We start from the raw sequence: 43,107 nt of genomic DNA, 5'->3' as shown, positions 1-43,107 counted from the left end.
GTCATGAGAAAGCCCATATAAATGGGTAGAGTACAAGTTGCTGTAGAAGCATTTTTAATTCGTCTGATCACAGATACTTTATAAAGTATTTTAATACTTTTTTGAATCCGTCAATGCGTAAGTCCTAACTTTGATTTAAGTTGTTCAAAAGGCGATGTTTTACATCGCCTTTTTTGATTTTTCTTGCTTGGTTTTGATCAGTTTTAAGTGATTTTTAAGTTTGAATTTTTAGATTAGGGCATCAAAGATCAATAATTGATGCCAATATGCTTCAGGTCATAGCTAAAATACAGCAAAAAATTCCAAGACTTAGTTTAAGTCAATTTAACCTCGTGCTTGCCTTATGGCTTGGGGTGGTTTTGAACCTCGCGTTTTATCAGCAAATCCAGCAGCTCACACCTTATACGGGGCTGAAGGCCGGACTATTTTTAGCGGCAACCGTACTGGTGGTAGTGGCACTTTATAATGTGCTGATGCAACTCCTGCAATGGCGATGGAATTCAAAACTTTTGGCGAGTGTTTTGCTGATCATTGGTGGCTTGAGTGCCTATTTCGTCAATAGTTTAGGCGTGACCATTACATCTGACCAAGTGCAGAACATGATGCAAACAGATGTAAAGGAAGTGCAGGATTTAATCTCGCCACAATTTTTTATCTGGGTCTTTGGACTGGTTATTTTGCCAGTGCTATTGATCTGGCTTTTGCCACTGCATAAAGAAGCCCTAAGCACGGTCGTAGCCAAAAAGGGTCTACATATAGTGCTATCGCTCATCCTTTTGGGTGCTTTGCTGTTTGTTTATTTTGTCGATTATGCTGCGATCTTTCGTGAGCATCGTGACTTAAAAGGCATGCTCTCACCACAAAACAGTATCGCTTCGACATTTTCCTATTATCACAAAAAAGCACCGAAACAGAATTTGCCATTGCTGAACTATGGTGAAGATGCACATATGGTTGAAAACGTAAGCGCCAAAAGCTTACCAAAATTGATGGTCTTAGTGGTTGGTGAAACTGCGCGCGCGGAAAGTTTTTCACTCAATGGCTATGCTAAAAATACCAATCCTGAACTCAGTCAGCAAAATATTATCAATTTTAGCCAAGTCAGCTCATGTGGCACCGCAACCGCTGTGTCTGTTCCTTGTATGTTCTCAGGTATGCCGAGAACCGAATATGATGAACAGCTTGCAAGTCATCGCGAAGGTTTACTCGATATTGCACAGCGTGCAGGCTATAAGGTGACGTGGCTAGATAATAATTCAGGCTGTAAGGGCACATGCACACGTGTTGAAAAATATGAATTTCCTGAAGCGCTGAAGAAAAAGTGGTGTGATGCCGATGGCGAATGTCATGATGAAATCTTAGTGGATGGTTTGAAGGCATATTTGGCTTCGATCCCCAAAGCAGATCCAACTCCCCGTTTGATTGTATTACACCAAATGGGCAGTCATGGCCCTGCTTATTTCAAACGAAGTACCGCAGCGTTTCAAAAATTTAAGCCAACCTGTAATAGCAATGCCATACAGGGATGTAGCTCTATAGAATTAATAAATAGTTATGACAACAGTATTATCTATACCGACCATGTGCTGAGTGAATTGATTAACACCTTAAAAGTGACTGACAATTATCAAACAGGACTGTGGTATTTGTCTGATCATGGTGAGTCGACCGGTGAGCATGGCTTATATTTACATGGTTCTCCATACGCAATTGCACCGTCACAGCAAACCCATGTACCGATGTTGATGTGGTTTTCACCGGCGTGGCAAAAAAATAATTCAGCGCAATATACTTGTTTAATGGCACAAAAAAGCCAAAAATTAAGTCAGGATAATCTATTTCCATCGCTATTGAGTTTGCTCGATGTGCAGACTCAGGTGATTGATGAAAAAAACAATATGTTGCAACAATGTACTTCAGTACAGCGCAGGACTTAAGCCATGCACAAAATACTTATTATTGAAGATGATTTCATGATTGCCGAATCGACTAAAACTTTGTTGAACTATCAACAGTTTGAAGTCGAGTGGGTGAATAATGGTATCGATGGCTTAAAGCTCATAATGCAAGGGGGAATTGATATCGTCTTGCTAGATCTGGGTTTGCCGATGATGGATGGTATGCAAGTCCTGAAACAAATTCGTCAAATGCAGCCCAAATTGCCGGTATTAATCATCTCGGCACGTGATCAATTACAAAATCGTGTAGATGGTTTAAACCATGGGGCAGATGACTATCTTATTAAGCCTTATGAGTTTGATGAATTACTTGCACGGATTCATGCGCTTCTTCGACGCACAGGGCTGAGTTCAGTCGAAGCACCACAGAAAATTTTAAAACATGGTGAATTGATTTTAGATATTGAGCAGCATCTTGCACGCTATAAGGGGCAATATGTCGATTTATCTAACCGTGAATGGGCCATATTGATTCCATTAGTGACGCATCCGAATAAGATTTTTTCAAAAGCCAATTTAGAAGATAAGCTTTATGATTTTGATAGTGATATCAGCAGTAATACCATTGAAGTGTATGTGCATCATCTCAGAACAAAATTAGACAAAGATTTTATTCGCACCATTCGTGGTTTAGGTTATCGACTCGGTTAAGGCAAAGGAATTATCGACCATGCAGCAGCCTTATTCTCTGAAAAAGAGACTAATTATTTATGTGTCTGTTTTCAGTATGCTTTTGGGCTGTCTTTTGGTGTTTTCAGCTTATCGAATTGCACTTGAAGAAATTAATGAAATTTTAGATGCGCAAATGCAAAATTTGGCGGAACGTGTTGCAGAGCATGATCCGCAGCCTATTCGCAGCGAATTTGATCAACATAAGCATTATCATGAAGAAGATTTATTTGTTGATGTGTGGACCTATCAGTCCAATGCACATCAAACTCATCAATTAAAATTATTGGTCGCGCCTCAGCCCAAAGCCGGTTTTTATACCCACAGTACCCAACAGGATGAGTGGCATACCTATATTTTGCCACTCGCAGATCGGCAAATTCAGGTCAGTCAGCAAGAGTCGGTTCGGCAGCATCTTGCAGCAGAATTGGCCAGCAGCATGTTTATTCCCTATTTGGTTTTTATACCTTTTGCATTATTCGCTTTGGGATGGTTGATTCAACGCAGTTTAAACCCACTGGAAAAATTTAAAAAAGAACTGGCAAAACGGGATGCCTTTGAACTTTCTCCAATCTCTCAAATGCCGTATCCAGAGGAAATTGCACCGACTATCATTGAAATGAACCAGTTGTTTGAACGAATTTCGTTGTCGCAGCAGGAACAACGCCAGTTTATTGCCGACGCAGCGCATGAGTTACGGACCCCAATTACCGCACTGAATTTGCAAATGCAGATTTTGCTACAAAAATTTCCACAAGATGACGCTCTACAAAATTTGAGTAAAGGTTTAATTCGTATTCAGCATTTGGTCAGTCAATTGTTGAGTTTGGCAAAACAAGACGCCTCGGTCTTTGAACTTGAGCGCAAACAACATTTTGATCTGAAGCAAGTCGCAACCAATTGCGTGGAGCAACTGGTGCATTTGGCGATGCAAAAAGATATTGACCTTGGCATGGAGCGACAACAGCGCATTGCCTTATATAGTCTTGAGCCAACCGTACATTCAATCATTTTTAATTTGATTGATAACGCCATCAAATATACCCCTGCACAGGGCATGATTAATGTCTCCGTCTTTGAACATGCGGGGCAGGCGGTTGTACAGGTTGAAGATAGCGGGCCTGGTATCGACCCTGCTTTATATGAGCAAATTCGTAAACGCTTTTATCGAATTTATAATCATGAAGAAACTGGAAGTGGTTTAGGGCTAGCGATCGTGGATAAAGCCGCAAAACATATCGGTGCGGAATTGGAGTTTTCTCAAAGTGAAACACTAGGTGGTCTGAAAGTGAGTTTACAGATCCCATTCAGTGAATCATGAGTGACTCAATCATTTTCGGATCAAGCTCAATTTAGATACTTAAAGATTAGATCCATGTAAATGCTTTGCTGTTTTGCTGCGTAGTTGATGTAGTGAGATGGCGAGAAAACAACACATACATGACACAATTAAATGCCCAAATGATCCATGCGGTCCAAAGGTTATGACTCAGAAAATGCGCACCCCGCATCATTTGCGCCCAGCCAAAAGCAAAGCCTAAAATCAGCCCTGCAGATAAAAAGAAGTACGCACGGGCAGGTCGATGTATTCGATAAACAAAATATCCTGTAATTAAGGCAAAACCAGTTGCAGCATGGCCACCGGGAAAACAGTGTCCTTGGCGTGCTGAAAAATCCCAAGAAAAGCCATGGGCTGTAGCGACGGTCATATTCCAAGGGCAGGCATGCGCAGATTGTGATTTGAGCAACCCAATGATTGCCGTGCTGAGTAGAGCCACTACGATAAAATAACCGAATTCAAACTTACGTGCTTTCAGATGCGGATATTTAAAACTGCATATCCATGCTGTGATATAGAGAACATACACGCCTATGACGATATTCTTGATATAGCGATGGTTCAGCACCGCAAGTGCCCAATCATTACGATGAGGAAAACCACCATGTAGGTCGACCGAAGGCTGAATAAAAGTTTGGTCGAGCGAACCACCAACGGGGAAAAAATAAAGTAGGCCAATCATACTGAGCGTGAGCAACAGGGCTTGTCGTAATAAAAAGGAACGGTTCGAGAGCATAAGTCGTGTGATGTGCTGAAATTATTTTGTTTGAATGCAGCTATTTGAAACCACGAAACTTAAATCAGACTTAACTGGGTATTTGAACTGTATCGATATCGATAGTGAAGAAGGTGCATAAAGCAGAACAGGCTTTGTGTTAAAGTTTTTGAAAACTCAGTAATAAAGATTTATGAGCATACGTGCAGTCCTTTTTGATTTAGATAATACTTTGACTCACCGAGATCACAGCGTTCAGGCGTATACGCAGTACTTAGCCGAGTCTTATCAGTCGACGCTGGCGGAGGTAGACCTTGTACAGATTAAACGTATTATTAACCGTATAGATAATGGGGGATATCCGAAAAAAGAACTCCTTACTCATCCCAGTATTGGGGCATCTGTCGCTTATGCTCTACAAACGGAGCTGGATTGGATACATCAACCCGATTTTGATGAGCTCACAAAATTTTGGTTTCAGTACTTCGGTCAGTTTGCCGTGGCGATGCCAGGAGCATTGAGCTTGCTGCAGCAACTAAAACAACAGCAGTATAAATTGGCGGTGGTGTCGAATGGTGGACATGCCACACGCCTGAACATTTTAAATGGACTGGGTTTTGCATCGTATTTTGATCAGATCATCAGTTCGGAAAGTGCCGGGATCAGTAAGCCCAAAGTTGAAATATTTCAGCATAGTTGTCGTGAGTTGGGCGTGACGGAAACCGAGTGTTTATTTATTGGTGATCATCCTGTCAATGATATTTATGGTGCGAGCCAAGCAGGGATGTCTGCCGTTTTGCTTGAAGGCTTTCATGCTTTAAGTGCAGAACAACAGCACAGCATTCCCAATAAAATTCAGCATTTGGATCAGGTCTTAGATTTTCTAAAATAAGGTGATTTAAACTCAAGCTTTAAGCGAAGTTCAGGGTAAAAAAAGCGGCATAAATGCCGCTTTAGATTGTGCTGTTTAGAACATGTTTTCTTCAGAGTTTGCCGAAATACGGTGAATACTTAAGTCTGCTCCACGGAATTCTTCTTCTTGATCTAAGCGAATGCCCATTGTGACTTTGAGTAGACCATAAACGATGAAACCACCTGCCAATGCAATCACGATCGCCAGCAGCGTACCGATACATTGGGAGATCATTGAAATATCGCCTAAACCGCCCAACCATTTTTGTCCAAATACACCCACTGCAATACCACCGAAAGCACCACAGACACCATGTAGTGGCCAAACGCCGAGTACATCATCAACTTTGAGTTTGTTCTGCGTGTAAGTGAATAATTTTACAAAAATAACTCCAGCAATTGCTCCAATGATTAATGCGCCTACAGGGTGAACCACGTCAGAACCTGCACAAATAGCGACTAAACCTGCTAATGGGCCGTTGTGAAGGAAGCCCGGGTCATTTTTACCCATGAAGTTTGCCGCCAATGTGCCACCGACCATCGCCATGAGAGAGTTAATCGCGACTAATCCTGAAATCGCATCAAGGCGTTGAGCACTCATTACGTTGAAGCCAAACCAACCGACAATGAGAATCCAAGAACCGAGTGCCAAAAAAGGAATACTTGAAGGTGGATGCGCACTGATACGGCCATCTTTTTTGTAACGACCATGACGCGCACCGAGTAAAAGTACTGCAGCTAAAGCGATCCAACCGCCCATGGCATGTACCACGACCGAACCTGCAAAGTCATGAAAGGCTGCGCCAAATGTGCGTTCTAACCATGCTTGTAGCCCAAAATTACCATTCCATGCCATGCCTTCAAAGAATGGATAGACCAAAGCGACCAATAATAATGTGGCAATCGCTTGAGTCCGCATTTTTGCACGTTCAGCAATACCACCTGAAATAATCGCTGGAATGGCTGCGGCAAAAGTCAGCAGGAAGAAACAACGCATTAAGTTGTAGCCATGATCGGCTGCTAAAGTGTCCCCAATATGGAAAAAGTGCTGACCATAAGAGATGTAATAACCCACAAAAAAGTATGCAATTGCGGAAATAGAAAAGTCAGTCAAAATTTTACTCAGCGCATTGACCTGATTTTTATGTCGTACTGTACCTAATTCTAAAAATGCAAAGCCAGCATGCATGGCAAGAACCAAGACTGCACCAAGAAGGAGAAAGAGGAGATCTATATTTTGCATAAGGTGTTCCAGTTTAGTGCGCTAGTTCACGAAAAGAAGTTCAGTATATCGAGCGGAATAATTTCGAAAAGAGGAGTGAGAGAGGGAAATTTTGATTAAAAAAACTAAAAAATGTAGAAGACTCGATATAAAGCAAAGACTTGCATGAGTGTAATAATAATGCACCAAAGTGGTGCAATTGTGTTTTGCAATGAGAAAATTAAATGAATGATTATTAAGTGAAAAACTATGTTTTTTGAATCTGTTTAAAAAATGAAAAACAAATAGCGCCATTTCTGAGTTAATTCAGGGCAGCCCATTATTTTGTATTTTTATCTGAATGATAGATGTTAGTGCGAGAATGAAACTGAAAATTGACGAATGATACATTTTTGGTAGTCTGTCTGAGCATCTTGGGGTCATTAAAACTTGAAATCTGTATGTCTTGCCTGAACTGAATTAATGCACAGATATTAACCAATGAAATCTCTGCTGCTGCACTTTTAGATGGCGAAAAACATTCAAGGGGTGAATCTGTGGTGATGGTCGTTGGATCTAACTGTATTTGATGACGTGTTTAATTGAAGCGGCACAGGAGTTTTAAGTTTAAGCGTTGAATGCTTAAGCTAAACGCTGTGTATTAATCGCTTCAGCCCAGTCACAACATCCGCAGCGCGGGCAGGTATCCTGAGCACCGTGAATGTACATGGTTTTGCCACAGTGCGTACAGGCATACAGCTGATGCATTTTGATATCTCGAACCGCTTTGTAGGGTTTCGGAAATAGTGGCAGTCCATAACGTACCTGCTCAGGTGGATAAAACAAAATACTAAATTTGCCATCACTTTCTAATAGACCGACGCGGACTTGCCCTAAATGTTCAACATTTTGCTGGCGCATTTCAGATAAAAATTCATCATGCGACATTTTTCCTTGTTTGATTTTCTCTAAGACCAATTCACCATCTTCAACAATGTATAAGGCCTTACCCTCAATTAAATCTTCAAAGGGTTGGTATTTCATCATTAGCCAAGTGATTACTCGGTATAAACCAATCACCACCGTCATCACAATGAGCGCTTGTAAGAGGGGGAGTTCCTCATCAAACATCGGATCGCCAGCAATTGAGCCTAAAGCGAGTAAGATCGCGACCTCAAAAATAGACAACTGACGAACGCCACGTTTCCCTGTAAGGCGTAAGAATACGATGATTAAAACGAACATAGTGACGCTACGCAAAATCACTTCGGCAGCAAAAGTCCATCTAGTGTCATGGATGAATATTTGATTTAAATCCATGTCTCATCCTTTTTAATCGTTATGTGTTTTAACTTAGCAAAGCGCTGGGCGGTAAAGCAGCTCAATTGTGTTAATTTTTAAGTATTATTTGAAAATGGATTTCATGCTAACGGTATTGTATGCATGAGATATTTGATGAAAAAAGTGCTTTAAAATAGTCATAAAAAAGCACCGACGAATCGATGCTTTTGATGTGGGTTGGCAATTTTTTAAAACGTTCAGTTATTTAATATGTTCAGCAATATCCGTAAAGATCACGCCTAAACCATGTGCGCCTGCATCTGGATAGCCAAGACTACGGTCGCCTACAGTTCCCGCACGTCCCATACGCGCCACGATCTCTTTGGTATTTTCAGCGCCTTGAACTGCCGCTTTTGCACCTAATGTAAAATTTTCTTTAAATGATTTATCGGTATGGGCAGACCATGAATCTGCACATGGTACTAAAGCATCAATCAGGGTTTTATCGCCCACCACTGCGCCACGTCCAAATGAACGTTCACCTGTAGTTTGAATGCCTTTGACTGCTGCTTGCAGCATCTCTGCGAAATCAGCGACAGTTAAAACTGATTTGCCTTGAATTGATTTCGCTGCCGCACGGAATGCTGAACCCCAGATTGGGCCAGACGCACCGCCACAGTGTTCCATAATGATCATTGAGCAGTTCAGCATGAATTCATCCATCTGCTGCGCTTGAATTAGACTTTGCCATTCACGTTTTAATTGCTTGAAGCCTTTCGCCACGCTCATACCGAAGTCGCCGTCACCTGCATGCGCGTCTAGTTCACAGAATGGCACTTCATTTCTAATGATGCAGGCAGACATCACATCCACTATATAGCGCATGTTTTCGATGGTGAATTGTTCATTGCTAATCACCGCATGTTCAGGCTGTGTTTCAACTTGGGTGTTCACCACAGCTTCGGTAGCAGCATTTTTAGTTGCAAAAGTTAAAGGCTGTGCTGCTGAACCATCCATTTTAAATGCAGGGGTGTTGGCTGCTGCATCGAGGTAAGTTTTCAATTCATCATCGACAGCAAGCAAGGACACAGATGCACCATTCATGTCGATACTGGTCATATAGTTGCCGACAAATGTGCGGTAAATTTTGATACCTTTACGTGCAAGGTGTTCGCATACATCATGGTTAAAGACATACAACTCTTGCAGCGGTGTGCTACCAAAGCCATTGACCAAGACTGCAACTTCTTTCATGTCTGGGCGGTCAAGGAACAGGTCATCCACGATGCGCTGTGCCATTTTTTTGGATGGCAAGATTTTTTCACGACGGATGCCGGGTTCACCGTGAATGCCGACGCCATATTCCATTTCGTCATCAGCCAAAGTAAACGTTGGCGTGCCTTTGGCTGGAACAGTACATGAGCTATAAGCAAAACCAAGGCTAATGACGTTGTCCGCAGCTTTTTGAGCAATCGCTTTTACGTCTGCAAGTTCTAAGCCTTTTGATGCTGCTGCGCCTGCAATCTTATGTACAAATACTGTGCCTGCAACACCACGACGACCGACTGTATATAGGCTGTCTTTAACCGCAATGTCATCTGCCACTTTTACATAGTCAACTTTAATGCCGTCTTCAGTTGCAAGGGCTGCGCCATTCTGGAAATTCATCATATCGCCAGAATAGTTTTTGATGATCATCAACACGCCTTTGTCGGTTGCGACGTGTTGTAAGGCTTTATAGACCTGAATTTGCGATGGAGATGCAAACACGTCCCCACATACGGCAGCGTCTAACATGCCTGTACCGACAAAACCTGCATGGGCAGGTTCGTGACCGCTACCACCACCACTGATAAGTGCCACGTTATTGTGTTTTTCTTTACGTGAAATGATTTTGTGTGACTCGTTAAATGCGAGTTCTGGGTGGGCAAGAACAAAGCCTTTGCACATTTCAATTACGATGTTTTCTGCACCGTTCATGAGTTTTTTCATGGATGTACCAATCTGTATTTATAGGGGAGAGTTCTAAGTTTTAATTATTCAGGAATTTGAAGTTTTTTGCTGATTAAATAATGTAAAAACGGATGGTTTGGAAAGTATAGATTGAGCTTTTGAAACTTTACCTCTCCCTAACCCTTACTTTCATTTTGTTTTAAATCAATGCTTAAAGGTTATTATAGGGGTAATATCCATTAATAAATTCATAAAGTTTTTAATTCACAATGAAAGCTCCCTCTCACTCTGGGATGAGACGCATTGCTTAGCAAGGGGGAGGAGGAATGGGTAGGTGCTAGGACGGATTGATGAGTGGTCTTTTAGCGTTTTTTGAAATTTCCTATAAAGGAATCCCAATACATCTGATTTAGTGAGATTCTCATTTTTTAAGACATGTCTATTGTTTTACTAGGATAGATTATTTTTTAATTAAGTTTTTGTTGAAATGGATATCAGTCAAAAAATAATAACCAAATCTATCTGAATAATTTTCTGCATAGGTTAAACAAACTGATTGTGGTGGATTTTCCAAATATTCAAAATGGCTTCCAGTCATAGAAATTTGATCTGATTCAGGGAAACTAAGATTTTTACCATCTAACATTGTGAAATGGAAAATAATTTGTTGCCATGAGTTGCGATGACTTCCTCGCAGAATTGTTGAATGACCTGTATATGTGCCGCATTTTTTGACTTTATGTTTTGATTGCATGGCATCATTAATTTTTTGCGTACGAAAATGATCAATAATAAGTGATCCCATGTGTGCAAAGCATGACATAAAAATGATAATCCAAATTAGTGAATGTGTGTATTTCCATACAAAAACGGATCCTATTAAACACACAATACCAAAGCTTATTTCCATAATCATTTCGAGCCACCAACTATTCACAAAATTAAAAAAAGTTCATTTTATTTTTAAAGGCTAAAGGTAGGGGGGCTATTATTCTAACTGATTTAATTGCTTGATTCTCTGGTCAATAAGATCGGCATTGCATGATAGATTGATTAACTTAGATCCTGCACCTTGTACACTGCTAGATAGATAAGATACGAGTTCATCACAATGACTATTTTTATATAACAACCAATTCTTTTGAGAGGTTTCTAAAATTTTCTGACCTTCCTCATCCATAGTGTTATAAAGCTTTTGATAAGTTTGGTTGAGCTTGGTTTTATTAGATTTTAATTCTTTTTCATAACAGGCAATTTCATCATAAACATTACTTGTCTTACATTCTGCAAAAGCAAAAGATGAAATAAAAGGTAAAACTAAAAGTAAGAATATTTTTTCATTTTATAAAATTCGTTTATGTGTTTTTAAGATTTTTGATTATAAATAAAAAACCCCCTCACACGAGGGGATTTTTTCAAACTAATTATTGAACTGAATCATCCAAATTCGGCGCTAACCAACGCTTCGCTTCATCCAAAGTCCAGCCTTTACGCTTTGCATAATCCTCAAGCTGATCGCCTGCGATTTTACCCACGTTAAAGTATTGGCTTTCAGGGTTTGCATAGTAGAAACCGCTGACAGATGAAGGCGGCCACATTGCAAAGCTAGAAGTCAATTGCGTACCAATTTTATCGGTAGAACCTAACCAATCAAACAATGGCGCTTTTTCAGAATGCTCAGGACAAGCAGGGTAGCCCGGTGCAGGACGGATGCCCACATACTTCTCTTTAATCAATTCTTCATTGCTTAAGGTTTCAGACGCTTGGTTGCCCCAGAACTCTTTACGAATGCGCTCATGCAAATGTTCCGCAAACGCTTCCGCAAAACGGTCACCTAAAGATTGTGCAAGAATTGCAGAGTAGTCATCGCCTTTAGCTTTGTACTCATTGGCCATTTCTTCTGCACCAAAGATCGATACAGTGAAACCGCCCAAGTAGTCTTCTGCGACACCTTTAGGCGCAATAAAGTCCGCCAATGACAAGTTTGGTTTACCTGTCACTTTGTCAGACTGCTGACGAATATGCTCAAAAGTATGCGTCACTGTTTTCGCAGTTTCATCAAACACTTGAACCGTGTCCGCACCTGAACGGGCAGCAGGGTAAATACCAAACACAGCTCGTGCATCAAAACGTTTGTTGTCAATAATATCTTTCAGCATGGTCTGCGCTTGTTCATACAAGTCAGTTGCTGCTTCACCCACCACTTCATCAGTCAGAATCGCAGGGAATTTACCCGCCAAGCTCCAAGAAATAAAGAACGGTGTCCAGTCAAAGTACTCAACTAATGTTTCCAATGGATAATTGGTCAACGTTTGCGTACCAATAAAGTTCGGCTTCACAGGCGCATTGGCAGCGAAATCGATTTTCAAACCATTTTCAACCGATTCAGCATAAGTCAGCTTAGCTGCTTTTGGCTGTTTGTTGGCAATACGCTCACGCACTTTTTCATATTCAGCACGGGTTTCCTCAACAAACTTCGGTTTCATTTCTTTAGAAAGAAGGGTAGTCGCTACACCTACCGCGCGCGATGCATCGGCAACATAAATCACAGCATCATTTGAATATTGCGGGTCAATTTTTACTGCAGTGTGCGCTTTAGAAGTCGTTGCACCGCCAATCATTAGCGGAACATTAAAGCCTTTACGTTGCATTTCTTTAGCAACAAAAACCATTTCGTCCAATGACGGAGTGATTAGGCCAGACAAGCCGATGATGTCAACTTTCTCATCAATGGCGGTTTGCAGAATCTTCTCGCAAGGCACCATCACGCCAAGGTCGATGATGTCATAACCATTACAGCCAAGTACCACGCCTACGATGTTTTTACCGATGTCATGTACGTCGCCTTTCACAGTCGCCATCAGGACTTTACCCTTAGACTGACCGCCAGATTTTTCAGCCTCAATGAACGGGTTCAGCCAAGCCACAGCTTGCTTCATCACACGTGCAGATTTTACCACTTGCGGCAGGAACATTTTGCCCGAACCGAACAAGTCACCAACCACGTTCATGCCGTCCATCAGCGGGCCTTCAATCACGTCTAGCGGACGAGCTGATTTTAGACGCGCTTCTTCCGTATCTTCATCAATGAAGGTTGTGATGCCTTTCACCAAAGCATGTTCAAGACGTTTTTCAACTGGAAGTTCGCGCCATTCCAAGTTTTCAACTTGTTTTTGCGCAGCGCCTTGACCGCGGTATTTCTCAGCTACTTCAAGCAGCTTTTCAGTTGCATCGTGCTGACTTTCACCTTGGTTTTGGTTCAAAATCACATCTTCAACGGCAGCTTTTAGTTCAGCGTCAATATCATCATAAATCGCCATTTGACCTGCGTTGACGATACCCATGGTCATGCCTTGCTGAATAGCATGGTATAAGAACACGGAGTGAATCGCTTCACGAACGGGTTCGTTACCGCGGAATGAGAACGATACGTTAGACACACCGCCTGAAATCATCGCGTGTGGCAAGTTTTGCTTAATCCAGCCAGTCGCTTCAATGAAGTCCACAGCATAGTTGTTGTGTTCTTCGATACCTGTAGCGACTGCAAACACGTTCGGGTCAAAAATGATGTCTTCAGCAGGGAAGCCCACTTCATTTACCAGTACATCGTATGAGCGTTTACAGATTTCTTTTTTACGTGCAGCAGTATCTGCCTGACCTTGTTCATCAAAGGCCATCACAATCACGGCAGCGCCATACTGACGGCACAAACGTGCTTTGTGTACAAACTCGTCATAACCTTCTTTCAAAGAAATCGAGTTAACAACCGCTTTACCTTGTACACATTTTAAGCCTGCCTCAATGATTTCCCATTTTGATGAGTCAATCATGATAGGCACACGTGAAATTTCAGGCTCAGAGGCTACAAGATTCAGGAAATGCACCATTGCGCCTTCTGAATCCAGCATGCCTTCATCCATGTTGATATCGATAATCTGAGCACCGGCTTCAACTTGCTGCTGTGCAACTTCTAAAGCTTCGGCAAAGTTTTCTTCACGGATTAAACGTAGGAATTTTTTAGAACCTGTCACGTTGGTACGTTCACCGACGTTTACAAACAGCGAATCTTTTGTAATGTTGAACGGCTCTAAACCGCTGAGACGGCAAGCGGGTTTGGTTTCTGGCACTTGGCGTGGCGCAATGTCTTTTACGGCATTGGCAATAGCACGGATATGATCTGGCGTAGTACCGCAGCAGCCGCCAGTGATGTTAATCAAGCCACTTTCTGCAAATTCTTTAATAAAGGCAGCTGTTTCTTCAGGGGTTTCATCATAACCGCCGAAGGCATTTGGTAAGCCAGCGTTCGGATGCGCCGAAACAAAAGTATCAGCAACGTCAGCAATGGTTTTGACGTGCGGACGCATGGCATCTGCACCTAGGGCACAGTTAAAGCCAATCGACAATAAATCACCATGACGCACAGAGTTCCAGAACGCCTCTGCGGTTTGGCCTGTTAATGTACGACCTGAGGCATCGGTAATGGTGCCTGAAATCATCAATGGCAATTCGTAGCCAATTTGGTTGAAGACTTCTTTCACTGCAAAAATGGCAGCTTTACAGTTTAAAGTATCGAATACGGTTTCGATGAGCAGAATGTCGGCACCGCCTTCAATCAGAGCATGCGCAGCTTGAATATAGTTTTCTTTAAGCTCATCAAAAGTAATATTACGAAATGCTGGGTCATTTACATTTGGCGAGATTGAGCAAGTACGTGAAGTTGGCCCAAGCACACCTGCTACAAAACGCGGTTTTTCAGGCGTTGAGTATTTTTCACAAGCGGCTTTGGCAATACGCGCTGCTTCACGGTTGATCTCTGATACCAAATCTTCCATGTGGTAGTCAGACATTGAAACTTTTGTGCCGTTAAAGCTGTTGGTTTCAATGATGTCTGCACCAGCATCGAGGTAGGCTTCATGAATGCCTTGAATGATTTGCGGCTGCGTCAACACCAATAGGTCATTATTGCCTTTGAGGTCAGATGCCCAATCTGCAAAACGCTCACCACGGTAGTCAGCTTCTTCGAGTTTATGACGCTGAATCATGGTGCCCATTGCACCGTCGATAATCAGAATCCGTTGAGCGAGCAGCTCTTTTAGGGTGGCAAGCGTGGACATAAATAACCCCAATCCGATGGAATATAAAATCGGCAAATATATTAACAGAATTCATTGCAGTTTTATTGATATTCAACCATCTTCACAGCGCGCAATTATTAGCTTGTTGAATTAATGATCAATATTGCAACTTGATAATTTCATATTCCAATTTCATATAAATGTATGGAAAGCTTCATGAATTTGTCATATTGCTCAGGCAAGATTAAAAAACATCCAGCAGGGCTATGCAATATGACAAAAAAACATGACAGATGAAATAAAAGCTGAAACATTGGGTTTCAAAGAAAATAAAGTTTAAATACGTAGATTAAATAACTGATTTACTTTATGAAAGTAGAGTGTAGGAGTCGGTTTTAAACACCTAAAAAAAACAAATAAAGCATGAAAAATTGCTTTATATGACACCGCTTTGTCATATAATTGTCATAATTAAATTGAACAATATGGGGATTTTAAAATCCTCTATTCCTGCCTGCATGAATTCTAAACAAACTCCCGTAGATTCAGCGCACACGTCGACTCCTCAAAAGTCCACGAATGTTCATGTGCCTACACCGAAATTCTTTATGCCGGTATTTTTAACGCTGATTATTTCAACGTTGATTTATATTGGTTTTCAGGTGACTGCCGATTTAGCGCATGTTCCGCCTTTAAGTCTTTATTCAATGATTTTATTGGGCACAGCCTTATTCATCGCACTTGGCTTTGAATTTGTAAATGGCTTCCATGACACTGCAAATGCAGTAGCAACAGTGATTTATACCAACGCCTTGTCAGCACCGGTTGCGGTAATGTGGGCGGGTTTCTGTAACTTCCTAGGCGTAATGGTTGCCAGTGGTGCAGTCGCTTACGGCATTATTGCCTTATTACCTGTTGAATTGATTATGAATGTCGGTTCAGGTGCAGGTTTTGCCATGGTTTTCGCTATGTTGATCGCAGCGATTTTGTGGAATTTAGGAACTTGGTTCTTAGGCATCCCTGCGTCTAGTTCGCATACTTTGATTGGTTCTATTCTTGGCGTTGGCATCATGAACTACCTGTTAAATGCAGGCGGTGGTGCGAGCGGTGTAGATATGGAGCAGGTGCTTAAAGTCGGTAAGGCGTTATTGTTCTCGCCACTGATTGGTTTTGCATTTGCGGCTCTCGTTTTCTTATTGGTCAAGCGTATTTTCCGCAAACAGCTTGAACTGTTTCAACCACCAGAAGGCAATAAGCCGCCACCACCACTGATTCGTGCAATTTTGATCTTTACCTGTACAGGTGTAAGTTTTGCGCACGGTTCAAACGATGGTCAAAAAGGTATGGGTCTGATCATGCTGATTTTGATCGGATGTGTGCCATTGGCTTATTCATTGAATAAGAACTTAGATAATCAACATATTCAATCTTTCCATCAGTTATCTGCTCAAACTGCGACTGCGATCTACGCAGAGCATAATGACATTCCTGATGCACAAGCACGTGATGTACTCACCAAATACATTCAAACCAAAGAAGTCAGCCCAGAAGTTGTGCCAGCTTTGGCAAGTTTGACCGATCATTTAGGTGAGCGTGTTGCACAGTATGGCGACTTAAAAGATATTCCTGAACAAGAAGTATCTTCGATTCGTAATGACATGTACTTAAGTACTACTGCTTTTAAACGTCTAGATAAAGCTGACCAACTACCAGCAATGGCAGAAGCTGAACAAAAGACTGTGAAAGAATATCGTAGTCACCTAGACTCGTTCTTACAGTACATTCCAACATGGGTGAAAGTCGCTGTTGCATTGGCACTGGGTCTTGGAACCATGGTGGGTTGGAAACGTATTGTCGTGACTGTAGGTGAGCGTATTGGTAAAAACCACATGACCTATGGTCAGGGTATGTCTGCCGAGCTTGTTGCTATGTCAACGATTGCTGCTGCGGATGGTTTTGGTATGCCAGTATCGACTACACACGTACTTAACTCTGCGGTTGCAGGTACCATGGTCGCGAATAAATCGGGTCTGAACTTTGCAACAGTGAAAACCATTCTATCGGCTTGGGTCTTTACTTTACCTGCAACGATCTGTCTATCAGGCTGCTTGTACTGGTTATTCTTGAAAGTGTTCTAAGCAACTCAAATTTTAGGTATAAAAAAAACGCTGCTTCGGCAGCGTTTTTTTATGGCTTTATCTCAGTCATCACCGATTTGAATGGGGTGACTGAGCTGAATTAGAACAATCAAACTAGCGAGTTGAAACTTTGCAAAGTTCAACACTTATTTGAACCAATGCCGTTACGCTTTTTTAAACAGCCCCAATACTTTTTTCACGGGCAGTTTTTCTTCAGCGAAACCATACAGCGCTGCAAAAGGTAAGGCGGTACGCGCCAAATAAGCCACACGCCATAAGCCACCATGGTTGGCACCATGCATCAAGAGTTCTAATGGATGGTCTAGCGCTGTTTCAGGGTTAGCAACCGATTGAGGGTTTCTCAAGTCGTGAATCCATAAAGCTGCCATGAGTGCATTGGTGGTTTCAGGTTGGAAGGATTCCACATCAAATAAACTCGCACCATTAAATGCTGCCTTTAATAATGGATTCTTCGTTACTGAGCGGGTCGTGGTGGATGGCGCAATATTGATACTAACCCGCTGACCATTTTGACGTGCGACAGTTGCGCGCCATTGTTGAATACGTTTTGCAAGTGCGTAGTTAGGACCTTGTTCCACCACCAAACAGTCAGCGATACCATAGGATTTTCCATTGTCTGCTGTGGTGGTTTGCTCATTATTTTGCTTAAAGAAATGCTGACCTGTGACTTTGGCAATGCTTTGCGTCAAAAGCTTTTGTGCAGAAGCACGGTTTTGGAATTTGGCTTGCGCTGCCGTAACAATCTCTTCTGGCACCGCATAGACATCGGTCGGAGTACACATAAACATCAAGCTGGTGTCGGCTTTTTGCTGGCTGACATAGGCCATGATGCTGTCCATGGCCATTGCAACACGAACATGCTTTTCACCATCTAAATAGGCAATTGCAGCCAGATCTAGTTGATGTTCACTTTGTGCAAGCCATTGTGCAATTTCAGGAATGTGTGTCAGTAAATTGGCGCCCAATTTGTGTTTTAGTTCTCGAATGGGTGTGTCTTCATGCACAGCGTCGAGACTTGGTGCATATAAAGTGGCATTACCGGCCTGAACCGTGCTTAAGATTCGATCCCAAACACGTTCATTATTCAGGTCAATTGCCACAATATTGGCTTTCCATTTTGCTAACCACGTCAGAGGGCCAGCTTCGGAGGCAGCACCAAAAAGCACCATTGTCCGATCTGACAAATCGAACCATTCTGGGTGTGCAATGGCTTCACGTAATGCGTCGGCATGACTTGCTTCAATAATGCCAGCATCTTGCCATTTTTGAATCTGAGCCAGTAAAGCCTCACCTTGAAGTTTTTGACCATGATAGGGCACATACCACTCAGGTGCAGCGTTACTTTCACCTTTTAATTTCACGGTATGCAGCGGATGTGCAGTCAAAGCTACTGCATCTTTGAGCGTATGCTTTCCTTGATCACGATAAAACTCAAAGACGTGATGCGCTTTATTTAAACCTTGCTCAGCAATGTTGATCGCGGCTTCAGATGATTGAATCCCATGTTCAACCAAGGCTTTAAAATATTCAGGATATTTTTTACGCCAGTTTTTTTCTTGTTTTGCACGTACAGAAGAGTGATGGTCAACTGCAGCTAAGGCTTCAGCGATAATTTCACGACCAGTTTTAGATGTACTCGGCTTTTGGTTTGAAGCCGAAATGGGAAATTGAAGACCTTCAGTTGAATTCGACATGCAAAATATCTCAGCTAATTTTGTCATTAATATACAGATGTATACATTATCTATGCCAAATTAAAAAATAGGGTGGCATAAAGTGCCAGATTTATATGATTTGTCATGTGCTTTTGTGAACTTTCGTAGAATATACAGCGTCAATTTTTATTGTCGGAATTGGAAAAACCTTCGGTTTGAAGGCTTAAAAGAAGAGGCTATTAAATCAGTAACGGCAAATCAACAACGGCCTTTTTTAGCCTGTCCGGGCGGGCAAAAGCCGCCATGGCGATTTGGATAATTATAAGGATAGTGTTTACGATCTGGGTCGACCACGATACTGCCTTCACGGGTGTGAACGGCACAAGCACTCAACACGCAGGTCAACAGCAAACTTGAGAACATCAGGACTATTTTCATTGGAATTTTCCTTTTTTTATTCTGTGTCATTTCAGTTTAAATCAGGGCAAGGATAGATAGCGTTTCAATCTGCTGTGAAATTGTATAGTTCGATATTTAAAGTGCGGTGTTGTAGATGTGGGAAATTGGCTAAAGAAAAAAATTAAAGGACATTTCGGTTTAACGAAGCACAATAAAAAAAGCCTAAACTGAAACGGTTTAGGCTGTCATTTTCAGGTTAAATCCAGCTGATTTTTTAGACTTAACGTTTAGAAAGGAACGTTTAATAACTGACTTAAGAAATGTGGAATGAGCTTCGGTTCAAGAATAATCGTCATGATTACACCATACGCTGCGCCCCAAAGGTGTGCGCTGTGGTTAATGTTGCTGTTGCCACGTTTACCTGACCAAATACTATAAGCCACATAAAGCACGGCAAAAATAATCGCAGGAACAGGAATAAAGAATACAAAAATCAGTTTCCACGGTTCAAACAAAATATACGCAAAAAGTACCGCAGATACCGCCCCAGAAGCCCCTAAACTTGCCCAATGGGTATCATGCTTATGTTTTAAATAACTCGGAATAATCGCAGCGATCAAACCGCCCAAGTAAAACAGCACAAAGCCCATGTCGAAAAAATATTGGCGATAAAAACTTTCAATCACGCTACCAAAGAAAAATAAGGTAATCATGTTGAATAATAGGTGCGCACCATCTGCATGAATAAAGCCATTGCTAATAAATCGGTCATACTCGCCACGACTGAGGGCTGGCGGCCAAAATAACAAACGATTCATCACTTTCTGATTTGAAAATGCAATCAGTGAAATCACCACCGTAATCAGGATAATGGTCACGGTGTGGTTAAAGGGTAGACCCAACATATATGACTATTCTACTTGTTAAAATTTATGCTCAATAATGCCATTAAAACGGCTTAAAGCGTGAACTTTCAGAATAATTCCGACAATTTTAGTTGATTTTTTTCTAATGCCCCGCATCTTAAGTTAAAATAGCGACTTCAGCTTGAGGAAATATTGTAATGTCGACTGAGAACAACAGCACAGCAGTTGCTGAAGAAATTCCAAACCTATTGATCACTCCAAATGCCCAAGAGTATTTGAAAGATCTTTTGGATAAACAAAATACACCGGGCATTGGTGTACGTGTTTTTGTGGAAAATCCGGGTACGCCACGTGCTGAATGTTGTATGGCTTACAGTGCACCAGAAGAAGTTGTGCCTACAGACTATAAACAAGACTATCCAGATTTCCCTGCATTTATTGACACACCGTCTATTCCATATCTTTTGGATGCGGTAATTGACTATAACAAAGACCGTTTTGGTGGTCAGTTAACTTTCCGTGCACCAAACTCAAAAGTGCCACGTGTGGGTCCAGATGCCTCTGTAGAAGAGCAAATCACTTATGTTCTACAGTCAGAAATTAATCCTGGCCTTGCCGGTCATGGTGGTAACTGTGCATTGGTAGAAGTGGTTGAAGATGCAGAGCATGGTTTAACTGCAGTGCTTAAATTCGGTGGTGGTTGCCAAGGTTGTTCTTCAATCGATTTAACCTTGAAACAAGGTGTTGAAACAACATTGAAGCAGCATGTACCTGAATTAATGCGCGTTGTTGACCAAACGGATCACAGTAATACTGAAGGTGCTTATTTCAAATAAGTTCAGTATTGTTATAAAAAAGCCGCAATGATGCGGCTTTTTTATTGTCTAAATCAAATAAAACGAAGATTTTTAAATGGTTTCTGAGGTTTTTACAGTGAGATGATAAGCGATATCACAAATATAAATGAGAATGATTATTAAAATTAGTTGCAATATTGTTCGTGTTAGTTACAATGTGCAACACAATATTCAAGATTTCTCCATAAATACGTTCATTTGGAAGCACTCAATGACCAAACAACTATTAAAATCAACGCTTACACTTTCAATACTCTGTGCATTGGTAAGTTTGACGCATGCAAAAGATGTGCACACTGAAGCATCAGATGAATCCGTAACGAAGATGGAAACCATTGTTGTTACTGCAGCAGAACAAGTTAAACAATCATTAGGTGCTTCAAAAATTACGGCAGAAGATTTAGAAAAAATACCGGTTGTTAATGATATTTCAGAATATGTGCGCCGTATGCCGGGTGTAAATTTGACTGGTAACAGTGCCACCGGGCAACGTGGTAATAACCGTCAGATTGATATCCGTGGAATGGGGCCTGAAAACACGTTGATCTTAATTGATGGTAAGCCTGTAAATTCGAGAAACTCAGTACGTTATGGCTGGCGCGGTGAGCGTGATACACGTGGCGATTCGAACTGGGTACCTGCAGATGCTATTGAATCGATTGAAGTGCTGCGTGGTCCAGCAGCAGCGCGTTATGGTTCAGGTGCGATGGGTGGTGTGGTCAATATTAAAACCAAGAAAGTGACCAACGACGTGCATGGCTCTGTGGAAGTTTTTACCAATCAACCTGAAGACGCTAAAGAGGGCGCAAGTCACCGTGAAAGCTTTAACTTAAGCGGGCCAATTCTCAAAGATGTCCTTTCATATCGGTTATACGGTAGTTATAACAAAACCGATTCAGATGCTGCGGATATTAATGCCTTAATGGACAATGGCGCGCGTATGGCGGGTCGAGAAGGCGTTGAAAATAAAGATATTGCAGGGCGTTTGGCTTGGCAGTTGAACGATCAACAAGTCTTGATGTTTGACGCAAGTGTTGGCCGCCAAGGCAACCGTTTTGCAGGTGACAGTCAAAACAGTGTATTTGATCCAGCCGATCCAAACAAAGCGCCTATTCTATCGGCTTTAATTGGTGAAGAAACCAATACCATTTATCGTGATAGTTTTGCATTAACCCATGAAGGTACGTGGGGTTGGGGCGATAGTAAACTCATTGCGCAATATGACAAAACCAAAAATAAACGCCTACCTGAAGGAACAGGCGGTAGTACTGAGGGACAGATTAATAATCTTGAAAATAAACAAACGTCATATCTAGAAACCATTCGCTTTAATGCAGAAGCCAATCTGCCGTTCCAATGGTATGTCCCACAAGTATTAACTTTAGGCGCTGAATGGGTTGAAGATGACTTTACCGATACGGTTAATACACAAGCTGGCACAGGCGGTTTTGGTGATGTGTTGACCTCTGGTGACCGTTCACAAATGGATTCACGGATTGCGTCGGCCTATATTGAAAACAATATGAACTTGGGCGAAAGCACCGATGTCGTTTTGGCACTACGCTATGATAATCATAGCAAATCAGGCGATAGCTGGAGTCCAAGTCTCAATATTACGCAAAAGCTTGGTGACTATTGGACACTAAAAGGTGGTGTAGCTAAGGCGTATAAAGCACCCAATATGTACCAAAATGCGGAAGGTTATCTGTTAAGCACTCGCGGTAATGGCTGTCCAATTGGGCTGAGCCAATGTTTATTACAAGGTAATGGTGATCTCAAACCTGAAACTTCAGTGAATAAAGAATTAGGTGTACAGTTTGAAAAAGACATCGTAAATGCAAGCTTTGCATGGTTCCGTAATGATTATAAAAATAAGATCGTTGCAGGGGATACACGTCTAGAAGAACTAGAAGTAAATGGAACAACATATAATGTACTGCGTTGGATGAATACGCCAGAAGCCTTGGTGGAAGGTGTTGAAGGAAGTATTTCTTTGGACTGGGGTGATATCACGTGGACCAATAACGTCACCTATATGATCAACTCTGAAGATAAACGTACTGGCAATCCACTTTCAGTGATTCCAAATTACACCATAAACTCTATTTTGAACTACAACATCACGGATCGATTAGACAGTAACTTTGTCTATACCCAATATGGTCGTCAAAAACCACGTCAATATGCAGAAACTAGTCTTGAAAGCAAAAATGGCTTGGCGATGGATAGCGTGAAAAGTTATGGCATTGCAGGCATTAACTTTGGTTATAAATTTAATGCGGACTTGAGTGCTCGTATCGGTGTGAATAACCTATTTGATGAGCAAAAACTGCGTGATAAAACGGTCAACCAAACATATAACGAGCCGGGTCGAGCTTACTATGCAAGTTTGAAATACCAATTCTAAGTATTTCCAAAAGAAAAGCCGCTTCACGCGGCTTTTTTTATGCTTGGATATTTAAAATTTTCAGTGCTTCACTTGAGTAGTAGAATTGTTCTAAATAGAGACGTGAACGCTCACGCAAATAACCCGACTCAATCATTTGTTGAACGATAGGATTGAGTAAGTTTTGAAGTTCATGCTGAATCAGTGCTTCATCAATATTTAAATCACGTAGCAATAAATCAAAAGGGCGTTCTGCATTGCGCACGTACCAAGCGTATACGCCATCATGCACTTGCTGTTTCATATACTCAGACTGTCGCATAAAGTCCCAAATTTCATGACCCATGGCAACTGTTTGCGGCAAGTCCTGAACTTCAACATAGTTCTTTAATACTGAAACTGGCAGCGCTTTAATTTTATGCCACAAATTGGCTTGAAAATGGTACAGCTTATGATCATCAAAGTGCTGATTTAACACGGTTTCACTCATTTGACTGAGCTTTAAAATATTCTTTTGTAAGTATTTGCTGACTGCATTATCTAAATTGGTATCAGTGACATTTTCCAGTACCGATTTCCCCATTTTCATAAATCGTGAAACACCGGGGACAGATTTCGCAATAACTGAGTTGTCTAAATAATCTTGTATCGCATGTTGAATCAACTGACTGATCATGGCTGAAAATGCAGGATTGTTGACCATGGTATGAATTAAACGTTGACGATGTCCCTGTTTACTCGCCACATACTGTGCAATTTTATCAATGGTCAACACAGGAATGATTTCGGCAATCGTGGTGCTGTCATTTGCAGGATGAATCAGTGCAAATTTGATATGTTCAGCAATTTGCTCAATCAGAAATTGACTTGCAGGGGTATTTAAAATTTGTTTCTGCAACAAGGCATTGATTTGATCAAAACTCCAAATCTGCTGCAAAGATTGTTTACGAAACCATTGATAAAAATGGGTGAATTCAGTGGCTACGGTATCATTGTGTGAAAAGCTCTGATCTAAAAAGTTCAGTTGAGCGTCAATCAACTGCTCAATCATCGGGTTTTTCTGCATACTTTCCCTGAAGTCCCAGTGATGGGGATCTAAAAATGGCGAATGCTCAGTTTAACTGAATCAGTTTATCTACCAAAGGGTTTTTAAACTTTTGACTTTTCGCAAGGAAAGGCAAGTAATGGTCTGCAACTTGTTGTTCGGCTTCTAAGATTGGCATATGACCGACGTTATTTAATATCACTGGGGTTTCCGCACGTTTCAGTAAAGACTTGAGTTCGCTAGCCACTTCAACATTAAAGATTTTATCTTGTTTGCCCCAAAGGATCAGGGTTGGGGCTTCCACCGTTCGGGTTAAACGAGCAAAAGTTTCAGGGGTGTAGATTCGATTGAGCGTGACGACTTGATCGATCATTTTACTGGTGAAGGGCGCACGCGCAATTAAGATATTTTCCTGCGCTTCTTTAAGCTGTGTTGGAACATTGGGCGGATTTTGCATGAGTTTATGCATAACATCATCTAAATCACCCGGTTTTGAAACGATTAAATTTTTAAGTTTATACGGGTCGCGGGTATAACTGGTATTGGCTTGTTTATAAATGCCCGCGCTGTTGAGTAAAAATAAACTTTGGGTATCAAAAGGATATTGAGAGGCATATACCGTGGCAATGGAACCACCCAATGAGTGACCTGCAACATTCAGTTTATCTTCAATATCTATTTTAAGGACAAACTGGCGTAGTTGTTCCGTGACATTCGGGACAGAGACATCAAAATCGACAGGGACATGGGTATCGCCATTGGCCGGAAGGTCGGGGATGATCACGTGATAGTTCGGTGTTAAATAATGCGCAACACGGTTCCAATTATCACGTGAGCCGCCTAAACCATGAATCAGCAAGATGGTGGGTTTAGAGCGTTGACCACCTTCGCTATAACTCCAATTCACATTGCCGACTTGAACACTGTGTGTGACTAAACCTGCCGCTTTACGCTCTTGGCTCAAATAGTTTTGCACGATAGAGGGTACGGCCAAGTTTTTGCTGATGGGAGATGGATTTGTAGCCAAAGCATGGTTGGCAGTAAACGTCATACAGCAAATTGTTGCTAGCTTAAAAAAGCCAAAAACGCGTGAATGATTTCCTTTCATTGACGTTTACCCCAGTTAAATCGAATCGATATATTTTTTAGATCATTTATATGACTATTATCAGAATGGGCTGAAATAGTAAAAGCGTATATTTATGAAATATATTGTAAATTAAAAATGACCTTTGTCATCCATTGCTTTTTTGACGTGGTTAAACTTGCGTTTTAATAATGTGAACCATTACAGAAAAAATAATTTTTTTTGATGAATGTGGAGTAGCATTTTCTATCAAGATGCATCGTCGTAGAAAAAATTCACAGCAATTGTTTTTGCAAGTGACAATCGATTCGACTGGGATTAAAATATTGCAACTTCGGATAAGGGTAATTAGAACATGCTAGCAGCAGCAGAAGCTTTAGATCGTTTAAAGAAAGGGAATCAACGTTTTGTAAACGGTGAAACGAATCACCCGAAGCTTTTGACGCATCAACAACGTGCTGAAATGGCCGAAAGCCAAGAACCTTTTGCGATTATTTTAGGGTGTTCAGACTCACGTGTTCCTGCTGAAATGGTCTTTGACCAAGGCTTAGGCGATTTATTCGTGATTCGTGTTGCAGGTAATATTGTGGCACCGTCTCAAGTCGGTAGCGTGGAATTTGCAGCAGAAAGCTTTGGATGTCCTGTGGTCATTGTATTGGGTCATACACACTGTGGCGCGATTCATTCTACGATTGAAGCTTTAACTAATCCTGCGACACCACCATCAGCAAACTTGATGTCGATTGTGAACCGCGTTCGTCCATCTGTAGAAATACTCATGCAAACTGAATTGAAAGATGACCTTGAAAAACTTTCAATGCATGCAGTACGTTCAAACGTTTTTGCATCAGTGAATCAACTTCGTCATGGTTCAGCAGTCCTCGAAAACTTAATTGCGCAAGGCAAATTAAAAGTGGTAGGCGCTGAGTATTCACTCGAAACAGGTGAAGTAAGCTTCTACGATTTCTAAGCAAATTACAGTAAAGACAAGATATTAAAAAAGGCGCTCAAATGAAGCGCCTTTTTTATGAACCGATTTTCACCAACTAAATTTATAAACTTGCTTTGATCAATGGATAAGCATTGTTCAGCAAAATTGTTTGCGCTTTGGCATTCGGGTGGATCTGATCTTGTTGCATTAAGTTTTTATGTCCCGCAACCCCTTGCATAAAGAAAGGCAATAATTTGACTTTGTACTGTTGGCTCAACACTTGATAGTTATTTTCAAAAGCTTGGCTATATGCCTTGCCATAATTCGGTGGAATTTTCATTCCAAATAAAATGACTTTCGATTTGGCCTGTTGGCTTTTTTGAATCAGCTGCGCTAAATTTTTTTGAATTTGTGCAGGGGGCTGTCCGCGTAAACCATCATTACCACCTAACTCAATCACCACAAGGTCTGGACGATGAGTTTGCAACAGTTTAGGCAGTCGTGCCAAAGCACCACTGGTGGTTTCACCGCTGACACTTGCATTGACCACTTTATGTTGTTTCGGATACTGTTGGTCTAGACGTTTTTGTAATAAGTGGACCCAACCTTGCTGCACTGAAACACCATAACCTGCACTTAAGCTATCGCCCAAAATCATGATGGTTTTGGCAGAGAGCAGCATCGGGCAGAACATCAGTGCAATAGCCAGCAAGTAACTCAATAGACGATTATTTTGAATGCGATTTTGCATATAGGGAAGATATGACCCAACTCACGACAGATGTTGACATCATGCCACAGGCGATTATTTCTGCACAGCAATTGACACAAAAGATACAACTTCCACAAAAACAGTTATCGATCTTCGAACAACTCGATCTTGAAATCTTTGCAGGGGAACAAGTTGCGATTACTGGTCGTTCTGGTTCAGGTAAATCCACCTTGTTGGGTATTTTGGCGACCTTAGATCAGGCCAGTTCGGGACAATTACGGGTCTGTGGTCAAGACATTCATCTATTAAATGAAGAACAGCGTGCTCAAGTCCGTTTGGCTCATATTGGATTTGTCTTTCAGTCTTTCCAGTTGTTGCCACATTTAACGGCACTGGAAAATGTCATGCTGCCGCTACGGCTAAAAGCAAATTTTCAGGTCAAAGCCGCCGAAGAAAAAGCATTAAAACTGTTAGCAAAGGTCGGACTAGAACGCCAAGCGCATCAAGCTCCCAAAGTTTTATCCGGTGGTGAGCAGCAACGGGTTGCGATTGCCCGTGCTTTGGTGAGTGAACCCGATCTGATCTTTGCAGATGAACCGACAGGCAATTTAGACAGTGCAACGGCACAGGAAATTGAACAATTGTTATTTCAGTTAAATCGTGAAATGGGAACCACATTGGTATTGGTGACACATGATGCCGATTTGGCCCGTCAATGTCAGCGCCATTTTGAATTGGTCAATGGTCAATTGATTGAGCATCGAACAGGAGATGCTGCATGAATCTTTTGGCACTGTTTCGACCACTCTTACAGCTGAGTTTTAAAACCACGGGTGTGTATTTATTATTGATCGCACTAACCTTGGCGATCAGTGCCACCACGGCTTTAAAGTTTAGTAATGTACAAATTCAAAATGCTGTAGCGCTACAAGCTGCTGAAATGTTGGCAGCAGATTTGGTGCTGACAGGCAATGAACCAATTCCACAAGAGTGGCGACAACAAGCCAAAGCACAGCAATTAAAACAATCGAATGTCACGCTATTTAGCAGCATGGCGCACACTGATCAGCAATTTGTCATGGTCAATGTCAAAGCCGTTGATGCTGCATTTCCATTAAGAGGTGAACTCGAAACAGAACCGAAACTAAACCGTTCCATACAAGCAGGTGAGGTCTGGTTAAGTCCTCGTGCCATGGATTTATTGGGTGTAAAGGTTGGAGATCAGATTAATATTGCCGATGCTGCTTTTCAAGTCAGTGCCAAAATCATTCATGATACCAATCAAGAGCTTGGCTTCAGTGGTTTTTCACCGACGGTTATGATTGCGCAATCTGAGGTGGCGAGAACCAATGCCATCCAAGTCGGGAGTCGGATTGAATATCGCCTGTTAATGGCAGGAGATGCACAAAATACCCAGCGCTTTGAAAAACTGTATAAGCAGAAATTTGGCGATCAAACAGAAAGTGGTGCTGCCAATTCAGATCAAGCGCAGGTTCAGGATGCGGCTCAAAGCAGTTTGAAATTGAGAAATGCCAGTGAAGGCAATACTCGCTTGATGAAGCCGATTGCCAACCTAGAAACGTTTTTACAACTGGCCAATATTTTAACCATCCTACTTTGTGGCATCGCCATCGCATTAACCAGTCAGCGCTATGTCCAACAAAATCAGGATGCCATTGCACTGATGCGCTGTATTGGATCGACCAAACAGCAAATATTAAGTGCTTATTTGGCTTTACTATTGGTTGTACTCGGGCTTTCAATCCTGTTTGGAAGTTTGATTGGTCTGGGATTGGGTTATGGCTTATTGCAACTGATGCTACAGTTGATTCCAAATTTACAATTAGAGTTTTCAGCCCTTTCCATGCTGCTTGGCCCGCTTCCAATTGCAATATTCACCAGTGCGATTGTGCTATTAGGATTTGTTCTTCCAAGTCTTTGGCAATTATTAGGGACACCGCCAGCACGGGTGATACGACAACAAGAGCGTTCTGTACGTTCCATGCTTTGGATGCTCAGTTTCGGAACACTCAGTTTGGTGGTGTTTTGTGTGGTTTTAACTGAAAATTTTCAACTCTCCCTGTGGCTGATTTGCGCCATCATCTTCCTGTGTGTTGGCCTATATATGATGGTCTGGCTCAGTTTAAAGGCTTTGAAAAGTTGGGGGACGAAAATCTCAGCATATATACGTACACCGTATCAAACGGCATTTCAAATTACTGCATTGGCATTAGGGCTAAGTCTGATCACGGTTTTAGCGGTATTGCGCACGGATTTGCTGGAACGTTGGCAACAACAATTGCCACAAGGAACACCTAACCAATTTGTCTATGGATTACCGCCATTTGAGTTACAGGATTTTAATCAACAACTCAAGCTGCATGGTTGGCAAGGGACGCCGATGTACCCGAATATTCGTGGGCGTTTAGTTGCCAAAAATGATCTCCCTTTTTCGGATGCCTTAATTAAAAGCAATAATTCATTACGCCGTGAATTAAATCTTACGCAGGCTGCAACTTTTCCGAAAGATAATCAAATTATCGCGGGCAGTCAGCACTTTCAACAGGTCAATGAAGTATCGGTAGAAGTGAAAACCGCACAAGAGCTGGGTATTCAAATTGGAGATCGACTGAGTTTTAGCCTACCTGAAGGGATTTTACAAGCCAAGGTAATTAACCTTCGCAGTGTGGAGTGGGAAAGCTTTAGTCCAAACTTCTTCTTTATTTTTTCTCCCCAAACCATGGATGAAAATGCCGGCAGCTATTTGGGGAGTTTCTATGTTCCACCGCAAGATAAAAATCAGTTAATTGGTCTAATTCAGCAGTTTTCGAATACCGTGTTTATTGATGTCAGTCTGATTTTGGATGAGATCAAACGCATCGTCAGCGTATTGGTTCAGATTATTACCATCTTGGCGCTGTTGGTCAGTATTTCAGGCATTTTGGTCTTGGTTGCATGTTTGAATTTATTTATGGATGAACGTAAAAAAGAAGTGGCATTACTGCGTTCCTTCGGCAGTTCCAAGCAAAAGCTAAAGTCGATGCTCAGTTTGGAAGTTGGTTTGATGGGGCTAATTTCAGGTGTCGTGGCGTGTATTTTTGCCGAAGTAATCAGTGCGATTGTCAGTTATAAAATGGAACTGGTCATCCAGCTACATGCAGAAATTTGGTTGATCCTCCCACTGGTCATGACCTTAGTCTGTACATTGATTGGACGTTATCGCTTAAGTTATCTTTGCGACATCCCACCCTTAGAAAGTTTGCGTGAACTGAATAGTTAAGGGGGGAGATGTTTAACAGCCGAGCAAGTTAAGAGTGGAGCAGGAACCCAGTGCGCAGTTCAGGTTTAGACATGATTTGATGTGTTTTCAACATATCTGTGTTGATAGCCACAGGGTTCATTCCACTGTTTAACGTGCTGCGAGAGATTGCTTCATCAGCAGGATAAAGTGTTCCCAAAGCGGTAATATCGGTTGGATTAATTGTTGGCAATGTAGATAAAACAGATAGCATCCGACAGTTGCGGCGATTAGACCGATCATTTGAATGATTAGGGATTGATGTACTTTTTGTCCCACATACCAAATGAAAGCCAACGCAGCCCCCATCAACATGCCGCCAATATGCGCGGCATTATTAATTCCACTAATCATAAAGCCCATCGCGAGGTTAATTCCCATCACCATTAATAAAGTTTTTTTATCCAGATAAAATTGCTGTTTAGGTAACATGGGGAGCAGCGAAATAATCGTCAACGCGGCACCCAGTCCCATCACTGCACCCGATGCGCCTGCACCAATACTCGGGAAAAGCTGCTGATTGGCTGCACCTTCGGCCAATAATGCATAGCTATCTTGAATGGTTAAATACCCACTCAACAAACTTCCCATCAGTCCGGCTAAAACATACAGGCCGAGGAAGTAGAAACGACCTAACATTTGCTCGGCAACACTGCCAAAAATATACAAAGCCCACATATTCAACATCAGGTGAATCAGGCCAAAATGAAAAAACATACTGCTGAATAAGCGGATGGGTTCCTCTAAAAAGGTTAAAGGTGCATAATCAGCACCCCAACGCAAAGCATCCAGTGTGTCGGGTTGGCTTACGTTCATTCCATGCAACACTTGCCAGCCAAAGAGTCCAACATTGATGGTAATTAAGAGTGCTGTGATCCACCACAGTTGGATTTGCAGCTTACGGGTTGATACAGCAGGAGGGCTGAGTTCAGACATGCTATTCTTGTACTGTGTCAAAATATTTAAAAATAAGCTTAACATGAAAAAACAGAATTTCTGGAGTAACACACTGACATGAAAGCCTTTATTGTTCGTACATTGTTAATTCTTGTCAGTCTTGTGCTTTTGGTGCAGCTTTGGATCTTTGGTAGTCTGGTGTGGTGGCGTACACATCCTGTGGAATCGACAATGATGATGCGATTAGATTATTGGTCTGAGCCCTCCAAACCGATTAAACACGAATGGCGTGATTACGACCAAATCAGTGATTATGTCAAACATGCAGTTGTTGCCGCGGAAGATGGCAAGTTTTTACAACACAAAGGTTTTGATTGGGAGGGTATGCAAAATGCCTTAGAGCGCAATAAAGATAAAGGCAAAGTGGTTGCAGGTGGGTCTACCATTTCTCAGCAATTGGCAAAAAACTTATTTTTATATAATAAGCGTTCATTTATCCGAAAAGGGCAGGAAGCTGTTGCAACATGGATGATGGAACGTATGTGGACGAAGCAACGCATTTTAGAGGTATATCTCAACTCGGTTGAGTTTGGGGACAATATCTATGGCGTAGAAGCTGCAACACAGCACTATTTTGGTAAAAGTTCACGGAGTTTGAGCCGAGAGCAAGCGGCATTTATTGCGGCTATTTTACCTAATCCAAAATATTATGATGAAAATCGACAAGATCGTAAGCTGAATTATCGTAAACGTATGATCCAAAAATATATGCGTTATAGCCATATCCCAGATTAAGAATGATCTAAACACTTGTCAAATGGCATGGCAGCGATTTGAATTACAACAAAAAGCTCATCTTTATGGGCTTTTTTTATGAAATTGTCACAAATTTGAAGCATACTAAACTGAGTACAGCACACATTTTTTAATATGGGTTTGAAATGAATACCGCAGCTGAAGTCGCGCAAGTACCAACTGAATATACTTATAATGATCGTTATATCAATCGAGAGTTATCGATTCTCGACTTTCATCTGCGTGTGCTCGAACAAGCGGTTGATCCGATACATCCATTACTTGAACGCATGAATTTCTTGCTGATCTTTTCACGTAACTTAGACGAATTTTTTGAGATTCGTGTTGCGGGAATGATGGAGCAACTAGACTTAGGCAATGAAAGCCGCAGTCCAGATGGCTTAACACCAAAACAAGTATTAGATGAAATTTCTGCGACAGCGCATGCGGCAATTGAGCGCCAGTATCGTATTTTAAATCAAGAAATTTTACCCAAATTGCGTGAAGAAGACATTTGCTTCTTGCGTCGTGGTGAGTTAACCCCTGCACAGTCGGCATGGGTAAAAAAATATTTCCAAGAACAGGTTGCTCCAGTCTTAACGCCAATTAGCTTAGATCCGGCACATCCATTCCCACGCTTAGTGAATAAGTCGCTGAACTTTATTGTGACTCTAGAGGGGAAGGATGCGTTTGGTCGTCAGATTGACTTAGCCGTTGTACCTGCACCACGTTCGCTGCCGCGTGTCGTTCGACTCCCTGATGAATTAACCGGTGGTAAAGAGCATCATGTGATGCTATCGGCAATTATTCATGAACATGTCTCTGACTTGTTCCCCGGTATGACGGCGACGGGTTGCTACCAATTCCGCGTGACGCGTAATGCCGATTTGGCTTTGAATGAAGATGTTGAAGATTTGGCTAAAGCTCTGAAAGGTGAGTTGAATTCACGTCGTTTTGGTCGCGCCGTTCGTTTGGAAGTGACAGAAAATTGTCCGCAGCATATTTATGAATATTTGCTTGATGAGTTCGATTTAGAAGAAGAGCAACTCTATAAAGTAGATGGACCAGTTAACCTTGCACGTTTACTGTCAAACTTTAAACGTCCACATCTACGTTATGACGCGCATATTCCTGTTATACCGAAAGTACTCAAAAAATCTGAAAACATTTTTAGTGCGATGCAAAAGCAAGATATTTTGCTACACCATCCCTTTGAATCATTCGCACCGGTAATTAATTTACTGCGTGAAGCTGCACGTGATCCGCAAGTTTTGGCCATTAAACAAACGCTTTATCGAAGTGGTGCAGACTCTGAAATTGTGCAAGTTTTAGCAGAAGCTGCACGTAATGGCAAAGAAGTCACCGCAGTAATTGAGCTTCGTGCACGATTTGATGAAGAATCAAATATTGCTGTAGCCAATGTATTACAAGAAGCGGGTGCAGTGGTGGTGTATGGCATCGTGGGCTATAAGACCCATGCCAAAATGATTTTGGTGGTACGCCGTGAAAATAATAAATTGGTGCGTTATGTACATTTAGGTACGGGTAACTATCACGCGGGCAATGCGCGTATCTACACCGATTATGGTCTGTTAACTACCGATAAAGAACTCTGTGAGGATGTACATCGTATTTTCCAAGAGCTGACTGGTATGGGAAAAATGGCGAAGTTGAAAAAACTGCTGCATGCGCCATTTACCTTACATGCTCAACTGATTAATTATATTGATAATGAAATTACTAATGCTAAAGCAGGTAAGCCTGCGCAAATCATTGTCAAGGTTAATGCATTAACTGAAGTTCAGTTGATCAATAAACTGTATGAAGCGTCACAAGCGGGTGTACAGATTGATTTAATTATTCGTTCTATTTGTTGTTTGCGTCCAGGTTTACCGGGGCTGTCTGAAAATATTCGTGTACGTTCTATTGTTGGCCGTTTCTTAGAACATACCCGAGTATATTATTTCAGTAATAATGGCGATGCACGGATTTACTGTTCAAGTGCAGACTGGATGGATCGTAATTTATTTAATCGTGTGGAAGCCTGTTTCCCAATTGAAGATCCAGCCTTGAAAAAGCGTATTTATCAATTAGGTTTAGTGAATTATCTAAAAGATAATCAGCAAGCTTGGTTGCTCCAAAGTGATGGGCGTTGGATTCGTACCCATGTCCAAGAGGGCGAGGAAGCACATAATTCACAGCATGTGCTTTTAGACGCATTTAAATAAATGTGTTGAACAAAAATAAAGGGAGCAATGCTCCCTTTATTTTTTTTAAATTTTCTAGATTGTTTTTGAATCGTTTATCTCAGCTAAATTTAGCTGTAGCTACAAATTTTTCTATAGATATTTTTGACAAAACCATCAATTTGATACGTTGAAAGTTTTAATTCATTGACCATCTGCTCTTGAGTCGCACTATGGCTGACCATATCCAAAATTTGATATTCTGCTGGATTTAGACTGAGCTGTTTCGGCGCTGCATTTTGCGGACTAAAAGTTTCACTCAATAAAAATTTAGCAAAACTAGGATGAAGGGCAGCGCCACCTCTTAAAATGGTTTTCAGTTGGTTATAAGTGTCTTCAATTGGTTGTTGAATCAACATATAGGCAGTTGCACCTAACTGAATCGCATGTAAAGTTAAATCTGCAGACTGTTCATTGACTAAAATGATGAGATTACTTGAAGGATAGATTTTCTTAATTTTATGTATGAATGAGATATCAGACTGTTGCGTGACCACTAAAAAGATTAAATTTGGCAATTGATTGAAAATTTGTTGTTCCGCATCTGCTAAATTTTCTGAAAATGTAATGAGGTCTTCAGGATAACCGAGGTCTCCTAAGATGTTAAACAGCACTGTTTTTGAAGTCATTGATTGATGATCAATGATCAAAACGGGTACTGGCAATAAAAATTCACTCATCATACATTTCGCTCATTTATTATTTTTAATCAAATTGCATTTCCATAATGTGCATGAAAGTGAATTAGAAAAATATACCTAGAAGTAGTGATTTATACATCAAAGTATAATTAAGTTATTGTGATATAATAGAATTTAATTAATGTATGGTTTTTTGTGTTTTTCATTATGTGGAATGCAAAGATTTATAGTTTTTTGTTTTTATTTTTAGAATATTGATTAAATAATCATCATATTTCGATTCGAATTGAAAATAATAATTGAAATGTGAAAACAGTATTTTGACAACTAATAAATTGAACTGTTTCTGATGTGAGTTAATATTCACCTATTGCTTAGTTATTTTAAACATGAATATTAGTGACTATTTGAAATAATGTGATTTATTTCTCATCAATGTTTATTTTATAGCACAAAACATAATTATGAAAAAAGCTCTTTGAAAATGAATCAGACGTACTTTATCTAAAATACCTGAAACTAGTGATTTTAACGAAAGTTATATTTTACTAAGATGTATTAATCTTCTTACTTATCTGGCTAGTGTGAAGATATTATCGAGGCGATGAATTGAGATATACATCAAGTCATATATTACCTTATCAGGCTACCTATTTGGGTTAGCCTTTTCTTTTTTCTAGATATTGTATTTCATCATTTTCAATTTTTAAACTCATCTCAATATTATTATTTCTGGGTTATTAATTTCTGCAAAATAAAAAAGAGAGCACAGGGCTCTCTTTAATATTCATGGATTGAATTAGTGCAGATTACTGGTGATTTTCTGCAAGATTTGAAGCAATACATCAAATTCACTTTGAAGCGGCGTACTTTTACGCGTTACCAATGCTAATGTGCGTGTAGGACTAGCTTCTATTTCTTTCACAGCCAAATCTTCATTGGCTTTGATCATATTGGTATGAACTGCAATTTCAGGCAATAAGGTAAAGCCTAAATCTGCGGAAACCATTTCAACCAAAGTTGGCAATGAGCTTGCTTTTAAACGGTGGTCATTTTTACGTTCACCAATCGGGCAAGCACTCAAAGCATGATCACGTAAGCAATGGCCTTCTTCAAGCAACATTAAACGAGATAAATCTAAGTCGTCTAAAGATTTTGCTTGAGCTGCATTTTGGTCAGTTTTGTTGTACACCAAGAACAATTTTTCTTTGTTTACTTCTGCAACTTTCAAGCTACGTGTATCGAAAGGAAGGGCAAGTAATACAATATCTAGATTACCATGCTCGAGTTTCTCAACAATTTTTTCACTTTGTGCTTCATGTAAGTGCAATTGAATTTTTGGTAATTGCTTATGCACTTCTTCTAATAATGGCGCAAGTAAGAATGGCGCAATAGTAGGAATGACCCCTAGATGTAAATCACCCGTTAGAGGTTCGCTCATTTCACGACTTAAACGCATTAGGTCTTGCGCATCTGCCAATAGAACTCGGGCTCGTCCGACAACTTGTTCGCCAAGAGGAGTTAAACGCACGTTTTGACGGTCGCGTTCTACCAATACGCCACCTAGTAAACGCTCAAGTTCCATGATCCCGCCAGACAAAGTAGACTGGGTGACAAAAGAACGACGCGCAGCTTCAGTAAAGTGTAGCGTTTCTGACAGTGTTACTAGATATGACAGCTGTCTTAAGGATGGTAATGCAGCCATAGTGTCCTAATTTATGATTTAAAGTGATCAGCAAACAAACCGCTAAGATATGGAATAAAATGCGGTGGGATATCATGCCCCATTCCATCAATTAATTCAAATTTAGCACCTGAAATAGCCTTTGCAACGGCCTTACCATGGCTTGGCGGCAGCAAACGGTCACGAGCTCCATGAACCACAATGGTTTTATGCTGAATTTGTTTATCCAACTGCAGCAGGGAACCTGTACATAATATTGCTAAAAACTGTTGAAGTACACCCGCTGGGTAATAACTCCGTTTATAGAGTTTACGTGCAGTTTGTATCGCTTCAAGCTGATTAATATAGCCTGGAGAGCCTATAATATTAAAAACTTTCAGGCTATGGTTAATAATGCCATCTTCATCGTTAGATTCAGGTTTTTCAATTAGACTAAATAATTGCTTTGGAAATGGCGGTGGAAGTAAGGGGTGGATGTTACTGGTAAAAAGTAAGCTTAAGTTGTGCACTTTATCTGGATAGCGTGCCGCCACGATTTGAGCAATCATGCCGCCCATCGAAGCGCCTAAAATATGGACTTTATCAAGTCCCATACGATCAATTAACAGTGCAACATCGTCTGCCATATCGTATAGATCATAAGGCGCACCTTGATTCTCTAGACCTAAGGCAAAACGTCCCATCAGTTTAAAGGTGTTAAGACGTGGGCCTGGGTTACGAATTTTACTCGACAGACCAATATCACGATTATCAAAGCGAATAACACGGTAACCTTGGTCTATTAGGGACTTACAAAAGAAATCGGGCCAATACAACATTTGTGCGCCGAGTCCCATAATCAATAAGATTGCAGGATCTTCAGGATGACCACCCACCTCGACATGAAGTTCAATGCCATTGCCTAACTCAACGCGAGTTTCATGCATAAAAGAGGCATAAGGTGAAATATTAAACTGAAGGGCACTATTCATTGTTATTTTCCTTTAAAAAGGACGTCTATTATTATCAGGACGTCCTTGTATTTAAACCCTAAACTGAAGCAGGAATCAAGTCCGGAACCTGCTTAGTCAAAGTTAAGCGTTGCTTCCCAGCAGTTGCACCGAGCAGTACAAATCCACGTAATACGCCATCTTGATCGATCGCACGGGCAATCATGCCATCTTCAAGCTCTTCTGTTTCCCATTGAGTTTCAACATCAATAGGCGCAGGAAGGACAGTTAAAGGTGCTGCAGGTGTTTTAACGGCTACAGGCATAGCTGGATAATGCACAGCGGTATGTTCACCATTGAGGGTTTTTGCCAAAGCACGTGCTTGTTGCATGATCGGCATCACGTATGGCAGAAGGGTACCATTGACTTCAGCACAGTCACCGACAGCATAGATATCTGCCAAGTTGGTTTCTAAGCCTTTATTGGTTAATACGCCACGACTGGTGTGAATGCCGGCTTGTTTTGCTAAGTTAATCTCAGGCTGTAGACCAATCGCAGACAACACAACATCTGCCACTAAGCTTTGACCATTGGCAAGGCTCACTTGATAGTCACCATTTTCAATACGTGACACTTTGTCGACTGTCGTACCTAAAACGAATTGAATACCCGTTTCTTCTAAATTGCTTTGGAATTTAGCTGCAACATGAGACGGCAGTAGGCGACCCAAAGGTTGCGGAGCTAAATCGACCACCGATACTTTCGCCCCAGTATTTTGGAGGTCGTTGGCAAATTCACAGCCAATCAGGCCTGCCCCTAAAATCACCACACGTTTATCTTCACGTGCTGCAAGCTGTTTACGGAAAGCTTTGTAGTGATCTAAATTGTTGACGACGTGAATGTCTTCACTGCCATCACCCGAAATAGCTAAGCGAATTGGATTTGCGCCGACTGCTAAAACGAGTTTTGAATATAGTTGTGTTTGAGTTCCATTTTGGCTTTCAATAGTAAGCTCATGTTTTGCTGCATCAATGGATTTAACCCAACTCATATTGATGATTTGCATATTGAGTTGAGCCGACATTTTTTCGGCATCCCCTAGAGGGATTTGCTCAGGAGTTTTATTACCAACGAGCGCATTGGATAATGTCGGTTTAGCGTAGTTAATGGCATCATCCGCACAGATCATAATAAGTTCTAGTTCAGTATTTAACTTTCGAAATTCACGTGCAACGGCATATCCCGCCATACCAGAACCAATAATGACAATAGGGTGCATACTCAACTCCAAACACATTTCATATTTTTTTAAAGACAAAAAAAAGACCATAACGATGATGGCCTTAGATTCTATTTATTAGATTTCAACCATTTCAAAATCTACTTTTGAGACGCCACAGTCTGGGCAAGTCCAATCATCTGGGATATCTTCCCATTTCGTTCCTGCCACGATACCGTCTTGTGGCCAGCCTTCTGCTTCGTCATAAATCCATCCACAAACGATGCACTGATACTTTTTCATTCCATTCTCCAAAAACTGACACAAAATTAAGTCAGTAAATACTTCATAACTGTATAAGTTTATACCTTAAGGTTAATTAGCCTTATACAGTAGACTCTTATGTTAAATTTTTACGCAGTTCTAACGATAAAGTAAAGTGGCTAAGAGTTTAATGAGTGAAATTAAAAGCAGAATGGCAGTGAGGGACAATAAATATCATCAAAACCCCAGATCTGAGAAAAATTGTCTGATAATATTTATGCCTATTGAAAGCTATATTGGAATTCATTTCCGTGAATTGGGTTCTAAATACCGCTTTTTATACCCTCATAGACTAAAGTCTTGCAGAAAAAAACTCTAAAATCTTTTATTTTATGATTAGGAAAATATATATTTGATATTTTTTAAATAAATACAATATTAATAATCAATAACTTATGTAAATTTGCTGTATCTTAAATATGCATTTTAGTCGGGGGTTAGCTGTTCTTTTCTCTCAAATCGCGTTAAAATTCACACATTCCTTCCTTAATTTATTTTCTCCTATTATGAGTAATTCTACTGCTGCGGCATTGTGGTCTAACATTCGTACTGTCCAAGATTTCCCAAAACCAGGAATTTGCTTCTTTGACCTTACGCCGTTATTTATGAATAACATCGAATCGTTAACTGATGCCCTAATTGCAAGTATTCCAGCCGAGCAATTGGCAGAAGTAGATAGCTTTATTGCAGTTGAAGCGCGTGGTTTTGTTTTGGCAAGTTTACTTGCTCAGCGTACGGGTAAAGGTTTGGTCTTGGTGCGTAAAGCCGGCAAATTACCACCACCAGTGGTCGGTGTGGGTTACAGCCTTGAATACGGTTTAGATCGTCTTGAAATGTCAGCTGAAATCGAATCACAAAAAGTGATTATTGTGGATGACGTATTGGCGACGGGCGGTACGCTTCGTGCAGTGAAACAATTGGCTGAAAAATGTAAACACCAAGTTCTAGGCGCAAGCATTTTCTTAGATTTGCCTGACTTGCATAAAGATTTAGGTTTAAATATCTGGTCTGTTTTAGATGATAAAACACGTCCTGAAGCAGATGCTGCCTAAGCGTCAGCTTTAAAATGTAAAAAGCCTTGTCTATGACAGGGCTTTTTTATGTCTGATAAAAACGACGTTGCTGCTTATGATTAATATGATTTATTTTTTTAAATAGTTTAATTCGAGATGTTGGATTAAATCATTAATATTTTCAGGGCATTGAAGGCGATGATGTCCACCATCCATGACTTGAACCTGCATATAGTCTTCGAGTTGTTGTTCTGCTTCATACATATCTAAGATTTCATCGCCACGTTCGATATATGCAATTTGTGGAATATCGTGATCCAAATCCATTTCATTAATTGCAGGGTAGTCGTCGCGAAAGTCTGGATGCAGACTCGGGTTAGCAATCACACAAGGAATGCGATGAAACAGCGACATTTTCAAAGCCCAGTATGCCCCGAGACTATGACCGACGATGATATCAGGCTTAATGGTTTCAATACTTTCATGATAAAAGTCCGCAACAGTTTGAAAATTTAAGTTGCGATAGTCCACTTCAATGCAGAATTTTTGTTTTGCATCGATGGCATGGAATTTAGTGGATTCACGGGAAGAATCCAATCCATGTAAAAACAGAATTTTCGATAAGCAGGAAGTCATTGTTTTTCTACACACTGTTTTCAGACATTTTGGATGTGTTGAATATTTTATTTTTCAACAATTTTATGACTTCATTGTAGAGAGAATCGTCAAAAAGAGAATTTAGCTTTTGGTCTAATTTGTAGGCATTTAAAAGACTTTAGTCTTAAAGAAAATAGATTAAAAGGTTGAATTAAGCTATTGAAATATATTTCAATATATTGATAGTTATAAATATTTTAAAGTGCGTAGTTGTCATTGTAATATCGCTAAATATTGGCTTGCTAAGTTTAAATATTTAACTTTTATCTCGTGCATATCTGAAAGGTATGGATTAAGCAAACCTGAAGGTATAGCTGTCAAAACAACTTACTTTGATAAATTTCAACTTATTGAAAAAATGCGCACATTGCTTACTGCTCAATTCAAAGGAAATCTGCTATGCTATGCAACTTCCGTTTTTTAACTATTTGAGACAGAGATGACGCAACATAACGCTCAATCGACTTCTGAACAAGCCATTTCCGAAAACGATTTAATTGCACAGCGTCATGCCAAGTTAGAGCACATCAAAGAGCACGCCAAGGAAACAGGTGTTAGCCCGTGGCCTAACACATTTAAGCGTGAACACTATGCACAAGACCTACAAGATCAATTCGCTGAAAAATCAAAAGAAGAAATTGAAGCAGGCGAAAAGGTTTATGTAAAAGTTGCTGGTCGTGTGATGTTGAACCGTGGTTCATTCATCGTAATCCAAGATATGACTGGTCGTATCCAGCTTTATGTACCACGTAAAGAGTTGGATGCTGATGTTCTTGCAACAATTAAAGCACTCGATTTGGGCGATATTATTGCCATTGAAGGTTATATTGGTCGTTCTGGTAAAGGTGACCTTTATGTTCATATTGAACATTTTGAGCTTTTAACCAAATCACTCCGTCCACTTCCAGACAAATTCCATGGTTTGACTGATACTGAAGTTAAATACCGTAAGCGTTATTTAGACCTCATCATGAACGAAGAAACACGTAAAACTTTTGAAATTCGTGCAAAAGTGGTGTCAGGTATTCGTTCATATTTGAGCAATGAGCGTTTCATGGAAGTTGAAACACCAATGATGCATGTGATTCCGGGTGGTGCATCTGCGCGTCCATTCGAAACTCACCACAACGCATTAGATATGCCTTTATTTTTACGTATTGCGCCTGAGCTTTATTTAAAACGTTTGGTCGTTGGTGGTTTTGAGCGCGTGTTCGAAATTAACCGTAACTTCCGTAACGAGGGTGTATCAACACGTCATAATCCAGAATTCACCATGATTGAATTCTACCAAGCATATGCAGACTACAAAGACCTGATGGCTTTGACAGAAAATATGCTTGAAAAATTGGCCATCGACATCTTAGGTTCGACTGATGTGCCTTATGGTGATGAAGTGTATAGTTTCAAAGGTCCATTCAAGAAAATTTCGATGTTTGATGCGATTCTTGAACACAACCCAACGTTCACTGCTGAAAATGTATCTGATCGTGAGTTCCTTGCAAACTTCGTTAAAAATGAACTGAAAGAGCAAGTAAAACCTGGTTTTGGTTTAGGCAAACTTCAAACCATCGTATTTGAAGAAACTGTTGAAACAGAACTTCGTCAACCGACATTCATCACAGAATACCCAGCGGAAACTTCACCATTGGCACGTCGTAATGATGAAAATCCACATATTACGGACCGTTTTGAATTCTTCATCGGTGGTCGTGAGTTGGCAAATGGTTTCTCAGAGTTAAATGATCCGATTGACCAAGCTGAACGTTTCCAAGCCCAAGTTGCTGAAAAAGATGCGGGTGACGATGAAGCAATGCATTACGATGCAGACTTCATTGAAGCATTGGAATACGGTTTACCTCCTACAGCGGGTGAGGGGATTGGTATTGACCGTTTGGTGATGTTATTTGCGAATGCTGCAAGTATTCGTGAAGTGATCTTATTCCCTCATATGCGTCATAAAAACTAATTTAGTTTTTGAAATAAAAAACCCGCTTAATGCGTAATGCCAGTCAGTTAAGAGATTGACTGGCTTTTTCTTGGGTATTTTTGAGGTTTTCCTTTTACAACCCTTGGATAGCTCCTCACTCTTCTCTCAGGTATAACATACCGATTAGATTTCTCCATTAAACTTTCCAGATGTTTGGGGAGATTACCTGCAGAAGCCAAAGAGTCGAATCTGAGTAAATTAAGAAGGGCAATAGATG

Annotated in this window: 34 protein-coding genes and 1 pseudogene; 14 read left to right on the top strand and 21 right to left on the bottom strand. The window is 40.8% G+C overall.

What is annotated here, in order from left to right; translation table 11 throughout:
• The first annotated feature begins 266 nt into the window (after positions 1–266).
• The 3 genes from FTV03_RS09580 to FTV03_RS09570 are packed head-to-tail and all read left to right on the top strand — an operon-like array spanning position 267 to position 3,948.
• A complete protein-coding gene (locus FTV03_RS09580; protein WP_180041208.1) occupies positions 267–1,937 on the top strand; it encodes a phosphoethanolamine transferase in 1,671 nt (556 codons plus the stop codon).
• 3 nt (positions 1,938–1,940) lie between these two features.
• Positions 1,941–2,609 (top strand): response regulator transcription factor, encoded by a 669-nt coding sequence (locus FTV03_RS09575; protein ID WP_078189962.1) that lies wholly within the window; start codon positions 1,941–1,943, stop codon positions 2,607–2,609.
• 19 nt (positions 2,610–2,628) lie between these two features.
• Positions 2,629–3,948, top strand: coding sequence for an ATP-binding protein (locus FTV03_RS09570; protein WP_180041206.1), 1,320 nt, complete (start codon positions 2,629–2,631; stop codon positions 3,946–3,948).
• Positions 3,949–3,994: 46 nt separating this feature from the next.
• On the opposite strand, the gene FTV03_RS09565 is transcribed toward FTV03_RS09570, so the two are convergent.
• Positions 3,995–4,702: a phosphatase PAP2 family protein gene (locus FTV03_RS09565; protein WP_180041204.1), complete on the bottom strand. Its 708-nt coding sequence runs from the start codon at positions 4,700–4,702 to the stop codon at positions 3,995–3,997.
• Between the two features lie 172 nt (positions 4,703–4,874).
• Between FTV03_RS09565 and FTV03_RS09560 the strand changes: the two genes are divergently transcribed.
• Positions 4,875–5,573, top strand: coding sequence for an HAD family hydrolase (locus FTV03_RS09560; RefSeq protein WP_180041202.1), 699 nt, complete (start codon positions 4,875–4,877; stop codon positions 5,571–5,573).
• Between the two features lie 75 nt (positions 5,574–5,648).
• Here the strand turns inward: FTV03_RS09560 and FTV03_RS09555 are convergent, their stop codons facing one another.
• From FTV03_RS09555 to metH, 6 genes are all read right to left on the bottom strand, one after another.
• Positions 5,649–6,836, bottom strand: a complete 1,188-nt coding sequence (locus FTV03_RS09555) for an ammonium transporter (RefSeq protein WP_180041200.1) — start codon at positions 6,834–6,836, stop codon at positions 5,649–5,651.
• 600 nt (positions 6,837–7,436) lie between these two features.
• Positions 7,437–8,114, bottom strand: coding sequence for a DUF421 domain-containing protein (locus FTV03_RS09550; RefSeq protein WP_180041198.1), 678 nt, complete (start codon positions 8,112–8,114; stop codon positions 7,437–7,439).
• A gap of 222 nt (positions 8,115–8,336) precedes the next feature.
• Positions 8,337–10,067 (bottom strand): dihydroxyacetone kinase subunit DhaK, encoded by a 1,731-nt coding sequence (gene dhaK / locus FTV03_RS09545; RefSeq protein WP_180041196.1) that lies wholly within the window; start codon positions 10,065–10,067, stop codon positions 8,337–8,339.
• 421 nt (positions 10,068–10,488) lie between these two features.
• The gene (locus tag FTV03_RS09540; protein ID WP_180007440.1) at positions 10,489–10,944 is read right to left on the bottom strand and encodes a hypothetical protein; all 456 of its coding nucleotides are present in this window, start codon (positions 10,942–10,944) and stop codon (positions 10,489–10,491) included.
• A gap of 72 nt (positions 10,945–11,016) precedes the next feature.
• Positions 11,017–11,283 (bottom strand): lysozyme inhibitor LprI family protein, encoded by a 267-nt coding sequence (locus tag FTV03_RS18170; RefSeq protein ID WP_373687956.1) that lies wholly within the window; start codon positions 11,281–11,283, stop codon positions 11,017–11,019.
• A gap of 169 nt (positions 11,284–11,452) precedes the next feature.
• Positions 11,453–15,142, bottom strand: a complete 3,690-nt coding sequence (gene metH / locus FTV03_RS09530) for a methionine synthase (protein WP_180041194.1) — start codon at positions 15,140–15,142, stop codon at positions 11,453–11,455.
• A 479-nt stretch (positions 15,143–15,621) separates the two neighbouring features.
• Between metH and FTV03_RS09525 the strand changes: the two genes are divergently transcribed.
• On the top strand, positions 15,622–17,241 hold the full coding sequence (locus tag FTV03_RS09525; protein WP_180041210.1) for an inorganic phosphate transporter: 1,620 nt from the start codon (positions 15,622–15,624) through the stop codon (positions 17,239–17,241).
• 164 nt (positions 17,242–17,405) lie between these two features.
• On the opposite strand, the gene FTV03_RS09520 is transcribed toward FTV03_RS09525, so the two are convergent.
• From FTV03_RS09520 to FTV03_RS09510, 3 genes are all read right to left on the bottom strand, one after another.
• Positions 17,406–18,956: a hypothetical protein gene (locus FTV03_RS09520; protein WP_180041192.1), complete on the bottom strand. Its 1,551-nt coding sequence runs from the start codon at positions 18,954–18,956 to the stop codon at positions 17,406–17,408.
• A gap of 219 nt (positions 18,957–19,175) precedes the next feature.
• Positions 19,176–19,355 carry a hypothetical protein gene (locus tag FTV03_RS09515; protein WP_180041190.1) on the bottom strand — a complete coding sequence of 60 codons (180 nt, stop codon included), beginning with the start codon at positions 19,353–19,355 and terminating at the stop codon, positions 19,176–19,178.
• 248 nt (positions 19,356–19,603) lie between these two features.
• Positions 19,604–20,221, bottom strand: coding sequence for a rhomboid family intramembrane serine protease (locus tag FTV03_RS09510; protein WP_180041188.1), 618 nt, complete (start codon positions 20,219–20,221; stop codon positions 19,604–19,606).
• Positions 20,222–20,379: 158 nt separating this feature from the next.
• Between FTV03_RS09510 and nfuA the strand changes: the two genes are divergently transcribed.
• Both nfuA and FTV03_RS09500 read left to right on the top strand, forming a co-directional pair.
• Positions 20,380–21,018: a Fe-S biogenesis protein NfuA gene (gene nfuA / locus FTV03_RS09505; protein ID WP_180041186.1), complete on the top strand. Its 639-nt coding sequence runs from the start codon at positions 20,380–20,382 to the stop codon at positions 21,016–21,018.
• Between the two features lie 232 nt (positions 21,019–21,250).
• The gene (locus FTV03_RS09500; RefSeq protein ID WP_180041184.1) at positions 21,251–23,446 is read left to right on the top strand and encodes a TonB-dependent siderophore receptor; all 2,196 of its coding nucleotides are present in this window, start codon (positions 21,251–21,253) and stop codon (positions 23,444–23,446) included.
• Between the two features lie 37 nt (positions 23,447–23,483).
• Here the strand turns inward: FTV03_RS09500 and FTV03_RS09495 are convergent, their stop codons facing one another.
• Together FTV03_RS09495 and FTV03_RS09490 are read right to left on the bottom strand one after the other, a co-directional pair.
• Positions 23,484–24,491, bottom strand: coding sequence for a hypothetical protein (locus FTV03_RS09495; RefSeq protein ID WP_180010102.1), 1,008 nt, complete (start codon positions 24,489–24,491; stop codon positions 23,484–23,486).
• 46 nt (positions 24,492–24,537) lie between these two features.
• The gene (locus FTV03_RS09490) at positions 24,538–25,578 is read right to left on the bottom strand and encodes an alpha/beta fold hydrolase (RefSeq protein ID WP_180041182.1); all 1,041 of its coding nucleotides are present in this window, start codon (positions 25,576–25,578) and stop codon (positions 24,538–24,540) included.
• 334 nt (positions 25,579–25,912) lie between these two features.
• On the opposite strand from FTV03_RS09490, the gene FTV03_RS09485 reads away from it, so the two are divergent.
• The gene (locus tag FTV03_RS09485) at positions 25,913–26,527 is read left to right on the top strand and encodes a carbonic anhydrase (protein WP_078189941.1); all 615 of its coding nucleotides are present in this window, start codon (positions 25,913–25,915) and stop codon (positions 26,525–26,527) included.
• An 82-nt stretch (positions 26,528–26,609) separates the two neighbouring features.
• Here the strand turns inward: FTV03_RS09485 and FTV03_RS09480 are convergent, their stop codons facing one another.
• Positions 26,610–27,239, bottom strand: a complete 630-nt coding sequence (locus FTV03_RS09480) for an arylesterase (RefSeq protein WP_078193022.1) — start codon at positions 27,237–27,239, stop codon at positions 26,610–26,612.
• A gap of 11 nt (positions 27,240–27,250) precedes the next feature.
• Between FTV03_RS09480 and FTV03_RS09475 the strand changes: the two genes are divergently transcribed.
• Both FTV03_RS09475 and FTV03_RS09470 read left to right on the top strand, forming a co-directional pair.
• Positions 27,251–27,982 carry an ABC transporter ATP-binding protein gene (locus FTV03_RS09475; RefSeq protein ID WP_180005271.1) on the top strand — a complete coding sequence of 244 codons (732 nt, stop codon included), beginning with the start codon at positions 27,251–27,253 and terminating at the stop codon, positions 27,980–27,982.
• A complete protein-coding gene (locus FTV03_RS09470; protein WP_180041180.1) occupies positions 27,979–30,480 on the top strand; it encodes an ABC transporter permease in 2,502 nt (833 codons plus the stop codon). Before FTV03_RS09475 ends, FTV03_RS09470 begins: the two co-directional genes overlap by 4 nt.
• Before the next feature lie 129 nt (positions 30,481–30,609).
• On the opposite strand, the gene FTV03_RS09465 is transcribed toward FTV03_RS09470, so the two are convergent.
• Positions 30,610–31,434: a rhomboid family intramembrane serine protease gene (locus FTV03_RS09465; RefSeq protein WP_180041178.1), complete on the bottom strand. Its 825-nt coding sequence runs from the start codon at positions 31,432–31,434 to the stop codon at positions 30,610–30,612.
• Positions 31,435–31,512: 78 nt separating this feature from the next.
• Between FTV03_RS09465 and mtgA the strand changes: the two genes are divergently transcribed.
• Both mtgA and ppk1 read left to right on the top strand, forming a co-directional pair.
• The gene (gene mtgA / locus FTV03_RS09460; RefSeq protein WP_078193019.1) at positions 31,513–32,190 is read left to right on the top strand and encodes a monofunctional biosynthetic peptidoglycan transglycosylase; all 678 of its coding nucleotides are present in this window, start codon (positions 31,513–31,515) and stop codon (positions 32,188–32,190) included.
• A gap of 146 nt (positions 32,191–32,336) precedes the next feature.
• Complete coding sequence (ppk1, locus tag FTV03_RS09455) at positions 32,337–34,418, top strand: polyphosphate kinase 1 (protein WP_180041176.1); 2,082 nt, start codon at positions 32,337–32,339, stop codon at positions 34,416–34,418.
• An 89-nt stretch (positions 34,419–34,507) separates the two neighbouring features.
• On the opposite strand, the gene FTV03_RS09450 is transcribed toward ppk1, so the two are convergent.
• The 5 genes from FTV03_RS09450 to rubA all read right to left on the bottom strand — a co-directional run bounded on the left by FTV03_RS09450 (position 34,508) and on the right by rubA (position 39,212).
• Positions 34,508–35,119 (bottom strand): response regulator transcription factor, encoded by a 612-nt coding sequence (locus FTV03_RS09450; protein WP_168379235.1) that lies wholly within the window; start codon positions 35,117–35,119, stop codon positions 34,508–34,510.
• 757 nt (positions 35,120–35,876) lie between these two features.
• Entirely contained in the window at positions 35,877–36,782 is a 906-nt protein-coding gene (gene oxyR, locus FTV03_RS09445; protein ID WP_168379234.1) for a LysR family transcriptional regulator OxyR, read from the bottom strand.
• An 11-nt stretch (positions 36,783–36,793) separates the two neighbouring features.
• Positions 36,794–37,732 (bottom strand): alpha/beta fold hydrolase, encoded by a 939-nt coding sequence (locus FTV03_RS09440; protein WP_218948613.1) that lies wholly within the window; start codon positions 37,730–37,732, stop codon positions 36,794–36,796.
• Positions 37,733–37,790: 58 nt separating this feature from the next.
• On the bottom strand, positions 37,791–38,969 hold the full coding sequence (locus FTV03_RS09435; RefSeq protein WP_180041174.1) for an NAD(P)/FAD-dependent oxidoreductase: 1,179 nt from the start codon (positions 38,967–38,969) through the stop codon (positions 37,791–37,793).
• A 78-nt stretch (positions 38,970–39,047) separates the two neighbouring features.
• The gene (rubA, locus tag FTV03_RS09430; protein ID WP_005179369.1) at positions 39,048–39,212 is read right to left on the bottom strand and encodes a rubredoxin RubA; all 165 of its coding nucleotides are present in this window, start codon (positions 39,210–39,212) and stop codon (positions 39,048–39,050) included.
• A 527-nt stretch (positions 39,213–39,739) separates the two neighbouring features.
• Between rubA and FTV03_RS09425 the strand changes: the two genes are divergently transcribed.
• The gene (locus tag FTV03_RS09425; RefSeq protein WP_078189930.1) at positions 39,740–40,285 is read left to right on the top strand and encodes an adenine phosphoribosyltransferase; all 546 of its coding nucleotides are present in this window, start codon (positions 39,740–39,742) and stop codon (positions 40,283–40,285) included.
• 90 nt (positions 40,286–40,375) lie between these two features.
• On the opposite strand, the gene FTV03_RS09420 is transcribed toward FTV03_RS09425, so the two are convergent.
• Positions 40,376–40,882, bottom strand: coding sequence for a YqiA/YcfP family alpha/beta fold hydrolase (locus FTV03_RS09420; RefSeq protein ID WP_078189929.1), 507 nt, complete (start codon positions 40,880–40,882; stop codon positions 40,376–40,378).
• Positions 40,883–41,342: 460 nt separating this feature from the next.
• On the opposite strand from FTV03_RS09420, the gene lysS reads away from it, so the two are divergent.
• Entirely contained in the window at positions 41,343–42,869 is a 1,527-nt protein-coding gene (lysS, locus tag FTV03_RS09415; protein WP_078193012.1) for a lysine--tRNA ligase, read from the top strand.
• A 47-nt stretch (positions 42,870–42,916) separates the two neighbouring features.
• On the opposite strand, the pseudogene FTV03_RS17780 reads toward lysS, so the two are convergent.
• Positions 42,917–43,107: pseudogene (locus FTV03_RS17780) on the bottom strand (DDE transposase); the annotation flags it as partial.

Source organism: Acinetobacter sp. YH12218 (genome assembly GCF_013417925.1).
Lineage (GTDB): Bacteria > Pseudomonadota > Gammaproteobacteria > Pseudomonadales > Moraxellaceae > Acinetobacter > Acinetobacter amyesii.
This window is presented reverse-complemented; position numbering and strand designations above follow the sequence as displayed.

What these genes read in the sequence shown, in the direction of transcription:
- FTV03_RS09580 (WP_180041208.1), top strand. Translation starts at nt 267, where the DNA reads ATGCTTCAGGTCATAGCTAAAATACAGCAAAAAATTCCAAGACTTAGT.
- FTV03_RS09575 (WP_078189962.1), top strand. Translation starts at nt 1,941, where the DNA reads ATGCACAAAATACTTATTATTGAAGATGATTTCATGATTGCCGAATCG.
- FTV03_RS09570 (WP_180041206.1), top strand. Translation starts at nt 2,629, where the DNA reads ATGCAGCAGCCTTATTCTCTGAAAAAGAGACTAATTATTTATGTGTCT.
- FTV03_RS09565 (WP_180041204.1), bottom strand. Translation starts at nt 4,702, where the DNA reads ATGCTCTCGAACCGTTCCTTTTTATTACGACAAGCCCTGTTGCTCACG.
- FTV03_RS09560 (WP_180041202.1), top strand. Translation starts at nt 4,875, where the DNA reads ATGAGCATACGTGCAGTCCTTTTTGATTTAGATAATACTTTGACTCAC.
- FTV03_RS09555 (WP_180041200.1), bottom strand. Translation starts at nt 6,836, where the DNA reads ATGCAAAATATAGATCTCCTCTTTCTCCTTCTTGGTGCAGTCTTGGTT.
- FTV03_RS09550 (WP_180041198.1), bottom strand. Translation starts at nt 8,114, where the DNA reads ATGGATTTAAATCAAATATTCATCCATGACACTAGATGGACTTTTGCT.
- dhaK (WP_180041196.1), bottom strand. Translation starts at nt 10,067, where the DNA reads ATGAAAAAACTCATGAACGGTGCAGAAAACATCGTAATTGAAATGTGC.
- FTV03_RS09540 (WP_180007440.1), bottom strand. Translation starts at nt 10,944, where the DNA reads ATGATTATGGAAATAAGCTTTGGTATTGTGTGTTTAATAGGATCCGTT.
- metH (WP_180041194.1), bottom strand. Translation starts at nt 15,142, where the DNA reads ATGTCCACGCTTGCCACCCTAAAAGAGCTGCTCGCTCAACGGATTCTG.
- FTV03_RS09525 (WP_180041210.1), top strand. Translation starts at nt 15,622, where the DNA reads ATGAATTCTAAACAAACTCCCGTAGATTCAGCGCACACGTCGACTCCT.
- FTV03_RS09520 (WP_180041192.1), bottom strand. Translation starts at nt 18,956, where the DNA reads ATGTCGAATTCAACTGAAGGTCTTCAATTTCCCATTTCGGCTTCAAAC.
- FTV03_RS09515 (WP_180041190.1), bottom strand. Translation starts at nt 19,355, where the DNA reads ATGAAAATAGTCCTGATGTTCTCAAGTTTGCTGTTGACCTGCGTGTTG.
- FTV03_RS09510 (WP_180041188.1), bottom strand. Translation starts at nt 20,221, where the DNA reads ATGTTGGGTCTACCCTTTAACCACACCGTGACCATTATCCTGATTACG.
- nfuA (WP_180041186.1), top strand. Translation starts at nt 20,380, where the DNA reads ATGTCGACTGAGAACAACAGCACAGCAGTTGCTGAAGAAATTCCAAAC.
- FTV03_RS09500 (WP_180041184.1), top strand. Translation starts at nt 21,251, where the DNA reads ATGACCAAACAACTATTAAAATCAACGCTTACACTTTCAATACTCTGT.
- FTV03_RS09495 (WP_180010102.1), bottom strand. Translation starts at nt 24,491, where the DNA reads ATGCAGAAAAACCCGATGATTGAGCAGTTGATTGACGCTCAACTGAAC.
- FTV03_RS09490 (WP_180041182.1), bottom strand. Translation starts at nt 25,578, where the DNA reads ATGAAAGGAAATCATTCACGCGTTTTTGGCTTTTTTAAGCTAGCAACA.
- FTV03_RS09485 (WP_078189941.1), top strand. Translation starts at nt 25,913, where the DNA reads ATGCTAGCAGCAGCAGAAGCTTTAGATCGTTTAAAGAAAGGGAATCAA.
- FTV03_RS09480 (WP_078193022.1), bottom strand. Translation starts at nt 27,239, where the DNA reads ATGCAAAATCGCATTCAAAATAATCGTCTATTGAGTTACTTGCTGGCT.
- FTV03_RS09475 (WP_180005271.1), top strand. Translation starts at nt 27,251, where the DNA reads ATGACCCAACTCACGACAGATGTTGACATCATGCCACAGGCGATTATT.
- FTV03_RS09470 (WP_180041180.1), top strand. Translation starts at nt 27,979, where the DNA reads ATGAATCTTTTGGCACTGTTTCGACCACTCTTACAGCTGAGTTTTAAA.
- FTV03_RS09465 (WP_180041178.1), bottom strand. Translation starts at nt 31,434, where the DNA reads ATGTCTGAACTCAGCCCTCCTGCTGTATCAACCCGTAAGCTGCAAATC.
- mtgA (WP_078193019.1), top strand. Translation starts at nt 31,513, where the DNA reads ATGAAAGCCTTTATTGTTCGTACATTGTTAATTCTTGTCAGTCTTGTG.
- ppk1 (WP_180041176.1), top strand. Translation starts at nt 32,337, where the DNA reads ATGAATACCGCAGCTGAAGTCGCGCAAGTACCAACTGAATATACTTAT.
- FTV03_RS09450 (WP_168379235.1), bottom strand. Translation starts at nt 35,119, where the DNA reads ATGATGAGTGAATTTTTATTGCCAGTACCCGTTTTGATCATTGATCAT.
- oxyR (WP_168379234.1), bottom strand. Translation starts at nt 36,782, where the DNA reads ATGGCTGCATTACCATCCTTAAGACAGCTGTCATATCTAGTAACACTG.
- FTV03_RS09440 (WP_218948613.1), bottom strand. Translation starts at nt 37,732, where the DNA reads ATGAATAGTGCCCTTCAGTTTAATATTTCACCTTATGCCTCTTTTATG.
- FTV03_RS09435 (WP_180041174.1), bottom strand. Translation starts at nt 38,969, where the DNA reads ATGCACCCTATTGTCATTATTGGTTCTGGTATGGCGGGATATGCCGTT.
- rubA (WP_005179369.1), bottom strand. Translation starts at nt 39,212, where the DNA reads ATGAAAAAGTATCAGTGCATCGTTTGTGGATGGATTTATGACGAAGCA.
- FTV03_RS09425 (WP_078189930.1), top strand. Translation starts at nt 39,740, where the DNA reads ATGAGTAATTCTACTGCTGCGGCATTGTGGTCTAACATTCGTACTGTC.
- FTV03_RS09420 (WP_078189929.1), bottom strand. Translation starts at nt 40,882, where the DNA reads ATGACTTCCTGCTTATCGAAAATTCTGTTTTTACATGGATTGGATTCT.
- lysS (WP_078193012.1), top strand. Translation starts at nt 41,343, where the DNA reads ATGACGCAACATAACGCTCAATCGACTTCTGAACAAGCCATTTCCGAA.